Here is a 57671-nt window from a genome sequence, read left to right on the forward strand (position 1 = left end):
GAATTTGATGGTATTCCCATAGAAATATCAAGAAAAAAAATCAAAAACATGCACTTACGCATTTATCCCCCCGATGGTTTAGTTAAGGTAAGCGCCCCTCTTCGATTCAGTGAGCAGCTTATCAGGCAAAGTCTTGAATCTAAAAGCGCATGGATTCATCAACAAAGAGAGCGGATTCGTAATCGGTTTGTTGAGGAAGATTGCAGCTTTAAAATGGGATCTACTGTAGCATTCCTGGGAAAAAAGTATTTATTAATCATTGAAGAACATCAGGGACCTACACAAATTAAAATCAATAATGAGCTGATGTACTGTTATGCTCAACCCAATAGTTCACCTACTCAGATACAAACCATTCTTGAGCGTTGGTACAAACAGCAAATGCAGATATTATTGCCTGCTCTCATTCAAAACTGGGAAGCTGTTATCGGTGTCAAAGTAGCTGAATGGGGAATAAGGAACATGAAAACACGTTGGGGCTCATGTAATACTAAAGCTGCACGTATCTGGTTAAATCTCAACTTAATCAAAAAACCATCTATTTGTCTTGAGTATGTTCTTGTTCATGAGTTAGTCCATTTGTTAGAACCAAGTCATAATAAACGCTTTTATGGGTTTATGAGTAAATTTATGCCACAATGGCGCGAATATGAATATCAACTTGAAGGACGGGTACTTTGATTGATTACGACCAACTTATTCATAAGCTTTGTAACCAGGGATTCTATATTATTGATGGATTTCTTGAACCATCTCAATGCCAATCATTACGTGCAATGGCCAAAGAACTCTATGAACAAGGCTTGTTTCGAGGCGCTAAAATAGGCCTTAAGCTTGAATCGCATAAAAATAATGTCATTCGCACCGATGAAATTTTTTGGCTGGATGAAATGGGAACAAATCCAGCAATACACGTCTTTTTAGAGCGAATGCAGCAGTTAGCTCAAATATTGAATCAGTCACTTTTTTTGGGTTTACATGAATTTGAAACTCACTTCGCCGCATATCAACCCGGTACTTATTACAAAAAACATATCGACCAATTCGCTACGCAAAAAACACGAAAAATTTCATGTGTGTATTATTTAAATAAGCAATGGGAAACAGAATTTGGAGGCGAATTAAAACTTTATAATACCCAAGATCAGTTAATTGAAAACGTTTTGCCATTAGAAAATCGTTTCATATGTTTTAATAGTGAATTACCCCATGAAGTGTGTATCACGCATCAGCCTCGATACAGTATTACAGGATGGATGAAAACTCATTCTCATTTTGTGCTGAATCAAGGGGTGTTTTCGATTTAAGCAGAGCAAATTAAATGCTACTTGCTTAATTCGCATTGCTTTTAATCTGAACCAAAAGCATGCTCGCGAAACAATGTAATTATTGTGTATAATGATATTTTTTATTTTCTCTTAATCTTTTATGCATGCCTTAGATATTAAACAATTATATAAAACCTATGCTAATGGGGTACAAGCATTAAAAGGGATTGATTTAACCATAAAAAAGGGTGATTTTTTTGCTTTATTGGGGGCTAACGGTGCCGGAAAATCGACAACTATTGGTTTAATTTCTACTTTACTGAATAAAACATCAGGCAGTATCAGTATCCATGGTTATGATTTGGAAAAAGAGCCAGAGAAGGCCAAATCCTGTTTAGGCCTTGTACCTCAAGAAATCAACCTTAATATTTTTGAGAGCTGCATACAGACCCTGATAAATCAAGCCGGATATTATGGAATTTCACGAAAAAATGCACAACCGCGAGTTGAAACCCTCCTGCAACAATTAGGTCTTTGGGAGAAAAGGCATTCTATAGCACGACACTTGTCCGGCGGAATGAAACGTCGGCTCATGATCGCCAGAGCATTAGTGCATCAACCTAAGGTACTCATTCTTGATGAGCCTACAGCTGGTGTAGATATAGAAATCAGACACAGTATGTGGGAGTTTCTCACTCGAACTAATGCAGAAGGAACAACCATTATTCTCACGACCCACTATCTGGAAGAAGCAGAGCAGTTATGTAAAAACATTGCCATTATTGATAAAGGGGAAATTATAAAAAATTCCTCGATGAAGGCTTTACTACAAACACTGCGTCATCAGACTTTTATCTTTAACACAGAAAACCGTATCGATATTTTACCCGATTTACACCCCTTTAAAGCCACTCTTATTGATAGCACAACTATAGAGCTCCGTGTCGATAACAATTTGAATTTAAATGATGCATTTGCATTGTTTACCCAGCACGGAATCAAAATTCACAGCATGCGAAATAAAACCAATCGTTTGGAAGAACTCTTTTTGGATCTTATAAAAAATGGCCATTAAACAACAAGTTATTGCATTATATACTTTGGTAAGGCGCGAACTTGTGCGAATGTTCCGCATTGCAAGCCAAGTTTTTTTACCTCCGGTAATTACAACCACACTATACTTCCTCATCTTCGGTAGTTTAATCGGACCTCGTATCGGCTCCATTCAAGGAGTCAGCTATCCAATGTTCATTGCTCCTGGATTGATTATGATGTCGGTCATTGTTAATTCTTACGGGAATGTATCCTCTTCGCTTTATAGTGTCCGCTTCCAAAAAAGTATAGAGGAAATGCTTGTCAGTCCAATGCACAACAGCCTCTTACTCCTTGGTTATGTTTTGGGTGGGGTTTTTAGAGGACTAATCGTTGCTGCTTTGGTTTATCTAATTGCATGTTTTTTCTTGACCATTGAATTTAGTCACTTACCGATGACCCTATTGGTTGTATTGCTCGTATCTGCTGTATTTTCCCTGGCAGGTTTTACCAATGCAATGGTTGCTCGAAATTTTGATGATATTATGATTATTCCAACCTTTATCCTTACTCCACTCACTTATTTAGGTGGAGTATTTTACAGCATTAATATGCTTCCAGAGTTTTGGCAAAAAGTGTCATGGCTAAATCCCATTTTATATATGGTTAATGCACTGAGACAAGCAATGATTGGTCAAAGTGAGGTTAATATCAGTTTAGCCATGGGAATTATTTGTCTTATGTTAGCATTACTTACATTCATTAATATGACTTTATTAAAAAAAGGAGTAGGGTTTCGCGAATAGTCCTATTCATGCTTAAAAAACAGAACAAAATGAAAAAACGCACTATAATCACAAGTTCTACCTATACCAATCCCGGGCTGCAACCAATTGTCTCTTGATCACATCTCTGCCTACGCCCCGCGCTTGTCCGTGGGGTCCAGTGTTTTTAGCAAATCTTCTGGATCCCGCGGACAAGCCGCAGGACGTCAGAGTAGGCGGGGCTGGTTTTTCAGCGATGTATAAGATTCTGGTGCAAGCAACCAGGATTTGGTTATGCGTCGCTTGCTTCTTCACCCAGGGCTACAGTAACTCCTTAAAGGGTAACAGGAGTCTGACAAATTAATGAGATATCAGCTATAGCAGCAACCTGAGCAGCAGCTGTTGCGGTAGTTGTTGATGTACTCGTAACTTCAACGGTTGAAATAAAGGATACGCTATCGGCACCACTACCACTCCCTGTATTAGCTGTACTTCCAGTTTCAGTTTTGATTACTGAAACAGCTGTAGCCGCCGCAGTTTTAACCTCACCCTCTTTAGGGAAAGGGGCATTTATCATGCGATCAGCGGTAACCCGAACACTTGCACCAGGTCGAAGATATTCACCCCTCGCCAAAACGAGACCCTCAATCACTTGAATGTAAGTCTCTTTTCCAACTACGTAAACTCGAACCTTTGTTCCAAGTATGGCAAGCGATAAAATTGGAGTTTTTAGTGATTCTTTTATTTTTTCTGGTGTGTTTATTTCCAGCTTACCCTTACTTAACTCCGCTTTAATTTGTACCGCTTCCTTAGGAGCATAAGCCAAAATTTTGTAGTTCGAATTTGAGCCCATACTAACCAATGCACCATTTGAATATTGAAGATTCGCTGCGGCATCATCACCAGTTACAACTTCATCACCAACTTCTACGCTAGAGCCACGAGTAATCCCGCGCTCAGCACCATGCTGACGGACCACGACTTTTTTCTGGGTGAATAAAACAGTGGCCGCAGATTGAGCAAATAGCTGGCTGGCTAGCATCAATAATCCTGTAAATATTACTTTTTTCATATATATTCCTGTACAATTTTTTCCATTACAAAGTAGTTACAATCCTTGGCCATTAAGAGTCTTTCAATAAATAAGAAAGATCATTTATGCTGATGCATGTAAATTCCGTCCCAGTTTTCTGGAGGAGGTGTTTCCATAAATGCTTTAACGCGGTCAAGATAGATCTGATATAAATAAACCTCTGGACATTTGGTTTTTAGCATAGCAAATTTTTTTTCAGCGGACGACCAATTCTGCGCATAATACTCTTCTAAAGCTTTATGATACTCGTCTAACTGAGTTAAAACCTCTTCAGAAACATCACTAACCTTACCGAGAGGCTGATAGATAGTCAATCCACTTTTTCTTCCCTTAACAGTAATTTTATCTATGGCTCGCCAGGCAAACTGATCTTGTCCTGCACATGTTTTATCACTCACCAAAATAGTCACTTGGTAAAATTTTGTTAAATCTTGTAAACGCGAAGCAAGATTCACTGTATCTCCAATGACTGTATACGCACGGCGAAACTCTGAACCCATATCACCCACATTCATCAACCCTGTTGCCAGGCCAATGCCAAAACTAACAACTGGCAAGTCTTTTTCCTGCATTTTTTCATTGATTTCAGGTAGTTGTTTTACCATGGCGAGAGAGCACATAATAGCATGAGTTGCGTGATCTTCATCAAGCATAGGAGCTCCCCAAAACGCCACGATCATATCCCCCACATATTTATCAATTGTTCCTCTAAAGCTAAAAATTATTTCAGTAATTGGTGTAAAAAAAGCATTTAGCAATCGTTTCACATTAGATGCCTCCAAGCTCTCGCTAAGGCTTGTAAAATTACGAATATCACTAAATAGAACCGTCATATTTCGTTCTTGTCCTTCCATGCTGTACTGCTCAGGAGATTCTATGAGCTCTCTAACATAATCTTCTGGAACGTATTGCCCAAACAGCTGATTTATTTTTCTTTTTTGTCTTCTTTCGATAATAAATAAATAGCCATAATTCGTTATAGTCTGAAGCACGATTAAGGTTAAAATCAGGGCTATAGGAAGATATAAACTTTTATAGACAAACAAATAAATGGATAAGGCCCAGATACCTATAATACTTATTATCGCCAGGATCAAAATTCTGGAAACACTCAAAAAAGAAAATAAAAAAGTAAAAAACAATCCAATTAATATCAAGTACAATCGAGCTTTAGGAGTCTTCCAATCATATTCTGATACCAATTGCTGCCCGACAATGCCTTGAACCATATTTCCTACCATCTCCACCCCAGGATACGATTGTGCAACTGGAGATTGATGCAGATCCGCCAAAAGGATTATCGTTGATCCAATAATAGCAATTGCCCCTTGCAGTTGCTCTGGATTAATTTTGTCCTGGATGATATCTGTAGCAGAGTAATAATTATGTGCGCCAATATGTCCCCAAAATGGAATAAGAATCTGTCCATACGCGTTTGTAGGTATAAATACATTACCCATTTGAATTCCGTACAATTGATGATGATGCGTTTTAAGGGTAAGGTGTTTTACCATCAAATAATTCATAGAAGTTGCAAGAGCCAATGTAGCGTATAATTTGTTGTCATAGCTTGCTAACATAAGCCCATGTCGTATCGTTCCATCCAAATCCGGTACATTTGTAACTGCCCCCGCTTGTGTCGACGCTTTTAGAAATAACGGCAAACAACCGTTATATCCGGAAAATTGATAGAGCGGGAGGTTATCTCGGTATAAATAATTATTTTCTGGATTAGTTAAAGGTGTAGGTAATTCTCCCCTCCTGATTTCTTTGTCATTATGAAATAAAAAACCCAGCACCACATTATGATCCAATAATGAGTCGGCTAAAATACGATCGTTGTCCACTCTAGGGGCAATTTGCTCAAGCAAATCAGGTAACTGTTTTTGACCCAAGGATAATTGAGGCATTAATTTCTGCAACTCATTCTTGAGTCCTATTGCATAATTTACTTCTGCCTCAGCCATAACTATATCTGTTGCTATGGTCACAACACCATTTTGTTTTAACTTATTGATTAAATTAGCTATTTTATTTCTAGGCCAAGGCCATCGTCCTTCTTGCTCCACTGACTTATTATCAATATCAATGATAACAACTCGAGGAATTGTTTGATGTGGACGCCAGTTTAATTGAACGACTTGATCATAAGTTCGATGGTCCAGCTGAGTAACTAATGAACTGAGAAGAGGCATGTGAATTACATCAACTAAAAAGACAAGAATTAACCAGAAAAGACCTAAAAGGACTTGTGTCCCTTTAGATTTTATTGATTTTGGCGAGAAATATCGATCCTTCTTCACAAAGTATTGTCCTTAAATACTTTCCTTAACAAAACCAGAAAGTGGGCAAAGATAGAATTACGAGCTAAGACCCTGTTTACAATTCACTGTCACAAGGCTTTGAGTTTCGAGTACCAAAGACACAGCATGCATAAAAGCATGTGGGCATCGGGGTACAGAAAATCAAGGCCTTGCGGCCAGGATAGTAGAATTGTAAATAGGTCTAACCAAATTGATATTCTAATGCAGCTAGAGTTTGATAACTCTGAAAAATTCCACCAGCATTATAATATTTTTCCTCAACACGAATGGTTGCTTTTTTAAAGGTTATGGCAATACCCCCGCCTACACGAAACCCGCTTCTATCCATGTTCAATTGAGGAAGGGAACCATTTATTATGCTTGCGGGATCTACAAGTGGACGACTATTTGAAAATTGTGCTACCTGAATTAATCCCCCGCTGATAAAAGGCATTACTGAAGGCTTAACAAAATAACCTAATTCAATATTTTCCAAAATTAAAGTCGCTTTATTTGTTAATGGCTCAATCACTTGAAAAGTAACCGTAGAGGGGAAAAAGTAATTATATCTTCCAGTATTAATCTCACTGTACAATACCCCGAGATTAGCTCTCATGAGAAGCTGTTTCCAAGTTTTTCTATAAATTCCATTTAGGCTGACAAACCAGTTGTTATTATTATTTGTTGCTTGAGCGATTAGCGGGGTTGGGGCCATAGCAATTTCAGTTACAGTATTAAATTTATTGTAACCATAACCTCCCGACACATCAGCATAAATCTGGGGAGTGAACACTTTAAATAGATGGCCGAAAATTGTATTGTTATGTATGGTCTGTTCCGAATTAGTTACAAATCCTGGGTTTAGTAAAAACTCCGAACTAATTGCGCTATTAATTCTAAAATAATAAATGCCTGCCATCATCGTCTGACCTAAGGTAATGTGGTCAGCTCCCGCAGAATAAAGATTTGAATGTCCGTTATATCGGTTAAAATTTACACCTGAAGTCGAATCAAAATCAAAATCGGTATATCCATAGAGAAATTCTGGGGTTATTTTCCTCAGATATTCCGAAATCTTTGTAGTATTTGTTGTTTCATCTTTCGACAACGTATTTGCATTGACGCAGAATCCATTGCATATCAAAAAAGCTGATAAAATTAAGGATTGTATTTTCATCACATCTAAATTCCTTTTCAGAGAAGGTGTTCGCTTTTGGGGTATAATCATAAACTTAAAATATAAGATTATACAAGAACAGAGTCATAGAGAAACAATAAACATTATTCCTATTTTCGAGTTTTTCATTTAGGCTTAAATCCCAAAGCCCGTAAACGTTGCTCAATCGAAGGATGTGTTGCAAAAGCGCTGCTTAAAGATTTCACCGGATCAATATCTGAGGGATTAAAGAGATAGGACGCCTGCCTTATCTGCTCATGAGGAGTATTACCGTATTCCGCTGAATAATGCTCAGCATATTGCTGATGATCGTCGCTAATTTTGAGTAATGCCCGAGCCAAAGGTTCATTGTCACGCATTAACTCTACGCAGCCAGCATCCGCCATATATTCACGCGTTCGACTTAAGAATAAGGTCAACAAAATAGTAATTAAGGGCAAGACATAACGAAGAACTATAATGACCATTAATAATCGATTATCTCCACGTTTTCCGTCTCGTTTAAATACTGCTGAATAAAACAGTATATCCACCACAATTAAAAGAATATTACTCAAAACCGCTACCATTAGAGTTAATTTAATATCATAGTGACGAATATGACTTAATTCATGAGCCATTACTGCTTGCAGCTCTGCCCTGTTCAACTTTTCTATTAAACCTCGAGTAATTGCAACCATTGCTGATTTTTCACTATACCCACTTGCAAACGCATTCATGTAGTCTGCTTCGATAATAAAAACTTTGGGCATATACTGCAAACCAGCAGCAACTTTCATTTCCTCAACTACATTATATAGTTGCTGTTCCTGCAAATTTTTAGCTGTTTGGGGTGTAATCTCACGGTACTCGGTACCTAATAACATAATTCGATCATAAAATGCATATGTGATTAACAACGATATTACGGCGAAACCAACCATAAGAAGAGTCGCATAGGGAATGACCTGCAGGCGAATCAAAGCAAGAAAAATTTGCTGTAAAGGAACCTGTGGGTAGGTCGATTGCAAAACAAACAAATCAGCAACGAAACCCACAGCAAAAAAAATTGCAACAAAAAAAGCAATTACCGCACGTGTCTTGCGTTGATTCAACTGGATTTGCGCACGCCAATTCGCTACGTCGCCATGATAGTCTTCAAGACTCATTTTCTAACTCAAAATTTTACGGTATAGTCTTCTTTCGCTTGAATCTGTTCTTCAGGGAGTCCCCAGTAAACAAAGTCTTTATCAAGAGAAGAAGCAAACATAGATACCACCATGGATTCAAAGAACGATTTCTTTTTAGCATAATAACGCTCTACCCCATCGTTATAAGCCTGTTTAGAATATGCCAATTTATTTTCGGTATTGACGATTTCTTCCTGCAACTGCATGACATTTTGGCTTGCTTTCAAATCAGGGTAATTTTCAAATACTAAATTAATTCCAGATGCAATCTGTGAAATTTGGTTTTCTGCAGCAATGCGCCCTTCTTCGTCCCCTGCTGCTTTAGCTGCTTGAGCTTGATTACGCAAAGCCACAACATCTTTCAAGGTGGTTTGCTCGTAATCCATATATTTTTTTACCGCTTCAATTAAAGACTCAAATACCTTAAAGCGGCGATCCAGCTGGATATCTATTTGTTTTTTGTCGTTATTAATCGCCTCAATTAATTGAATTAAGGTATTGTAGATGCTAATAGCCCATAAAAATATAAGTACTACAATAATAATAAGGGCAATAAAAAAAGTACTCATTTTTCTTCCTATGTAAAATTTTCTACAATTAAGTTATAGATCGAAAATGATAAAAAAAACAGGAGAATTTTTGTGGAGTTTGAACTAAACCGTAAGAGCTAAAGCTGATGAGTAAAAGTCAAATTGGATGGTGTATCCATTTTCTGTCCTATTATTTATGTTGGATAGCCTGTTTCTATTTTGCAGCACAAAATGAAGTATATCTTGGGCCAATGATTGGGTTCCTGTTTATTGCCGTACAAATCGCCTGGCAGTCAATTAATCGATTGCCTTACTTAAATGCGCTCTATTTTGCACTTCTGATCGGATTTATTGGTGTAATTACGGATATGATTTGGCTGCATCAAAATTATATTTATTTTAAAGCAAACCCTTTTAGTTCTTATTTTACAGCGCCATGGATGATTTGCATTTGGTTGAGTTTCGGATTGAATCTTATTTTTCTTAATGAAAAATTGATCCATTACTATTTTATTTGGTTCCTACTTATCCTTTTTTTAATGCCATTTGCCTATAAAATTGGCGAAATATGCAATATAGTAGTTATCGAAAACGCGTATCCATTCTATTTTTTTGTGGGAATTACTTGGGCATTACTCTTACCAGCGAGCTTTTATGCATACAATTATTTAAAAAATTCAATATCATAGATACGCGAGTAATTTAACTGGGAAAATTATCACCCGTTCAAAATAGCTTTCAAAAATTGTCCCGTATAAGAACGCTCACATTCAGCAACTTGTTCTGGCGTGCCTGTTGCCACAATACGCCCACCTTTGCTGCCGCCTTCAGGTCCTAGATCAATAATCCAATCTGCCGTCTTAATCACATCCAAATTATGTTCAATAATTACAATCGTATTCCCTTGCGACCGCAAACGGAATAATACTGCCAATAATTGCTTGGTATCATGAAAATGCAAACCTGTTGTAGGTTCATCCAGAATATATAAAGTGCTTCCTGTATCCCGTTTTGAAAGCTCACGGGACAACTTAATTCTCTGAGCCTCCCCTCCTGAAAGAGTAGTCGCACTTTGTCCTAATTTAATATAAGACAAACCAACATCCATCAAAGTCTGACATTTTCTAGCTAATGCTGGAATCGCCGCAAAAAAATGACTTGCATCTTCAACAGTCATTTCTAGAACTTCGTGAATATTTTTACCTTTATACTGAATATCAAGAGTTTCTCGATTGTAACGTTTTCCTTTGCATACATCACATGATACGTAAATGTCAGGCAAAAAGTGCATTTCAACTTTAATGAGCCCATCCCCCTGACATGCTTCACAACGTCCGCCGCGGACATTAAAACTGAAGCGCCCTGGCTGGTAACCTCGTGCTCTAGATTCAGGAGTTGCCGCAAATAATTCGCGGATATGAGTAAAGATACCGGTATATGTAGCTGGATTGGAACGAGGAGTTCTGCCAATCGGACTCTGATCAATATCAATTACTTTATCGCATAAATTTAACCCCGTAATTTCTTTGACAGAACCGTGAGTAAATAAACTTGCCCTATTTAACAGATTCGCGGCACTTGGATATAAGGTATCATTGATCAGACTCGATTTGCCTGACCCCGAAACACCCGTAATGCAAGTAAGTAAACCCAAAGGAATACTGACATTGACATCCAGTAAATTATTACAAACCACTCCTTTTAAATGAATCATTTTTTCAGTATTAACGGGTAACCGAGTGTCAGGAATCGCTATGGATTGTTTTCCGGATAAATATTGTCCCGTCAAGGAAGCAGGCGATTGCATAATTTCTTGAGGTGTCCCGTACGCTACAATTTCCCCACCATGTACACCAGCCCCAGGTCCTATATCCAGAACAAAATCAGCGCTGCGAATCGCGTCCTCATCATGCTCTACTACGATGACCGTATTTCCCAGATTGCGTAAATGCATCAATGTTTTTAATAACCGATCATTATCTCGTTGATGCAATCCAATAGAGGGCTCATCCAAGATATACATGACACCAACCAGGCCTGAGCCAATTTGGCTGGCTAAGCGAATGCGTTGTGCTTCTCCTCCTGATAAAGTTTCAGCACTACGAGTTAATGAAAGGTAATCTAGACCTACATTGACCAAAAATCCTAATCGCTCAACAATTTCTTTATTAATTTTTGCCGCAATTTCACCTTTATATCCCGTCATCCGTAAATTTTTAAAAAATACATAAGCGTTTTCAATCGAATATGCAGTAACTTCAGGTAAATTTTTGTCATCAATAAACACATGTCGTGCTTCTTCGCGTAATCGTGTACCATGACAACTCTGACAAGGACGAGATGATAAATATTTAGCAAGCTCCTCACGTATCATTCCCGAATCAGATTCACGGTAACGCCGCTGCATATTCGGAATAATTCCTTCAAATGAATGCCGTTTAACCATATACCCACCATTGGGTCGATGATAATGAAAGTCTATAATTTCACGTCCACTGCCATAGAGAACAATTTGACGCACTTCTTCAGGCAAATCACAAAATGCAGTACGGGTATCAAAACCATAGTGCTGTGCAAGCGACTCAAGCATCGAGAAATAATAAGTGGTTTTTTTATCCCAACCGCGAATAGCCCCCTCGGCCAAACTGGCTGTTTGATCATGTATGACCCGCTCAGGATCAAAAAACTGATCAACTCCCAATCCATCGCAATCAGGGCAAGCTCCTACAGGATTGTTAAAAGAAAAAAGCCTGGGTTCTAACTCACTGAGACTGTACCCGCATTCAGGACACGCAAATTTGGAAGAAAAAACGAGATCATTAAATTGATCCTCCATAGAAGCCACTATTGCAAGGCCTTCTGCCAAATTTATAGCATTTTCGAATGACTCACTTAAACGCTGAGCAATATCAGGTCTGACTTTAAATCGATCCACAACGACTTCAATGGTATGTTTCGTACGTAAGCCTAGCTTAGGAGGAGAATCCAACTCATAAAGCACGCCATCAATTCGCGCACGTACATAACCTTGGGCTTGTAACTGCTGCAATAGCTGAACCTGCTCTCCTTTGCGTTCACGTACAACAGGAGCCAAAATCATTACTTTACTGTCAACAGGTAAAGTTAAAACATGATCCACCATCTGACTAATCGTTTGTGCATGCAAGCTCACGTGGTGTGTAGGGCAACGAGGCTCTCCTACGCGTGCATACAGTAGACGTAAATAATCATATATTTCGGTAATAGTACCCACTGTGGAGCGGGGATTGTGGGAGGTTGCTTTCTGCTCAATAGAAATTGCCGGAGATAAACCTTCTATCGAATCAACATCAGGTTTTTCCATCATTGCTAAAAATTGACGTGCATAGGCGGATAAAGATTCCACATAACGACGCTGCCCTTCGGCATATAAAGTATCAAAGGCCAAAGAGGACTTACCTGAACCCGATAAACCCGTTATTACAATTAATTTATCACGTGGCAAATCCAAGTCGAGATTTTTAAGATTGTGGGTTCTTGCACCACGTATGGTGATTGTTTGCATAAAGTTCGATAATTTGGTTTAACAACTGAGTTTTGGTTTTTATATTTCGCGGCTATAAAGCCATAGAATTATACGCAAAAAAAAATAAAAAATCACATTAAATCTATTTCACTCAGCATTTTGAGAAACAAAAGCCGTAATTAGCGAAAATGAATTAATGGATTCAATTATTGAAACAGTGTTTAAATTAGTCCCTGTCTCTGTTCACCTCAACAATTTTGCGACGACCCGCAATTACTCCATTCATCGAAATAATGGATTGCTTACAAAAAGAGTTGGATACATATTTTTAATGCAAAAATTATACTAGAATAAAAAACTTAAGTTATTCTTTTTTAAAAATTATCGGATTTCAAATATGATATTTCTTTTACAAAGAATTTTATCGCTCATATTTTTCATATCTCCATTTACTCTTTATGCCCAAAATGATAATCAAGTGTCTCTCAGGGTACAAAAGGAAAATTCATGAATACCTTAACTCGTTTTAAATTTTTTCTCTGGGCCTTTAGTCATTTTAAAGTACCCATGCTCGGCTATTTAAGACCGCGACTGATCCATCTTACTGACACGGACATTATTGTATGTCTACCCTTAAAAAGACGAAGCCGTAATCATTTAAATTCCATGTATTTTGGAGCCTTGTGTGCTGGTGCTGACTTAGCGGGAGGCTTACATGGTTTTTATCATGCATCACAGAAGCAACTTAAAGTTTCCCTTGTTTTTAAATCATTCCAAGCACAGTTTTTAAGTAGGCCTGAATCTGATGTTTATTTTGTTTGTCACGAAGGAGCACAAGTCAAAGCTATGCTAGAAGAATCGCAAAAAACTGGAGAACGAGTGACTCAACCCATTCAGATCAAAGCATATACAGATTATCCTGGTATGACGGAATTGGTTGCAGAGTTTATTTTAGAATTGTCAGTAAAAATAAAGTCTTAAGCCCAAGCTCGACTTTTTAAAGGACGACCGAGATATTTAAAAACCAGTCATTGATTTATCTACAATAACAGGCGAAAATATTGCCAAACTGTGATATTGTTAGTGCACAGGCGAATATATTGACAGTATACAATTTATGAATTCATTAGGCTATCTGTAATGATATTTGAAGAATATATAAAATTATTAGAGTCATTTAAGCAGAACCAGATATCTAAATTACTGGAACGAATTGACACTAAAATTTTTGACATTCTATACAGTAAGCACGTCAATCCTCGAATAATTCCTTATTTTCCTCGCTATGAACTCTGTTTCATGACCAATGAGACAGAATTAGAACCTGGAAAGATCTACGTAAGAGAACAACAGGGAAAAATAGCCTATTCAGTCATCACACCCGACAAAAAGCCAATTAAAGATGCCCTTTTAGAAGAGCTTGATGCCCCATCACCATTTGCCTATAAAATTGCCTTGATGACTGGGGGCGGAAAACTGGAGAAAGGCTTATTTTATGTACGTATGCTCGAAACAGGTCTTGAGTACACTGTTCTTGATCCCACGGGTAAACCAGTAACTGCAGTAATCAAAAAAGAAGAACTCAAAATTAATTTAAACCAAGGCTTTACTCCTAAAGACTTAGAGCCTTTTATGTCTGAGATTCTTGAGATTACATCAAAAAGAACTCATACCCTCCCTTTTACCCTGGATGCTTTTAAAGCACGAATTTTGTCCGCAGTTTCGAGAAAAGGCCATATCTCGTGGGCTCCTTTTTCTAACTACTCTCTTGATCCTGATAATATTTCTCAAATTAAAAAACTAATCAATGCGCTTTACTATGCACGCTTGACCTTTTTAGATTTGGAAAATATAGATGTCAGAAATATAAAACGAAGCTATTCTGATCTCAAATTACTTTACAGTAAAACAATAAACCTAGCTTATGAAGCAAGTTACCTGCTCACTCATTTAGATGTTGATCTCAGAGACATGTTTCAAGAGGAGTTATCCTTTATTTTGCCTTTATTCAGCAAAATACAATCTTTTGCAGAAAAACATGCTAAAGAGAAAAAAGCTATAGTAGAAGCACTTGGGCCCATGCCTTTAGCCTATAAAGTAGGAGAGGTTGCAGGAATCACTGTAGATCAGCTGCGTCCCCTTAATGGGGATGTAGATTATAATTTTCTTACTCAATTCAGTGCGGTCTTACCAAGCTACATTGATAAACTAACCCATTACATAGAACAATTTTCTTCGCAAATTAAAGAGTCAGAACCCAAGCTTAATCAAGAAAAGCTGGATGAGTTACAAAAAGCCGCACTTCATCTATTAAACGATATAGAAAATTTAAAAGGAAACAGTATCTTTGTTTCACTTAAATTTTTAAATTACATTCATATAATTCGCAATATAATCACTTTATCCATGAGCTCTTTGGAACAAATAGGGGAGCTTAGTGAATCATCTCAGGATGTGATCCGTGATAAATTAGCCCAACTTAAATACGAAGTATTTCCTACTTTATTTGGTTTAGTCGATAAAATTGAAGATTACGCCATGCTTAAGCCTGGGACTTTGTCTGTTCCCCTCATGGAGAAGATCAAAGTCTTATATGAGAAAATACTTTATTTACCTAAAAAAGCAATTGATTTTAAAGCAAAAGGCGAAGAGTTACTTGAAATTGAAGACTCTCGATTTATCGAATTAAGATTGGAAATGACCTATAAAAGGATCGATAAGGCCAATAAAACATTATATAAAATTCAAAAAGCATCCGCCGCGTGCACACAATTTTTTGCGCTATTAAATGATCCACGTTATAACAACCTGCGCCTGTACCAACTTCCTCCTGAGGTTAAGAAAGAATTAACAAAACATTATAAGCTTCTTAAGCCTTATATGGCCAAACTGGACATTGACTTAAATGAACTCATCATCTCGAGATTGACAGGGCCTGAAAAAGAAGACTGGTACTCCTTCATGGGAAGACCCGTTCGTTTCGTAAGAAGACAGCTTCCCGCAGACCATGCGAGTGTTGTTTTGGCAAAAGAAAAAACTCTGGCTGATTTAATTACTAAAGATGAGAACAGTCAGATTTTTCATATTAATTTAAATAAAGACTTAATTGATTCAGTTCATAAAAAAGCAAATTTAGCTTTATTCCCATATAGCGAAAAAACGAATGCATATACTCTTGATGAGTCAATACCACTACAAGTCGAGCAAGATAAAGCTAAAAAATCCAAACTCACAAAAGCAGAGTTTCAACACATTCAAAATGCTTATTTACGCTTTGCGCAGCTAGTAAAAGGCCAAATAGCAGCAAAACCCGCTTTTTATGAAAAGAATTTGGATCTAAGCAATTTTGACGATACAGTTAAAAATGAGTGCCATCAATTATTTAAGGTATTCCAACCTTACTTAAGGTCAATAGTCTCATCTGAATTTAAAGATTCAAGGAAAAGCCTTGAACATTATTTAACGGATGTATTTGCCGAAAAACAGGTCACAAACATCCCATCGATAGACCTTTTTCTGGGATTGGATAAAAATATCCAAGAGTTCCTTGACCGTATCAATTTTGAGTGGATTAATAAAGATGACTTTCAAAAAATTCTGCGTGCCTATACACGCTTTGCGCTCATAATAAAAAAACAAATCGAGGAGAAACCCGAGCTTTACGGTAATCACTTGCTGTTAACAAATTTTAATGAGCAAGCAGAGGAGTGTCGTAATTTATTTCCAGTTTTTCAATCCTATTTAAAATTTGTAATACCGCCTGAATTTAAAGAGTGTGCTCAAAATCTTGAACAATACTTCGCTGCGTTACTTGCAAATAAGCCAATAGAACTATTAGAAACACCCCCTGCATCTTTGTTTTTGCAACTGGACAAATATGCTCAGGATTTTTTTGCCAAGTGGGGAGATAAAAGCCAAACCTATTACAATTTTGCAAAAAAAACATTTCTTGACGAAAAAGAGTCACAAACCCTAGCTACCAAACGCGAAGAAGATGCAAAACTGCATTTTAAAACAATAGAAGGCGATAAATTACTGCAAAACCCTGAGCACTTAAGCGCAGATCAAACTCTTGAGGTCTATCAATGGTATCGAAATAAACATAACAAATTTCTGGTTGTGCAAAATGCTTACGTTCAATTTATTACCTTGCTTAGAAAGGAACTACGGGCAAGACCACAGATTCAGGGTAATATGTTGCTTCTGAATCGTCTGGATCCCAAAGTAAAAGATCAATGTCGTAATTTATATAGTATTTTCCAACCTTATTTCATTTGTGCTGTCCCCCCTGAAATGAAAGAGGATGTTCTGAAGTTTGATAAATATTTGGTTACTCTCTTATCAAACAGAAAAATGAACAGAAAGGATGCTCCATCAGTTCGAATGTTCTTGGATCTAGATGGACATTTCCAAGAATTCTTTTCTCGGATCACGGATGAATGGAACCGAAGGGCGCAACGGTTTTATGACTTGGCTCAAGAAAAATTTACCCTCGAAAATAATTCAGCTGTACTAAAGCCAGACCCAAAAACGGGTAGAGAGCACTACGTCATACCCCACAAAAACTATTCCAGGTGCATTCATGGGTTCAGGATATCCTTATTTGAAGTAACCAAACTGTTTAACCAAGCAGTGCAGCATGAATTAATACCGTATTCGGCTAGAAAAACCAACTCCTCTGAAACAATCGATCTTTCACCGACAGGAATTTTCCACGATGTGCGAGAATCAGTCTCACCCTCATCTCCCCCGCCATTCCCTGAAATGGAGGATAATAATCTGAGGTTGACACAAAGTAGGCAAGTTTGTGCTTTAAAGGACATTTTTAACAGTATGTTTCATTTGGAAGGGATTGTCCTTGAACTAGAAAATTTAAACAATCAAAGTGCAAAAAGTCGTTATGTTTACTATTTATTACAAGCTTATGGACATCTAAATGAAATTATTAAGTCAGCCAAACGTTTGGCGGCAGATCCCCATTTAGGATTGATAGCGCGTGATTTACTTGATAAAGCACAAAATCTTTATGCAATCTTCCAGGAACATTCTGATGCATACCAGGTTGGACCTGATCAGGTCCCCTATGGATCAACAAACGTGCAACACAATTCACTTTGGTATGTGCTTAATGCCTTTTATATTAGTCCCAAACACATTAGAGCCTTAAAAAACACGAATTACCTAACAACTGAAGAGCTGAACGAATTACATCAGCGAGCTAAAAAAGCCACCTTAATTATAGAAGCTCTGATTAATAATTCTGATTCTTATTTTAAATTGTTCCTGCAAACACCCAATATGATTTACCTGTATCAGGAACTTACAGCAAAACTCAATGAATTTACGAGCACCTCTCATGATGGAGTAATGGATAACCTAGAGAAGATGCGATCTACAGTGTTTACTCCGATGCTTCTTGAAGCAGATCGCTGGGAAAACAGATTAGGACTTTCCCCAGGAACATTCTCAGGTCCATTAAGACAAATCACTGATGAATTCTTCAAAGGATTATTACATTCTCTGGACTTGAATTCCGCAACCCGTATACAGTTAGTTTGTGATAAGGAGCCTTTAGAGACTAGGACTTCAATCATTAAAAAACAGATAAAAAACGCAAACCGATTTCTAAAAAAAATAGATAAAGACTATCAAGATATTGAAAACTTGTACCATTGGTATCTTGAAGTGACAACGCCTTTTGAAATTTTGGATATTTCCGCTCCTATTCAGCCAAGAGTTCCTATGGAGCAAGCTAAAATTGAGTTATGTGCTGCTTATAAAAAAGCATTACCCAAACTGGCGAAACTCAAACGAGATAAACACGTTGAAATCGCACCCAGCCAATATCCAGAAGACCATCTACTTGATCAACTGTGTAACTCTGGACTTAAAGCCTACGATCCTCATTTTACTGAAATCCAAGCATTAATTGTTGCCAGTCATCATTACTACCTAGGCGTAAAAGCATCCCAACAAATGCGGTTAGACACCGCAAAAGAGAAATTGCGTTACCTTGAGAGCCTGGTTCCAATTCAGAAACAAGAGAAGCTGACTTTTATCGAACAATATACTGCCGAATCATTCGACAAACATATGAAAGTGATGTGCAATCGCCATATAGGCTTGCAATACACCGATAAAGAATATACGGATTTACTTCAATCCTATTTACTAAAACTCAGGAATGAAATAATTGCCCAATCAAAAACAGCTGAGGATATTGATCAAAACATCAAAAAACTGTTGAAAGATGAAATCAGTAAATTTGAGAAAAAGTACTATGAGGAATATTATCAGCTTGATACCATAAAAATCGCTTTGGCTCAGTTCAAAATTTATTTCAGCAATTCCAGTATCGCGATACACAATCAGAGCGCTTTATTTGAAAGTGATGAGACTTTAAGAGAAAAGTCTACGCGTATTAATAAATTAGATATAATTGCTAGCAACACGAAATTGAAAGTTAAAGATCGTATCAAACAAATAAAAGATGAAGTGGATATTATTAAAAATCCTAATTTCTCAAGAATCATTCTAACACATAGGAGAGTAGATACTTTTAGTTTTGCTTACTTAAAAATATGCTTTTTCTCGCTGCTTGAAACGTTGGGTTTGTTTACCCCAACCCGACAAAAACTGCTTGATGAGCTCAACGATGTTATAGAAAACCCACTCCCAATTGGTAAGCTAGCCAAACGTTTTGGTTTATTTGCTACCGCCCCAACAACAAAAGATACAGAGGCTAAAAGGTATGAAGCACCGGCTATGCCCGTTGCAACTCCCTCAGTTTGATCCGCACATCCGTAACTATCCTAATGATTCTTCCTCATCTAAATGTTCTGCTGCAGCTTTTTTTGTATGATCTTCCGCTAACCACAGATACATTGCGGGAACAACAAAAAGAGTAAACAAAGTACCAATTGAAATACCCGTTGCGATCACTAAACCAATATTATAACGGCTTTCAGCGCCAGCACCTGTAGCAAAAATTAAGGGTATAACTCCTAAAACCATAGCTGCTGTGGTCATTAAAATAGGTCGTAAACGAATTGCAGCAGCTGACTTAATGGCATCTAACTTGTTTTGCCCATTCGCTTGTAAGTCATTGGCAAATTGCACGATCAAAATACCATGCTTACTGATAAGACCAATTAATGTAACCAAACCCACTTCACTATAAATATTCAGATTAGCATTACCAATACCCAAACTAACAAAAATCATTGCACCACAAATCGACATAGGCACACTAATCAAAACAATAAGTGGGTCACGGAAACTTTCAAACAAAGCAGCTAATGACAAAAAGATAATAATTAATGCAAAGAAAAACGTGATGATCAGATTTGCGCCTTCTTGAATAAATTGTCGTGATTGCGACGCGTAATCTATGTAATAGCCCTGGGGCAAAATTTCTTTGGCAATATTAGCAAAAGTACCCAAGGCTTGCCCCATAGATACACCTGGAAAAGCAACAGCTGAAATTGTTGCGGAATTGAGCTGTTGGAAATGATTTAAAGATTGAGGGACTATTTGTCGCTGCAAAGTAGCGACTGTAGAAAGAGGAATTGAATCTCCTGACGCAGTCCTCATGTAATAATTTAATATTTGATCTGTGTTTAAACGCGTCTCTCTCTTTACTTGTGGAATAACCTGATAGGAACGGCCCGCAAAATTAAAATAGTTAATATATCCCTCGCTCAAAGCCGACCCAAATAAATTACCAATATCCTGCATGGTTAAACCAAACTGGGATATTTTATCTCGATCTAAATTGACCTTAGTCTGAATTTTATCGATTTTAAGATCAGGATCAATAAAAGCAAAAAAACCTGTAGCATAGGCCTTATCTAAAATACGCTGTAACACTTCATTCAATTTATCAAAAGTTTCTGTCGTATTAATCACAAATTGAATAGGAAGCCCACTCCCGCCTCCTGGTAATGAAGGTAATTGAAATGCAGCTACTTTAGCCCCAGCAATCTTATTGAGTTCTTCTTGAACTAAGGGCTGTAATTGATTTGAAGTTCGTTGACGCTGATCCCAGGGTTTTAAAACCATACCAATTATGGAGGTATTTAATCCTTGATAACCATCAACTTGAAAAATGTGGTCTGTTTCAGGATATTTTTTAAAAATTTTATTCACAGCGTTTGCGTAAAGTTGGGTTTGGGCTAATGATGCGTTTGCCGGTGCAGTAACTTGGGCAATAATAATCCCTTGATCTTCTTGCGGTGCCAACTCCGAATCTGAAGTGATAAAAAGAAAATAATTACTAAAAAGGATAATCGCAGCAAATACTAGGACAACTGGCAAATGATTTAATGTTGCAGACAAAATTCGTTCATAAGATTTCTCGAGTTTTGCAAACGAATTATCGACATAAGTCATAAAACGTCCCTTGTTGTCCCCCTTCCCTGTTTTAAGGAATTTGGAACACATCATAGGCGATAAAGTTAATGCAATAACTGCGGAAACAGTTACTGCACCAGCAAGCGAAAAAGCAAACTCGGTAAATAAAGCTCCAGTCAACCCCCCCATAAAACCAACAGGCAAGTAAACAGCAATTAAAACAATGGTAATTGCAATAATAGGATTCGCCAATTCACGTGCCCCCAATAACGCAGCTTTAAATCGGGTTTTTCCTTCCTCGATGTGGCGTTGCACATTTTCTACAACAATAATCGCATCATCAACTACCAAGCCAATCGCAAGCACCATAGCTAATAAAGTGAGCAGGTTAATTGAATAACCCAAAATGAGCATAATCCAAAAAGCTCCAATAAGAGATAAAGGAATCGCAATAATTGGGATAACAACAGAACGAATCGATCCAAGAAAGAGAAAAATAACGACGGTTACAATAAAAAATGCTTCTAATAAAGAAAGGATGACTTCATGGATCGAAGAATTAACAAATAAGCTGGCATCATAGACAATGTTTCCCCGCAAACCTTGAGGCAATTGCTCCTGAATTGTGGGAAATATTTTTTTAATATCATCAATTACCGTCAAAAGATTAGCCGAAGGTGCTACAACAATACCGATATAAACTGCCGTTCGCCCATCAAAACTCACTGAAGAGTTATAATTTTGTGCTCCTAGATCTACGGTAGCCACATCACCCAAACGAATAATGGCTCCATTTTGAGCTTTAATAATCATATTCCTGAATTGATTGACGTCAGTGAGATCGGTACTTGCAGTAAGATTTTGCACAAACATCTGTCCATCGGTACGACCCACTGCCGAAATAAAATTATTATTTGCAAGAGCAGTTCCGATTTCTGCTGCAGAAATACCGTATCCTGCCAACTTCACTGGATCGAGCCATGCGCGTAACGCAAAAGTTTGATTTCCAAGTATTTCTGCTTTTTGCACTCCATTAACTGCCTGTAATTTCGGCTGTACTACCCGAATCAAATAATCGGTAATTTTATTAATGGGTAATTCATCGCTATAAAATCCTATATACATCGAATCAATCGTTTGTCCAACCGTGACAGTAATTACTGGTTGCTGTGAATTTTCAGGGAGCTGATTCAATACTGCATTCACTTTGGTAGTGATATCCGACAATGCTTTCAAAGGATCGTAATTTAGGAGGAGATTTACGGTGATCGTACTTGTACTAGAAGAACTGATGGACGTCATATAATCAATACCACCAGCCTGAGCTATTGAATTCTCTAAAGGTGTCGTAATAAAACCGGCAATGACATCCGGGTCTGCACCAGTATAAGTTGTAGTAACAGTTACAACGGCATTTTGTGTAAACGGGTACTGCATTATCGGTAAAGAATTAATAGAGCGTAAGCCCATTGCTAAAAGCATCAAACTAATCACTGTAGCCAGTACTGGTCTTCTAATAAAAATATCCGTAAACCGCATTCTTACAATCCTTAGATTCTCAACCCAAACTACATAAGCGTAGCCTGGGTTCTGGTGTACCCTTTTTGAGGGATCTTCACAAAACGCTCCATTTCTTACCCTGTGCTTTCATACTCTTTATCAGCAGCTCCGTCTTTGAAACAGAATTCAAAAGTACATCAAGCATTGTTCTGGATACCGCGCATAAAGCGCGGTACGAGAGTTGTTATTTCTCAACCACCTTTGGTGTTGCTTCATTGCTTGGTTGTATTTTATTATTGATTAGGACGCGACTGCCATTTTTAAGCTTCAATTGACCACTAGTAACCACAATATCTCCCGCGCGCAATCCTTTTAAAACAGCAATTTGATCCCCTCGGGTATCACCAACAGTTACAAAAACCTGTTTAACTACAAGAATGGGTTGATTATTGCTGTCTTTTTGTTTGCTTTCTTGAACCAGATATACAATATCACCATAAGGATTAAAACTAATCGCTGATTGCGGTAAAGTCAGATAGCTTTTTTTCATTCCTGCAGCAACCTCAACGCGAGTAAACATACCTGACTTCAATTGAAAATCAGGATTAGGGATAGTCGCTTCTACCAACACATTACGGGTAGCGCTATCTACAATAGGTTCAATGGTAGTGATTTTCCCTTGAAAAATCTTGTCGGGAAAGGTATTAGTAGTGAGCTTTACTGTTTGTCCAATCTCTAACGCCCCTAAATCTTGCTGGGGTAAATAAAAATCAACATAAATCGGATCTAAGGCCTGTAATGTAGTTACCGTATCCCCTACATTAAGAAACTGCCCTGGATTAATTCTATTGATTCCTAATTGACCTGCAAAAGGAGCACGGATTGTCTTTTTTTCCGCAGTTGCAGCTTGCTCTGCAACTTGGGCTTGTAAATTCTTGAGATTCCATTCATCAGCATCTACTGTTTGTTTGCTTACTGCATGAACAGCATATTGCGCTTTATTTCGTTTATAGGTAATTTTTGCTAATTCCACCTGGGCTTGCAATGAATGCAATAATCCAAGTTCGGTCCCCGCATTTAATTGCACCAAAACAGCACCTTTTTTAACCATTGCACCCGGTGTAAAATAGATCGTCTGAACCATACCCGCAAGTTCAGTAGTCACATTCACCCCAAGGCGTGTACGCATACTACCTACTGCTTTTAAAGTAGGTTGCCATAATGAAGCCTCAACTTTCATTGTGGATACCGTAACCGCAGGTGACTTCGATTTGAGGAAAAATTGATTTCTCATGTAGTTGCCAAAAGCCTTCCAACCAAAAATCAGGCTGAAAAGAATACCCACCAAAACTAACATAATAATCATCTGTTTTTTCAAAAAAATTTCTTTCATCATAGACACTCTTTGACACACCAGGGTTTATGCCACCAGCCCCCGCCTAAGGCCTGGAATAATGCAGCAGTATCGCTGTAACGCACCGCTTGAGCCTGAATACGACTAATTCGCGTCTGTTGATACTGCTGTTGTGCGTTTAATAAATTGATGTAACTCACTCCGCCTAAGCGATATTGCTTTAGCGTAAGATTTAAAGCATCTCGTGCCGCATTTTCGGCCTTTATTTGTGCTTGCAATGTACGTGCATCAACTTCTAATCCTCTTAAGACATCTGCCACATTTTGGAAAGCTTGTAATACAGTTTGTTTGTATTGTGCTGCCGTCTGTTGATAGGCTGCTATTGCAGCGCGCCGTTGTGCAAATAAAGCGCCCCCATGAAACAAAGGCTGAACCACTTGTCCAGTTAAAGCCCAAACCTCGTGTCTTTTGGTAAAAAGGTTTGCAAACGAGGTATTAAGCCATCCCTCATTGGCAGTAATAGTAAATTGCGGGAATAAATTGGCTGTTGCTACCCCAATTTGAGCACATGCTTCATGAAGTAATGCCTCAGAAGCGCGTACATCAGGACGTTGGCGAACAAGGTTTGAAGGCAAACTCACAGGCAGCTCTATGGGTAATTTCAAGTGATCCAATTTAATAATGGGTAAGGGAGCTTCCGGAAAAACACCTACAAGCGTGGATAAAGCGTGCTTGGCCTGAGATAAGTTTTTTTGAAGTGGCGGTAAAGTCGCTTTGGTCTGCTCAAACAAGGTTTGTTGAGTTAATACATTTTCTTGGGAAACGGCTCCTAACCGATATTGTTTGTTTAAAATATCAAGAAGTCCTTGTTCTGCCTTGATTAAATCAAAAGTCGCATCAATTTGTGCTTGATAGGATGCAATTGCTACTGATGTAGTAACAATATTAGAAGTCAACGTCAGGTAAGCAGCAATTACTTGAAATTGTTGGTAATCAACCTGGGCTTTTAATGCTTCAATTTGACGGCGTGCTCCCCCAAAAACATCCAAGGTATAGGATAAATTAAATGAAGTATAAACGAGATTAAACGTTACACTGTCAGCTGGAATACCTATTTGCAAACCTGAATAACGTTGTCTTTGCACCATCTGACTAGCATCGATTGACGGCCACATTGAATTACCTATTTGAACTTTGAGATTTTCCTGAGCTTGACGCAAGGCTGCAGAAGCGGCAGCTAAATTAGGACTATTGGCTAATCCCATTCGAATGAGTTGATTCAATTCCTGTGAATGATAAAGCTCCCACCACAATAAAGGAATATCTTTATTGGTTATAAAAGCTTGGGCTTGGCCACCAGAGCCAGGGGTACTTACTGTTTTTGCCGGTAGCGGTTTTTCAGTATATTTTTTGACTTTAGGTGGATTGGGCGAATGAAAATTAGGCCCAACCATACACGAAGTTTGCAGCACCGTGCCCAGCGATATCAGGATAAAAACTTTTAGATGCTGTCTCAAATCAACCACTAAACACAATCCTTTGCAAATCATTGAATGAATAATTTATCATGGATTAAAATGGGTTGACAGTTTTAGTGAAATTGAGTGCATTTCAGTTCAATATAGCTGAACAACAAATGATCATAAGGTGCAATTAGTACCAACTTACGTGTCTATGCCCATCAATTGCCCCTGGAAAAATATTCGCTGTTGCTAAAGTTTTGGCAAACCCAAACGCTACCTGAAGTTCTCAAATAACAATTCGCAGCAGAAAATTTTAAAATCATGCTTTTTTCGAAGCATGGAACAATTTACCCCTTGGGATGGATCAATCAATCCATTTGGGGCAAATCATCTACAAATCCATTGCGTTTATTCGGCAGTAAAAATGAAACTCAAAAGAATAAAGTTTCTGAGTCTTCTTTTTGTATCCCGATGTAATAAAATAACCTGAAGATTAATGCTTCATTAGTAATACTCCCCACAACCTGTGTTGTAGGGAGTTAGTAGAAACTATCGTGATGCTCTTTGAATATCTTTACCCACGGTAGATACGTCTTTCCCAAAACCGTGAACTGTGCCACAAGAGCTTAGTAAACCCAGTGTTGTAAGACAAATACTTACCATTATTATTTTTTTCAGAATGTTCATGGTTTTTTCCCCTCTTTTTTTGTTTTTAAAATCGTTCTTCCTGTAGATTATTCTAGACCATTTTTTAATAAAGTTAGAAATTAATCAATGAGTTTTAACCAATAGGATGGTTAATTATAGTAAGTATCAGGAGCTCCTATTAGTTATTGTCTTTACTCTAATTTATTAAAAAATAATCCCATACAAAGTACGAAATCACACTAAAATAAAAAACCCACCTTTTAAACTGTGGTGGATAATCTGCTGTTTTAACGAAGGATTCGCACTTCAAAACAGATAGTGTTTTGACTCAGAAAGCATCATTTGCCTAAATTAAACCTAGATTCATCATCTGAAGGGATTACAACAGAGTGATTGTTTTGTATTCAATACTTCCCTATAATCGCACCAGATTTTAATAATAAAAAAGGGGCTCAGTTATGAAAAAATGGATGGTACTGGCGACAACCAGCTTGATGATGATGAATGCACACGCCGATAAATCTTGGTGTGGATATAAAGATTATTTTCGTTTAAGTGATGCATCCCATCCTGGTATCTATGTGGTCAGTGGATTTAGCGATCAGGATGTTATTCTTCAATTAATTGGTCCTCGCAGTTTTGAAATCAGAGACTCATTCGCATGTCGCAGCGGCTATGCTCATGTTACTGTCGCCTATGATGCTGAAAATTGGTGTGTTCTTGATATTAAAGATGGTCCATTGATGAACCATCCAACTGTTAGCGCTTCGTGCAATGGAATTCGCTATATTGATACGGTATACGATGGTATTGGCAGCTACTCTTATACCATTAATCTTGATTAATACAGCAAATCTTTGATGAGGATAAAGGCTTAAGGGACTACCTTTATCCATAGCTTATTTCTACCATACCCTTAGAATAAGATGTTGCTTTAGTTTTTTTACCCATATCTAAAGACCAACCACCCCCCAAAGCTTTAATTAACTGGATACTGGCAATTTGCCTGCGAGTATGGATGTTGACTAATGAAAGCTCTGATTGTAATGCAGTATTTTCAACAACCACAACCTGCAGAAAAGTAACAAGCCCTCCTTTATACCGATACAACTCTTGATCCCAAGCCCGTTTGGCCGCGCGAGCCGCTGCTTTTTGAGTCCGATATTCTTTATCAAGCTGATGAATCGCAATCAGATTATCCTCTACTTCCTGGAATGCAGTTAATACTGTTTGCCGATACGTAGCAACGGTTTCAAAATACTGGGCTTTAGCCTGATTTAATAAACCTCGCAATCGACCGCCATCAAAAAGGGTTACTTGTGCTACAGGTTGACTTAAACTCAATAAGCTCTGAGGACCAAGTGACCAAAAAAGGCTTGGTTTTGAGATGAGATTCGCGAGGCTCCTGCTTTGAAAACCAGCACTTCCCGTTAATTCAATCACAGGAAAAAAAGCAGCTCGTGCTACGCCAATATTTGCATTTGCAGCTTGAACCCTGGATTCCGCAGCAATGAGATCAGGTCTTCTATCCAGAATAGTTGACGGTATATTTGGCGCTATTTCCAGAAAAACTTTGGGCGACTTACCAGGAGATATGGAAAAATTACTGGGTATTTCTCCAACTAATACTGCGATTGCATGCTCCAGTTGAGCTCGTTGTAACCGCACGTCTTCTGCCTGGGTTTTTGCATTCTCAAGCTGAGTTTCTGCTTCATCTACCTCAGCTATAGGCGCTGCCCCTCCTTGATAACGATTTTTCGTTAAATAAAGAGCTTTTTGGTAGGCTACAACAGTCGTATCCAAGATACGTTGCGCCTCATCACTACCTCTTAACGCAAAATAAGTATTCGCAAGCTCTGCTTGCAAACTCAACCGAATTGAAGCCATATCCGCAGCACTTGCATTCGCACTACGTTCACTGGCAATAAACGAATTGCGGATACTTCCCCATGCGTCCAGCTCATAAGAGAGAAAACCACCCAGCAAAAATTGATTAAAAACTGGCGTACTTACAGGATTTGCAACGGTTCGTGAATTTTGCTGTCTATCCGCATTGAATATTCCTTGAATCGTGGGGAAAAAATAGGATCGAGCAACTTGTACTAAAGAAACCGCCTCCTGAAAATGAGCGTAAGCCAATTTCAAATCCTGGTTTGCACTATTCAGTTGGTTTTCCAAATCATTTAATACTGGATCATGAAAAGCGCGCCACCAACCATTTGGAGTAACAATTCGTGGCGTAGATTTAATTTCCAACCATTTACCCGGTTCCTTGAAGTGTGCGGGAATAGGCATGGCAGGACGATGGTATTGGGGAGCGAAAGAACAACCGGTCAATGCAAAAACGAGTATGCCAATAGCTAAAAACTCTGTTTCATGCGGCTTAATGTATACCGTTCTACGCTCCGTTTTTCCTTGTATTTTTCGCACTGCAGGGCGTTTAGAAAAAAATCGAATCATTTTTTTCATGAAACAACTCGCACAGTTTCCCCATTTCTAATTGCATCAGGAGGATTAAGTACCACGCGATCACCCGGTAATACCCCAGTAGCAATTTCAACTGTTGAGCCAAAATCACGCCGAAGAGTAACGGACTTTAAGACAATCTTATTGTCTTTATCTAATGTAGCTACCTGTAATCCTGGTGCCTGGAAGAGCAAAGTGTTGACAGGTAAAATGACCGTTTTAGGAGGAATAGGCAAACTCAACCAAACTTCAGTATAACTGCCCGGTAACAATTCTCCATTTTTGTTCGGCGTAACAAATTGAGCGAGTAAAGTACGCGTCTTAGGATCAATCGCTTGTGCTGTTTCAAATAATTTGGCCGGAAAAACTTGCTTGGGATGCTCCGCAAAATGGAGTTTGACGGTCATATCCGGTTTAATTCGAGAAGAATAATACTGGGGAATTTTGACATAAATTCGCAAAGGCTTTGTTTGGGCAATACGAAATAAGGGTGGTGCTGTTGAACTACTCCCAGCATCAATTAAGTCACCAATATCTGTAGCTCGAGCTGTGATAACTCCATCAAAAGGGGCTATAACACGTTGAAACCCAACTAGCTCTTGCAATCGCTGCAAATTAGCTTTTGCGGCAAACATCGCTGCGTCCAAAGCTGCAGCCGTACTTACTTTTTCGTCAGTTTCCTGCTGGGAAACAGATTTCGTTTTTACTAAATTAAGCCAACGTCTTGCAGTAATTTGTGCCAATTGATTATTTGCTATTGCAGTCTTCAAATCAGCTCTTGCTTGACGCTCTTGTGCATCAAGTTCAGGCGTTTCAATAACAGCAAGCAAATCACCTTTCTTCACATGACTACCAATATCTACATACCATTTTTTTATATAACCATTAGCTCGTGCAAAAATAGGTGATTCATGCCAGGCTTGAACATTGCCTGGTAAAATAATTTTGTCCACTCCTTTCTCTTGTTCTGCCGTCATCACGCGTACTACAGGAACAGCAGCCGCAAGAGTCTCGTTACGTAAGTTGATTGCTGCAGAAATACGAAAAATAATCATCACTAAAATAATAAATAAAAAAACAGAAATAGCGATAATAAGTCGCCTATGCTTGTGACCCTTTAAATGCGATTGAATTGTTTTAAGCATGTTCCTTCCCTTGCGTCTTTTCCAATTTGCGTTGATGAATGACGTAAAAAACAGCCGGGACAAAAAAGAGTGTTGCCATCGTTGCAAAAGATAGCCCTCCAATTACAGCCCTGCCTAATGGAGCATTCTGTTCGCCTCCATCCCCTAAGCCCAATGCCATAGGAAACATACCAATTATCATGGCTAATGCGGTCATCATTACGGGTCGTAAACGGGTCTTTCCTGCTTCAAGCGCCGCTTTCATTGGATCATTTTCAGTTGCAAGATGATCTCGAGCAAAACTGATAATGAGGATGCTATTCGCTGTGGCAACCCCCATACACATAATTGCTCCTGTTAGGGCTGGCACGCTAAGTGCGGTATGGGTAATAAATAACATCCACGCAATTCCCGCAATAGCTGCAGGTAAGGCAGTGATAATAATAAAAGGATCGGTCCAGGATTGAAAGTTAATAACAATCAGCAGATAAACTAACAAAATTGAGAATGCCAATCCCCAATACAACCCATTAAATGCATGTTCTTTAGTATCAATCTGTCCCCGGATAGCTACTGAAGATCCTTTAGGCAAATCTTTTTGGGTATCCTGAATAATTCTTTGGATGTCTTTAGTCACTGCTCCTAAATTTCTATCTTGTATTGAAGCAAAAATATCAATCACTGGCTGAACGTTATAATGTGACTCAACGACTGAAGTCACAGTACGCTTCAGTTTGGCAAAAGAACCTAAAATTTGCAGTTGGCTAGGTAGTGTTACACTTCCAAACGGAATATTAAGCAAATCATTTAATGAAGTCATCACATATTGCGGTGCTTGGGTAACAATCGGATAAGAAACTCCATTTCTAGGATCCAACCAGAATGTGGGTGTAGTTTGAAAACTACCCGATAGTGTAACTAATAAATCAGTAGCAACATTGAGCTGGGTAAATCCAAGTTCTTTTGCCATGCTACGATCAACATTCACAAAAAATTCAGGATAATTATTGGATTGTCTTATACGAACATCAGTAAGACCCGGGATCCGTTTTAACTGATTCATTAGGTTATTGGCATAATGAGCATTATCTTCCTTTTTTAAGCCAATAACCTGAATGTTAATGGGGGATGGCAAACCAAAATTGATAATTTGGTTTACGATATCCGCAGGTAAAAATGCGAAAGTAACTTGTGGAAAATGATCTCTCAGAACCGATCTTAATTGATGCACATAATCCGAACTGGGTCTATGCCCAGCTTTCAAGGAAATTAAAATGTCCGCATCTTCCGGGCCGTTCGTTGCCGAGTTACTGTAAGATAAATTAATTCCACTTACAGGCAAACCGATATTATCAACAATACTTTCCAAATCCATTGGAGGGATTACTTGGCGAATTACTGTATCGATATTATCCACTATGCGTGCTGTTTCCTCTACCCGAGTTCCTGTCGGGGCACTTATATGTAATTTAATTTGTCCTGCATCTACATCAGGAAAAAAATTTGAACCAAGCCACGGCCAGAGCAACACGATTGAAATACCCACAAAACCTAAAAAGCAGGAAATAAACACTTTAGTATTATTCAATACCCAAGATAATGATTCAGAATATCGCGTACGTAATAAGGTAAATTTTTCTTCGAATGCTTCATGTACGCGAGCAAGCCGACTTTTCTTTTCTTCCTCTGCCATCAGTTCATGTTTGTGTAACCAATACTTTGCGAGGGTAGCAACAAGCGTGCGTGATAAAATATAAGACATAAGCATGGCAAAAATTACTGCCTCAGCTAAAGGCACAAATAAATATTGAGCAACGCCCCCCAAATAAAACATAGGTACAAAAACAATACAAATACATAAAGTCGATACGAGAGCGGGTATTGCAATCTGTTTTGCACCATCAAGAATAGCCTGTTCTACTTCCTTGCCTTGCTCCAAATTCCAGTTAATGTTTTCAATAGCAACCGTAGCATCATCAACTAAAATACCCACAGCAAGAGCCAAACCACCCAAGGTCATAATATTGATTGTCTCTCCTAAAGCAGAAAGAATAGTAATCGATGCAATAATAGATAAGGGAATAGACAACGTGATAATCAAAGTGCTACGCATACTGCCTAGAAAGAGTAAAATCATAAGTCCCGTTAATGCTGCAGCAATTACACCTTCAGTAATTACACCCCGGATAGCGGCAGTCACAAAGATTGATTGATCCGCAAAATAGGATAAATTAAGTCCTTGAGGAAGCATGTCTTTTACTTTTGGCATTAAAGCTTTTACCCGATTAACGATCTCTAAAGTAGATGCACTCCCCGTTTTTTGAATTGACATCATTACTGCCCGTTGTCCGTCTACTCGCACTATATTAGTTTGCGGTGCGAACCCATCACGAACATGAGCAACATCACGGACATACAAAATTCGGCCTGGGGTAGATTTAACCGGGGCGTCATTTAAATCAACCGCTGAAAGCGGACTACCATTTAATTTGACGATGTATTCATACTGACCTATTTTTTGTGTCCCTGCAGGGATAATGAGGTTTTGGGCAAGAATGGCATTATTAATCTCTTGTGCAGAAACTCCATAAGTTTGCATTGCAGGAATATCCAAATCAACCTGAATTTGACGTACTTTTCCTCCATAAGGATAGGGTAATGCGGCTCCTTGTACTGTTGCTAGTTGCGTACGAAGAAAGTTATTCCCCAAATCATTTAACTTCTGTTCTGGAATCGTCGCACTCGACAATACAAGTTGTAAAACAGGAACCGTTGAGGCTTTATAGTTTAGTATCAATGGTGGTAAAGTCCCTGGTGGCAAATTACGCAGCATCGTTTGTGCAATTGCCGTGACCTGACTCAAAGCCATATCGACATTCACATTAGGGTGGAAGAACAATTTGACCACGCTGACGCCAATGAGTGATTCGGACTCAATATGTTCAATATCATTCACTGTAGTCGTTACCGCACGTTCAAACACACTCGTAATGCGGTTACCCATTTCATCAGGAGGTAAACCCGTAAAACTCCATACAACACTTACAACGGGAATATTGATGTCAGGAAAGATATCAGTAGGAGTTCGCATTATTGCTAAAGGCCCAATAATAAGAAGCATTAGAGCCATTACAATAAACGTGTAAGGTCGCGAAAGCGCAATCCATACAATCCACATAAATATCCATATCAACGATTCTAAAGTGAGACCCATTATATCAATGAAACACATAAAACTTTAAGCAGAAACTCGAGTTTTTCTTATTTGTAATAAGGATAGGCTGTGTTTAATTTTCAAAAGATAATTTTTTCAAAGTTTTTGTTTTTTGTATTGAATTTTTTAAATGAATAATTACGTTAAGTCAGATCAAATTCCTGGCCACAACGAATAAAACCAGCAAAACCATGCGATTGGGCATCGGGTAACTCTCCATCATTGTAATGATATAACCAAAGCTTTGCTTTAATTTTTGGATCCAACGTATCTAACTGATTGAAATGGGCATGTACGCCGCTGGGGGTTTCCATAGTTTCGCAATCGTGAAAAATAAGCGTTGCATCACGATAATATTTTTCAAAACGCTCTGGAGTAAACCGCGCATCGGTAGTAATGAAGAATGTTTTTCCTTTATAGCCAATGGCTAAACCATAGCTTGGCATCAGCTTCATATTGGAATAAATATGAATGGTTTGAACTAAATTCAGTTTCACCCCTTCCCAATTAAAAATGCGCTCGTCATTGATTAAATGAACCTCAAAATAATCACTCAAAATTGCCTCTCTATCATCAAGTGTTTTCAATCCTCCACTTAAGCTATGCTCCCATAATCGATGAACTAAATCTTTATGAATAATTAACTCAGGCGATCCCTTAGAAGAAGCAAACTTACGTTGAAAGGCAAACCATTCGATCCCACCTATGTGATCGGCATGTAAATGACTAATATAAACCGCATCAATATCTCGAGGAATATAACCCGCTTTAGTTAATGAAAAACGGATATCCGTACCACAATCTATCAATAGTTTCTTACCACTATCCGTTAGAAGTAGCATATTTGATTGAAAATTTCCGAAATCCGTTCCGATACCGCTGCCCGCCCCTAAAAATAACAATTTCATTAATAATCCCTGAACTAAGTTAAGGATCAAGTCCGAGCTTGTCCTAAAAATCCCTAATAAACAGATATCTTCTTCATTAAAGAATAGCATTTAAAATTAGTTATTAGAAATAGCTCAAGTATTATAAATGAGCTATTCTCAATGTAAGTTGATAAGCCAAAACGAGAGAAACGTGCTAGGAAAACTTCATCTTAAAAACACGCGTCTTCTATACCTTTTTTTCTTCTTTCTAGCAATCACTCTTGCAGGCCTTATCTTTTGTTTGTTTTTATTAAAACACATTGCTGTACAAGAAGTTATCGATGGAAATGAACGTTATCAACTATATTCGTTAGCGAACCAACTTCGCCAGACTTCTGATGATTTAACCGAGATGTCGCGTCTTTATGTAATCACAGGTGAAAAAAAGTACTATGATCACTATAATGAAACCTTAGGAATACGCAATGGTACCGCACCTCGCCCTTTAAATTATGACGAGTTGTATTTGGATTTTGTCCTTGGCGATAAGCGCCCCCAACCTTATGGCCCAGGAAAATCATTAGTGGCAATGATGCTGGAACATCGTTTTACTCTAAAAGAATTCTCCTTGCTGACTGAAGCGGAGCATCAAAGCAAAAAACTTGCAGAAACCGAAATTAAAGCGATGAATCTTGTTAATGGAAAATATCAGGATAAGTCAGGAAATTACACGATTATTGGAAAACCAAATCAGCAACTAGCCCAACAAATGGTCTTTGGAGATGACTATTTGCAAGCAAAATTAAAAGTAATGAAGCCCTTACAGGAGTTTTTTACTCTGGTAAATACTCGAACATTCTTAATCAATGAAAAGATTGATCGCGAAATGTCAAAAATTATCGCTTTAGCACTTGGGCTCTCACTTTTATCAACACTGCTTATGCTCTTTTTTATCATTCATGCATTAAAAACATTATCTAAAGTAAATGAAGAAAATGATCTTTTATTATTGAATATTTTGCCAGAGTCGATTGCCTCACGCTTAAAAATGGGAGAGGAAGATATTGCTGATGAATATTCCCAAGCCAGTGTTATGTTTGCAGATATTATTAATTTTACTCAGTTAACTGGACACTTGGGGGCAAAAAAAACAGTAAATATTTTAAATCGATTATTTGCTGAACTCGACAAACTCACCGAAAAATATCATATAGAAAAAGTCAAAACCATTGGTGATAACTATATGGCTGTATCAGGTGTTCCTGAACAAACAACACGGCATGCAATCAATATGGCGAATTATGCTTTAGCTGTTCTTGACAAAATGCAGGCTTTCAATCAAGAAAATCAGATGCAACTCCAATTTCGTATTGGCATCACATATGGTACTGTCATTGCGGGGATAATTGGCCATAAAAAATTTGTTTATGACATATGGGGAAACGTGGTCAACTTAGCCAGTCGACTGGAAGAAACCTCTCTTCCCAATAAAATCCAAATCTCGGAAAAAATGGCTTTTATGCTCCAAGATGAATTCATTGTTGAACCACGGGGAGTTTTGGAAATGAAGGGAATTGGTGAAGTAAAGACCTATTTTCTTGTGAAGAAAAAAGAAAAATAAAACTACAGAGTTTTATTCGCCTTTATGGCACCGAGGACATATCCCATAAATATTCAATGCATGATCTGTCATCTGGAAATGTGCATGCTCAGCTATTGTTTTTTGTCTTTGTTCAATGATTTCATCAACAAACTCTTCAACACAACCACATTTGATGCAAACAAGGTGATCATGATGAGCTCCCTGGCTCAATTCAAATACTGAGTGTCCCCCTTCAAAATTATGCCGAGTCACTAATCCTGCTGCCTCAAATTGAGTTAATACGCGATAAACTGTTGCAAGGCCAACATCCTCTCCTGTTTCTAATAGTGCCTTGTAAACGCCTTCCGCACTTAAATGATGATTGGGAGATTGCTCTAATATTTGCAATACTTTTAAACGCGGTAAAGTAATTTTCAATCCAGCATTCTTAAGCTGCTTACTTTCTTCCATTAATGCTCCAGGTGTCTTTCAGTAAATGACGTGTTATTATGGCGAAATTTTTCACGATAGGCAAAAAAAATGAGAATAATAATTTTTCTACTTGGAATCGTATGTACCCTAACTCTTACCCAATGTTCTTCTTTTGATCTATCTCGGCGCGTAGTTCAGCAGGGGAATTTATTACCACAATCAAAAATTAATCGTCTCAAAATAGGAATGAGTAAAAATGATGTTGCTATATTAATGGGAACCAGTTTATTAAGTCCCACATTTAATAATGATCGCTGGGATTATGCCTACACCTGGCGCAGAGGCCGTGGCTATATGACTATGGCAACAGCGAGCTTGTATTTTCACAACGATCGATTGACACATATAGAGCGCAGCAAACTAAAGCCAGGCGTAGCATCGCTTAATCACCCAGATGTTAATCAAGAATAACCAAAAAATGATGGGTATTGTTTGCATGTGTTGCAGCCTATAACCAGGGTGATGGCTTATGTCCTCTCACTCTGGTTATAGGCTATGCGCGCCGGCGAGTGCTTGTTGCCTTTTGACGTCGTTTTTCTTTTGGATCTAAAACCAAAGGCCTGTATATTTCTACTCGATCACCTTCTTGAAGCATGTGCTCCAAAGAAACTTGTTTTGCATAAATTCCAACGGCCATGTTTCGCGTTTCAGGATGAGTATCGTATATTCCTGATACATTAAGGGCATCGAAAACTGTTGCCCCTTGTTTTAGATCTAAAGTCATATGTACTGTACTTTTATCTACAGCCACATAAACCAACTCAACCTTCACCATAAATTACCTTGGCTCTTTCACAAAAGGAATCGACCATTTTATCCGTTATTTGTTCAAACACGGGGCCAAGCAGCATGGAAAACATGCGCCCTGCAAATTCAAATTCCAAGTCAAACGAAACGTTGCATCCCTCTTCCACTTCATCAAAACGCCAAAAGCCCTCTAAATGACTGAATGGACCATCAACAAGACGAATTTCGATCATTTTATTAATTTGTAATCGATTCCGTGTAGTAAAGGATTTACTCATTCCTGCAGCACCAATAACTAAAGTGGCCTGCACTTCATCTTCATCGCGATGATGCACTAAGCTTTCTGTACAATACGGTAGAAATTCCGCATAACGCTCTACTTCATTCACCAACGAAAACATTTGCTCACAGGTATAATTGACCGTACGAGACTTTTTCACTATGGGCATTATGCTTCTCCCCGAATTTTATGTCTAAACCAAAGACTCAAATCTTTAATTTCCTCAAAACAAATTGAATGTTCCATAGGATATTTATAATAAGAAGTATGTTCATATCCCTTTTTCAGTAACCAATCTTTACTAGATTCAGTCCATTGAGGTAAAACCAGGGGATCGAATTGTCCTGCCCCCATAAAAAAAGGTGTGCTTTTATCCAGATTTGACCTGGTCTGCGCAGCTAAAGGTAAATAAGCAGACAAAGCAACAACGCCTCCCAAGCGAGCCGGTGTATGAAGAGCTGTATGCAAAGCCATAGCTCCTCCTTGTGAAAATCCTGCCAGGAAAATTTGATTGTATCTAAAACCATCATTTAATTGTTCATCTATGACTTTACGAATCAGTGATTCCGATTGTTCAATCCCTTCTTTATCTTCCCTATCAATTAATTTGACACCGATAATATCGTACCACGCAGGCATGACCATCCCACCATTTAATGTAACTGGGCGTTGGGGGGCATTAATAAATACATGGCGTATCGCTACATCTGCAATCGTTAACTGATCGACCAAACCCATCATATCGGATGCATCAGCCCCTAACCCATGCATCCAAATAACACATGCTTGTGTTTGAGCCTGTGACTCATTTATAAATACATTCAAAACAAATCCCCTCACAGACAAAAAAAGAGAAATTATCGCTAATGCATCAACACAGTGCAAGTTATATACTCTCGATATTTTATAGAAGCCTTATTTGATTAAATAAATAACAATTTGTTTCACTTAAGCCCATGAATATTTTATTTTTATTCAATATGCATTATAGTTCGCTAGTGTGAATTAATAAGCGGCATGAGATGTTTAATAAAGTAGAATCATTTACCCTTACGATGCTGGGGACCGATACAGTATATACCCCCACTCTAAAAAGCAAGAAGAAAACCAAGTCCTTAAAAAAGGGGGATACAGTACAGGAATATTACCCTAAGGGAGAAACTCTAAGTATTGTTTCTACATTAATTAAAACAGAAGAGCGCCCTCTAATTAATCACAAACAACTTGCTCCGTATCAATCTTCGGAAGTCGCTGTTGTTAATGGGCCCAAAACAGATGGAAGCGATGTTGGCGAAAAAATTGGAATTGGCCTGGGTATCGCTTTAAATGCTCTTGTCCGTGGACAAACTGAACTTAATGATATCGCACACAGCAGAGGCGGGGTTGAATCTGTTCTCATCGCGCATGAACTCGATGCGATAAAAAAAGCCATTAATTCTTGTGAAAATCTCGAACAACTAATCAAAGAGCTAACACAACAACAAACAGCCAGGAAAAGTGGCAAACCTTTTAATAACACTCCTGATATTATTAAATCTTTATTAACCCAACTACCTAAAGAAAATCAAGACCAAGGGCGATGGTTTAATGCACTAAAAACTAATATTGCCAATGCATCAATGAATCTTTTTATCATTGATCCGGTTCCTGGAGACTGTTGGCCAGTGACATGGTATGACGAACGTTTTTTTACTCTTCCATCTTTTGTGAAACATGCTGAATTCGTCTATTACGAAAATGAACGCTCTGATTGGGGCTTTACCCCAATCTACGTTGAGGCTTCAAATCCTGAACAAACAATAGTTCGACATACCCTGCCTGGACATCATGGTACAGGTTCTGCCGGAAGTAATGCATCACAACAAAATGTTGTCGTTTCCCCTGATAAAACCAAAGCGACACACGTGCAAAAATTAATGATTTTTAAATTACTTAATTTTTTAACATCACATGGAGTTGCATTTAAAGACGCACGAGAAATTTTTCATGAGCCTACCGGCTTAGGGAAAAAATATCTCGCTTTTCTTAAAGAAATGGACATTAGCGAGGGCATTGATGTAGCAGATCTTGATTTCCCAACTATTTTTCGCAAGCTCTATGACAAAATTTATGAAAACAGATCTGCATATGAAGCGTTTAATGCAACTCATTACACATTTATGGGCGTGGCTCCTCAAAGAAAAATGCTGCGCACCAGCCATAAATACGGTCTTTTAACAGAGGTTTTTCCTAAAAATATCGGGTATGTTAATGAAGAGCACAGTACCTTAATGAAAGAGTATTTTTTCAAAATACTTCAAGTTGATTCACATGAAGATCATAGCTTGCCTGCTTTGATAAAATCAGCAAAAAATGTATTATCTAAAAACATTAGAAAAATATCTAATCTTTCAGCCTCCCTTACTGAGCACTCAATTGCAGCAACAGCAATACTTGACAGTGAAAGTGCACGCCAAGATGTTTTAAGTTCTTTTGGTGCATTAATACAAAGAGTAAACCAACAATATCTTACCGATGATTGGAGTGAGGAGAAAAAGCAAAAAGAGAAAGAAGAGCTGTTTGCAGCAGTCATTGACATATTTGCCGAGTTTACTGAATTAGCAAAAATAGAAAATGAAACGATAAAAAAATTTGTATCAGACCTCACTGATTTGAGTTTAAAAGGAATAATTCAGACTGTTGGACAACAGCATGCAAATTTAGAAGAAGAATTTACGCGTTTACAAACACCAACAGATGCAAATTTAAAATACTTTTTTAATGCCTTATTAACTCAGATCAATAAAGATGAAAGGTATTCAGGCGCAGAAGTTAATCCCGAAATTATCAGGATCTTTGACAGCGAGGAGTTTGCTCGATTAGCAGATTATCCAGTCAGTATAAAAATAGCTTACATCTGCCGACAATTAGGGGAACAACTACCTAAAGATAACAGTACGGAAGAAAGTTTAGTTGAACAACTTACTGAACGATTTAAGGAGCATCATGGCAGCTCTTTTGATGAATTTGAAAAATTGTATCATCAAATAGGGGTCTTTATTAATGATACTGCGGCACTAGGCCGGTTATTTGTAACTGAGGAAGCCATTTTCAATAAACATGAACTGTCTCTTCGAAAAAAAGCCGAGGCCTTAATCGACATCGCAGCACAAAAATTTTATCGAGACCGACCCAATGCACTGCCTGCGCCTGCAGAAAAAGGAACATTCCAAGAATTAGTTGAACGCCATGCCATCAATAAATACGGTGTAGTTGATAGACTCAAACAAGAAAAAACTGTTTTAGAACATGAAAACGAAGAACTTGCTAATCGCATTAAAAAGTTGCAAGAGCAAATTACGGAAAAAGTGGAGCAAGAAAGAAGAACGAATGCTTCATTAATTGCCGAAAAAAGCAAAAAAATCAAATATCATGCAGCACTGAATGATAATAAAGAAGCTGAGTATTTACTGCTTATAAATAAAAAGCTCATTCCATTAACGGAAGAATATTTAGCGTTACTCAAGTCTCAATTATCCAATAGACCTAATGAATTGGAACAAGATGATGAAATAAAAAAAGAGGATGATAAGATTAATGTTAAGATTCAAAAGGTAACCGGACTGCTTAGAATTTTGCAAAATAAAGAACATATTCCCCACCCCCAAATGCGCTTGCGCTTATTTTACAAAAAAATGGACCTTGCTGAAGCAGAACTCAAAAAGCATCGTGATGGGGAATGGGACCGCTATTGTCAAAATGCCTTAATCGCCGCAGGAATTCTTTTAAGTTTTATCGTCCCAGGATTAATTGCACTTGCAATTTATACCCATGTGGGCTATTCATCAACCAAATCATTGCTCTTCTGGAAATCCGCTGGAGAGAATGTCATCTCTACAATGAATAAGCATAGACAAGGGCTTGATTTAGCAACTGAAGATGTGGATGAAGAAGAAATACTCATCGATGACTTATCAATATAGTTGAAACTTGGAGACCTGAGGAAATGCAAGCATGACTCGGGTTTCTTCCAGACCTACTTGAATTTTTACTTAAATAAATGGATAGTTACCCTCTAACTGTCAATTAACCTGGTGCAAATGAAACAAATTTACTTTTTATTTATGCTTTGTATCCCCATATTCTTATTAGGTTGTGGGCAAAAAGGACCTCTTTATTTGCCAGAATCAGCAAAAAATGCCACAAGTAATAAATAACTAGTAACGCAATGGGCAAAAATTATGAAAATTAAATTTACCAAAATGCATGGCTTAGGCAATGATTTCATGGTGATTGATGGGATCCATCAGAAAATCAACCTAAATCCCCAACAAATCGCCAGTATGGCTCAACGCAACACCGGTGTTGGTTTTGATCAATGCTTGCTTATTGAATCCAGTCAACAGGATGGTATCGATTTTAACTATCGAATTTTCAATGCAGATGGCCAGGAAGTTGGTCAATGTGGTAATGGAGCACGTTGCCTTGCTTTATTTGCAAAATACTACGGTTTAATTGATAAAAATCATTTAACTGTGGCGACCTCGACTACAAAGATGAATTTATATATCAATTCAGATTCAAGTGTCAGTGTCGATATGGGTATTCCACAATTAACCCCATCAGTCATCCCGCTCAGAACGAAACACCAAGCCCCCGAATATTCTTTGAAGCTTCCGCATAATCAAAAAATAAGCTTACATGCACTCAGTGTGGGTAACCCGCATGCGGTATTATTGGTAGAGGATACAGAAACAGCCCCAGTCCATACTCTGGGGAAACAAATCAGCCTGCATCCAGATTTTCCTAAGCAGGTAAATGTTGGATTCATGCAAATTGTCAATTCAAAGCAGATCAAATTACGAGTCTATGAACGGGGCTGTGGAGAAACACAAGCATGCGGAAGTGGCGCTGTGGCAGCAGCCGCTGTGGGACGTTTATACCACCAATTGGACAAACAAATCAAAGTCACGTTACCTGGGGGTGATTTATTTATTGACTGGCCAACATTGAATGAACCAATAACCTTGACTGGTCCAGCCGTCTTTGTTTATGAAGGCACGCTATTCTAAAAAAACAGATATTATCCCAAGAGCTCTATTGACTTATCTATCATAGGGACATCGCTTTCTATGCAAAATTAACACAAGTATTGAATTTTATTTACAAAGAGTTATTCTGAAAGAACGCCTCACACTTGCACCGTTCCAAAAATTTACATAAAACTTCTCTCGAAACTCGCCACGGTAAACAAATGCGAGAAGAAGCGGAGTGCAGAACCTGAGTGTACATGGAGTACATGAGATTCGAGCGCCGGCTGATACAGCAATGTGTCAGAGTAGAGTTTTGGGGGAAGTCTATTTTGGAAACTGGTGCTTGACTAAAAGGAGAGTGCCATGACAGGAAGCAAAATACAAAGTTTTGATTTATTCAAAGCCGCTATGGGAAACACAGGGTATTTAACGGAAATTAATAAGGATGTGGAAAGCCAAGCCCAATTTTTAACAACTCTTGAAGAAGGAAATTTAACACTCCCAAATATTCTTGAATCCATTCAAATAGTTAAAAATACAAAAGTAAAATCCCTTTTGATTATTTACTTATTAAGTCAAAAAGAGTTCTTGTCTTCTTTAAAAGGGGATTCATTATTAAACAGATTGACTCTTCAAGATGTCCACATTCCTTCACGTCTTAACTCCCTGATTCATCAATTAGATTTGACAACGCTCTCAACTCAATTTATTGGTAAATTGGAACTTGAAGCAGCAGTCAGTGTCCTTTGCTCAGTTCCTCATTTTCATCAGTTAACCAAGACGCAAATAGAGGCTTTAATTGAGCGATATCCACTCTATGAAAGACATAAGGTTCTCACTTATTGGATCAATCACTTTATCTCCATGCCTAATGCCCATTACATCTTGGCTCATTTAATGAACATCGCCGGACACAATATTATTGATGAATTGAGTAAAATGGATCCCAATCAGAAAGAAATCGTCATTCTCAATATTATTGAACATTTAAGACTATTTAATAACATACCTATTAAATTCCTGGATCATGCGAACAAAGAATCACATTTGATTTTGGCGATACGTTTTTATCTTAATGGACATTATAATAAAGCCTATGCGAGCTATATTAATCAATTATCTAAAAGATTATTAGATAAAAACCATTCTTTTTCACTCGAAGCAATTGAGTTACTTTTTTTCCTAAACGATAAGCTTGCATTTAAAGAGTTAGCAAAAAGAACAGCCCATTTAACAAATCGCTACTTAAGAAATAATGCACTAAAAGGAAATGTGGCATTATTTTATCAAAATAATCGAATTAACATTCAAAGAATGCTGCAAAATGTTCATTTGAATCCACTCCTTGCAGGGGGAGGAGCAAAAGAACACAAACTATCGGCTGATCCCGATGAAAATCCCTTCATAGAAGGATTAATTAAACATGACAAGTTGATTAATTGTTTTGAATATTTCTTAATACACTATAAAGGCAATTCTGAGTCAATTGGGAAACTAATTAATGACTACATGGATTTTTATGAGCAAGCTGAAAATCTCGCAACTCGAGCCAAAGCAATACACCATATTGGTTTCATGCTAGGACGATCTGAGTTAGACGGAATGATTAAGGAAGCAATCTTTACCGCCTTTTTAAATCATCCTGATTTTTTTGATGAACAAGTCAGTTACCAATTATTTTTATTTGACGCAAAGAGAATCATTCGTTATTTTGGCCTACGTGGAGGAAAAGAAAATTATCAAAGAGTTATTGAGTTGTGTACTTTGGCACTAAAAAATCTGAACTCTGAAAAAAATCAAGAAATTATTCTCATTGCTCAAAAAGCGCTTTCTGAAGCCCAGCATGAGTTACGTTTTTCTAAAGTACAAGGATTTTTTTCTGGATTGATCAAATGGATCAAACGATGTTGGACTTACGGATGGACTGGTTTTTTTAAACCTAACTCACCCGATTATGTTGTTCCAGAATCATTGGGTCTTAGGCAAAAAAATAAAAGTCCATCCAAAAATTGGGAAAAAAAATCCATATCGCACCAGGAGTCAGAAAAAGATCTTCCGGATTTATTAAACGAAATCCGTCTTCCCTTAGCACAAGAACAATTTGAAGACATCATTAAGGCATTAGATAGTTACTCTTTACAAATAATGCCTAAAGAAGAGTTAAGTACAAGACAAAAACTTCATCGTCTCTATCATTATGTAATGAATCGTAAAGAAGATAATGAAGGACTTTATCGATGGTTAAAAGACAATCAAAATCCATTCATTATGAACCAATTTCGTTTATTGGAATTGATGTTAAAAGAAAGGCCTCGTAATGATGTAGATTCATTACTTGCGCAAGTCAAAGAAGATTCAGACCATCTGCACTATATTTCCAACGAATTAGATTGTCTGTTGCCTGAACTGGTAATCAAACCCAGCACTAAGCCTTTAAAAGGTTCGGAAAGCTCTGACTTTGTAGCAAGCGCAACTAAGGTTCTTTCTGAATATACTTGCGAAGCTGCCATATATGCACAAAGTGCATTTCATTGGGCTGAGGGCTTTTTTGCGAAAATGAAGAGTCCTGCAAAAGAGGAAGAGACCTTTGAAGTAGAACATATTGATTCTTTTGAAAAAACAATCAATAGCAAAGGAGTTACGACAACTTAAGTTTCCAACGCTTATGCATCCAGTTCCATTGCTCGGGATGAGCTAAAATAATACGTTCTAAAGCTTGATTATAAGCTAATGTGTTATAATACAGTGATTCTTGAGCACTTCCATAGTCTTTCCAAGGGATTGGATCATAAAACTCTAAGACATGTTTTCCATTAGGCAATCTATAGCCCGCTGCAGGAATTACTGGGACTCCAGTATAACGAGATAAAGTCGCTAAGCTACGATAAGTTCCTGCCTTTACTCCAAAAAACTCTACAGCAATACCGTCTCGATTAACCAAAGAAGCATGTTGATCAAGAACAAAAATAACTGCATGATTTTGTTCCAAAGCAGCACAAACCTTATCTAGAGAGTTCTTTTTCGGGATAACATTTAGACCTACTTGATAGTACTGTTTAAATAAACTACGTTCAATAAATTTGATTGATAAAGTACGACGGATAAAGTGAAACTGTCCTTGAAATTCTTTAAAATTTAAAACACCACCTATTGGCGCAACTTCCCAATTACCAAAATGCCCCGTAAGAACTAACACCCCTTTTTGTTGCGCTACAACTGCCAACATGTTTTCATGACCACGAACCTCGACGTGATTACGTAAATCATCTTCAGACATAAAACGCAATTGAATTGCTTCTTTAAAGGATTTAAGTAAATGCGAGTAATATGATACAGCAAGTCGCTTTTTTTGTGCGTCATTTAATTGATTACCATAAACGCGATCAATATTTGCCATAATGACTTGCCGCTTATAGGGTAAAAATTTATATACGAATCGACCCAGCAAGCTTACTGGCAATTCATTAATTTTTCGATCTAATTCAGTCACAAGCTTTGATCACCAAACAGGCATTCATACTGGCAAACCCACGATTAATCGTCAATGCATAAGGCCCTCTTTTTAGAGCCTGATGTTCTGCACTTACAGATAAACCGTGACAACTGGATGCAATATTTTGCAAATTAGCAATACCGGGCACACACTTAGATGAAAGCGCATAGGTTGTCATTACTGCATCGATCAGCCCAGAAGCACATATAGTATGTCCCATAGACCATTTGAATGCGGTTACTGGAATTTCCTGCTGGACAAAAACATTTTGTATCGCCTGAGATTCGCTATAATCCGATTTGCTATTACCATTCCCGTGGGCAACAATAAAACCTAAATCATCCGCATTGAGTTTAACATGGTCCAGAGTACGTTGCATCAATTCAGCCAGTTGCTGTCCGCTTGTATCCAGAGAAAATAAACCTTCCGCTTCTGTGGTTGATAATCCTCCAATAATCTCTCCATAACACGCTGCTGAGCGCGCTCGCATGCTTGCTTCACTTTCCAATATCAAAGCAGCAGCACCTTCAGCTAAAATTGTACCATCATGCGCCGCATCAAAAGGTTTTAAATGTTGCCTACTTAATACACCTAATTGCTCATAGTAAAACACAGCCTGGGGTTCAGCTATATCATAGGCAACAACCACGGCCCGCTCTGCCTGGCCGCTGCTAATAGCATGATATGCCTCCAATAAAGCTTGTGTTCCACCTACTGCATGATTCGTTACATTATGATTGGGACCTTTAAATTCATAGGTGATTCCGGTGTATGCAAGAACATTATTAGGTAATATTCGCAATAACCACATCGGATGAACTGTTTCGAACAGGTGCTCTGCAAATTGCTGCATATTACCTTGAGTTTTTGCCAGCAAGGGCAAGAAGTCATACTGTTGAAAATATTTATTTCCAGGAGAACCCACAAAAACAGCAGTTTGTTCATTAAATGAATTAGGATCCTCAAGAGTATCGCGATAAGCAATCATTTGACTGTGTTCGATTGCTTGTACTGCAGCATTAATTCCCATCACATCCTGGCGTGAAATAACTTTCAGCAACTTACGATCAGGTAACATTTTTGCAGGATTAAAATCTTTTAACTCTCCAGCCAATCCATGCGGCCAACTTGATAAATCCCAGTGGGTCATTTTAGCAATTCCGTTTTTACCAGAAAGAATCGCATCCCAAGTAGCATCAGCGGTAGTGCCTGACGCAGTTAGGGCGCTTCGCCCAGTAATGAATACTCTATTGCCCTGACTCATACACCTGCTCCTTCAAACTCAGGATGCTTAAATAACAAGCAACTATTTGAGCCGCCAAATCCAAAAGAATTAGATAAAACCACGCCTACAGATCGTTCACGCGGCCCATCAACTACATAATCTAAATCACATTCTGGATCTGGAGTCGTTAAATTGGCCGTCTTGGGTACCTGTGCATGTTCTATGGATTTAACGGATAATACCGCCTCCAGCGCCCCTGCCGCAGCAATCAAATGTCCGGTCTGACTTTTAGTCGAACTTACAGGCAAGTTCGCGATATGTTCCCCAAAAACTGCTTTAATCGCATTCGTTTCACTTAAGTCATTCATCTTGGTCGAAGTACCATGTGCATTAATATAATCCACATCGGAGGCCTGCACTCCTGCATCCTGGAGAGCGCGTTCGATTGCTTGAATGGCTCCATCACCATTGGGATGTGAATCAGTAATTCGATAAGAACTTAAGGAATTCCCTTCGCCGGCCAACTCTGCATAAATACGAGCACCACGGGCTTTTGCTTTACTCCATTCTTCCAAAATTAAAAAAGCGGCACCTTCTCCCAAGACAAAACCATTCCGCGTTGCATCAAAAGGGCGACTCGCTGTTTCAGGTGTACTGTTATAAGTAGATAAAGCGCCTAATAAGCAGAAACTGGATAATCCCAAAGGATTAATCATCGAATCAAATCCGCCAGCCAACATAAAATCAGCTTCGCCCCGACGAATGACTTGCATCGCCAACCCTAAAGCTTGTCCCCCTGAAGCACATGCTGTATGTACTGAGGAAGCATAACCTCTGATTCCGAATTGTTGTATCAATAAAGACAATCCTGAGTTTGGGGTTGTTTTACCAAAATCAGATAATTTGTAAAATTCGTGTGTATTAGCAAGCAATCGTTCCCAATCCGCTTCACCATCTTGTGCACAAATTTGTTGAAATCGAGACAGATAGTCAAATTCAGCAGTCATCATACCGCTACCCGTAACTACGCCCCAGTGTGCTGCCGTTTGTTCTGTAGGCAAAATCCCTGCATCATCAAATGCTTGTTGCGCTGCCTCAAGCGCATATCGCGTAAACGACACAGAAAAACGACTACGTTTTGTGTTTAATTTGGGATCGAGTGTAAAATTTTTTACCTCAGCTGCAATATAAGCTGGAAAAGCACTGGCATCAAATTGCTTGATTTCAGCAATTCCTGAACGGCCCTCCAATAAATTGGACCATGTGGTCTGCACATCAAGTCCTAAAGGAGAAACTGCTCCTAAACCTGTAATAGCCACTCGTCTTTTTTTCACTTTATTTACCTCTGGGAATTAGTACTACATCCACGACACAAACACGTTTGCCTGTAACCTCACTGCGAAAAGACAGGATCAACTCATCTTCTGTTTGCTTTTTGACTGTTACAGAACACTCAAGAATATCACCTGGATAAACGAAATCATTCATTTTTATTTTGCGCAATTCACTTATCTTATAGTGCACAGGATACCCTGCACGTCGAATAAATTCATTTGCCAAATTTAACTTGCACTCCAATAATACTGTCAGAGGTAATACGGGTTTCCGAGGAAAATGATCCGCAAAATAAGGAGCCGCTCGTGATATTCTTTTTTCAGCGATTAAACTAACCCCTGACTGACTGGAGCGAACTCTATCAAAAGTCATAGGCACTACAGGCAAATCCAAGCCCATAATCAGATCATCGTCCAATACTGGTGCGCTTTCCTTGCTAATAGCGGACCAATCTCCAGGGCGATTAATTTCAGCAAATTGCTGCTTTATTTCATCCAAATCAATAAAATCAGCCATAGGTAATAAAGGGCCCAGAGCGCCGTCAATGCTAAATACAAGTTCATTACCCACCTTGGCTTCGCTACGATATTGCATTACCGAATCATCTAAGCGCTCAATAAATGACTCAAGCAATAAAGTCTCACCTACATAAGCCTGTCGATGCATGGAAGCCCTGGCAACGATACCCGCAACGGGTCTACGGGTAAATCCCTGAAGTTCCATCACATTCCATGCGGCCAATTGTCCTAGTGTTTCTCCGATTAAAGAAGAGATAAAACAGGGCCGTCCCTGCTCATCAACTGTGAGAAAAGCATCATTTGAAGTAACATGTTTGACTCCCCGGATCAACTGTCCGGGAGACGACTCTACTATACGATCAACAAATAAGAATCTCATCAGTATTTATTATGCCCTATTCACTTGATTTTAAAGTAACACCAGAATTAAGCCTCAGCTCCAGTGGTTTGTTGTTCCTTAGCTGCAGCAACAACTAATTTACAAAACGTTTCAATGGTAAATAACATGGGTATTTCATTGACTTTCATATTGGGCTTGAATTGCTCTGCAGGAACTTCACTTAAATAATTTTTCAATGCCTGCAAACCTTGTTCCGTTATGAAGCCCCCTTTCTCGAATTCATCCTCTGCCAAATCACCACGCGCATTTTTTTCCAATTGACCACGAGGAATTTTAATTTTGAATTCTTTTTCCAATTGAAAAACCAAATCAAGAAAATCAATAGATTCAGCGCCCAGATCTGCTATCAATCGACTGTTAAGAGATATTTCTTCTACATCAATCACTAGCACATCAGCAACAATTTCTCTAACTTTAGGATAAACGTCTGCTACATTCATATTTTGTCCTCAGAGATCAGCTAATTTGAAAAGGCCGAAATTATACCATAGATTTTTTTAAAGACACAAAATTAAGCGTGGCGAGGTATTAACCAACCTGACTATACCCTGCATCAACAAATAAAGTATGTCCATTAATCATAGATGCTTCTGGCAAGCACAAGAGATAAACAGCATTGGCTACATCTTGTGTTGTCAGTGGCCTGTCAGCCAAACAGTGAGCTTGATATTCATCAAGTAATTGCTCTCTATTAGGAAAATGCTTTAATGCATCAGTATCAACCACTCCTGCAGAAACTGTATTTACTGTGATCCCATCAACAGCCAACTCTAGACTCAAAGACCGAACTAAAGCTTCAAGAGCTGCCTTAGATGCACCAATAAATGCATAATTTGGAATTGCCCGAGATGCACCAAGACTAGATAAGGCGATAATGCGGCTCCCTTTAGGCATTAATGAACGAGCTTCTGTAGTTAAATGATTTAATGCCAAAGCATTGGTTTCCATACACCAGCGCCAATGTTTGGTTGACATCTTAAGTGCTGGTTTTAAAACTCCACTCGCAGCATTACTAATTAAAAAATCCAGGCGCTTAAAATGTTCATGGAATTGTGTAAACATTTCTTTTACAGACTGATGATCTGCTACATTAGCCTGCAAAGCAATTGCTTTACGGCCCATGGTTTGGAGTTGTTCAACTAAAGCCTGGGCTTCATCAGAGCTGTTGTAATAAACTATGGCAATATCACTTCCTGCCTGAGCTAACTTTAATGCAGTCGCCTTACCGATGCCTCGTGCACCGCCAGTAATTAATCCAACTTTACCTGCAAAAACCAAACTCATGGAATAATCCTCATTAACTTCAACTGATTTAAGAATAAAAAGCAACTGTTGATAAAAATGGGGTCAACTTAAAAATCATAGTCCCTATTGCATGTGCCCGGGTGAATGCAAAGCAGAACCCGTAGAATTTATCCCAATAAATCCAGGTCCGCCTCATATCGCCCAGGCTGCGATTTTTGCGATTTTAAGATACCACGTGCTCGCTCGTATATCGACACCCTTGAACGAACAGTTACAAAAACTACATTTTCATTTTTATTCATCGATAAAGCAATGATTAGATCATTAAATTTTCAAATATCTTGTTTCTAGAGAGCTAACTTTGTACTATCGGCACACGATTAAGATAAATATATATTAATGAATGAAGCATTCTTGGTTTAAAACTGTATTTCCTATAGCTGCTATTTTTTCATTTCGCATGCTTGGTTTGTTTTTACTCATACCTGTATTTAGCATTTATGCAGAAAATTTGCAGGGCGCCTCACCCGCTTTAGTGGGTCTTGCTCTAGGAATTTATGGCCTTGCGCAAGGCCTTCTGCAAATGCCCTTTGGCATGCTTTCCGATAAAATAGGAAGAAAACCCATGATTACTGTGGGCTTAATTCTTTTTGCTTTTGGTAGTTTACTGGGTGCCATAACTGATTCTATTTATGGAATGATCCTTGCCAGAACCTTACAAGGCACAGGTGCAATTGGTAGCGTTTTAATCGCTTTACTTGCTGATTTGACGGCGGATGAACAACGCACTAAAGCAATGGCAGTCATTGGCATGACTATAGGCACAACATTTAGCCTGGCCATGGTAATTAGCCCGGCCATAACCCATCATTTTGGTTTGTCTGGTATTTTTTGCCTAACTACTTTATTAGCGATTATAGGGATAGGATTGCTTCATTTAGTGATTCCTAAACCTGTGAGGGAACCCTTTCATATTGATAGTGAAACAAATCCCGCTCTATTGAAACACGTTATATCTAATCTACAGTTACAACGCCTCAATATGGGTATTTTTTGTCAGCACTTTATTCTCACAGCAACATTTTTTGCTATCCCCTACATCTTAAGAAAGCAAGTGGAGCAAGGTCATTTGTCACAGCAATGGCACTTTTATCTGCCCCTTATGCTCATTTCATTTATACTTATGATCCCGTTTATTGTGATCGCTGAAAAGAAAAAGCGCATGAAAAGTGTTTTTATTTTATCCGTGCTCACAATGGTAATAGCCCAATTATTATTAGCCTATACGTTTCAAAATTGGCTTAGTCTGTGTTTTCTCATGTTAATTTATTTTATTGCTTTTAACATTCTCGAAGCCGCCTTACCCTCTTTGGTATCCAGACAGGCAAACCCTAACAGTAAAGGAACTGCCATGGGAGTTTATTCAACCAGTCAATTTTTAGGACTTTTTATTGGGGGAGCAATATCGGGTGTTTTGTATCAATGGAGTGGCAGTAAGGGAGTTTTTATTACCAATACAATCTTAAGTGTTTTATGGCTTCTTGTTTCTTTTTCAATGAAAACAAATGTTTCTATCGCAACGCTTGTTTTGCCCTGTTCCTGGACTGGAAAAAAAATAAATCTCATCAATGAATTGTTACATGTTAGAGGAGTGATTGAAGTGGCATTCGCAGAAGATGAGAAGATAATTTATTTACGTGTAAACAGAGATCACTATCTTGCAGGGAGTGCTGAAAAAATAATTCATAACGCAAATCACTAAACGATGGAATGTTTAAATGAAAATTTCTTTGAAGCATCAAACCACAGAACACAGTAATGCTGCATCCTGTAAAGTGAGGGAGTATCCTCTTAATGATCCAATGATTGATTGCGCCATAGCAAACATATCAGGCCGATATCCGGAGACACGACGATTAGTAAATTTAGAATGCAATGAATTAGATTATGTATTCCTAGGTGAAGGTAAGTAGTTGTCAATCATACATAATATAAATTATCTGCTGGTGATGCAGTATTAATTGAAGCAGGAGAAAAATATTACTGGGAAGGGAATATGCAATTGTTTATTTCGTGCCGTCCAGCATGGAACAAAGAACAATATCAATTGGTTGATTAACTTCGACATACTCCTCATAGCCTGGGGAAGCGAAGTGGAACCCGGGTTTCGGTCCTTCACCCAGGCTACTCAAGATAATCTATCTGCAATACACAATGAAACTACTGACGGACCAAGCGCAAATTTTTACCTGCAAATGAAGTCTTTTCGGTAGAGCGATATGGATTGATATCTAAGCCGCCTCGTCTTGTATAACGGCCGTATACAGTCAGTTTTTCAGGCGTGCAATAGTTCATGATATCAACAAAAATGCGCTCAATACATTGCTCATGAAACTCATTATGATTTCGATATGAAACAAGATACTTCAATAAACCTTCCCGATTTATTTTTTTCCCTCTGTAGGTGATTTGTACGCTTCCCCAATCAGGCTGGTTTGTAACCAGGCAATTTGATTTCAACAGATTGGAAAATAACGCTTCCTCCACAATCTCATCGCTTACAGAGAGAAATGAGGGCTCAACAAGATAAATAGAGCACTCTATATCAAGATCATCAAGTGACTCCCCTATTAAAGGCTGTTGTTCAGCAAACGGACCAGTTGCTTCCAAAAGGTGAACATGGACCCAGACCTCTGCACCAACGCGTTCTTGTAAGTCCTTTTTAATTGTATTTTCTAATTCACTAACGCTTTGAATTCGAGTATTGTTGAATGAATTAAAATAAAGTTTTAATGATTTCGACTCAATTAAGTTAGGCGAACTGCAGTCATAAAACAATTCAGCAATCGCAACCATAGGCTTGCCTTTGGCATTAAGCCAGGACACTTCATAGTGATTCCAGCAATCAAAGCCATAAAAAGGTAATTGAACTGGATCAACCCCAATTTCCTGTCGCTTTCCTGCTCTCGGAATAGGGTATAATCGATCAGGATTATACGTTTCATCATAGGCAGATTTTTTACCTAATTCGGATTGTTCCGCTTCGGATTGATATTTTTTCAATACATGATCGTTCATTGTATTTAACTCCAATATTTCTATAATTTTTGCAGTACTTTTCCAATTCACAGGTTGATTCATTCCCACTTGGCTGGAAATATAAGTGAGTAATGATGCCGCTTCATTAATTCGCGCCGCTTTCTCGGTTAACTCACGTGCTTGTATACCCATGGATGCCATCACATCAAAATGTGGATTTTCCATAATTTTTTTAATCGTTGATAAAGAAAAACCCAAAAACTTTAACGTGGTAATTTGTTGTAAACGTATTAAATCCGTTTCAGAATAAAGACGATAGCCGCTCATTGAGCGCTTGGTTGGTTTTAATAAGCCAATTTCATCGTAATATTGTAATGACCTAATTGTTAATGAAGTCATTTGGCTAATATCTTTAATTTGATAATATTTCATTCAACTCTCTCTTGAATGTTGATTTTAAACTATCACGTAACGTGAGAGTCAATAGGGAATGCAAAAAAAATGCACTATAGGACGACGAAACCATGTCTAAAAATGATCTCAGTTGGTTAAAATATATTACTGAAATTCAAGCAATCGCTCAAAATGGACTGAACTACTCAAATAATGAGTTTGATAAAGAACGTTATTTAAGACTTCGCGAGATTGCTTCCGAATTTATGGCGATCTACTCAGAGACTTCACTTGCTGAGATAAAACAAATCTTTTCATTGGAAAAGGGATATGCTACTCCTAAAGTAGATGTCCGTGCTTTTATCCTAAAAGATAATAAAATTTTATTGGTTAAAGAACGCTCCGATGAATTGTGGACCTTGCCTGGAGGTTGGGCAGAAACAAATGAATCAGCATCAGAATCAGTGATTAGAGAAGCAAAGGAGGAAACTGGATTTGATGTTTCAGTACTCAGATTACTTGCATTATGGGATAAACACAAACATGAGCATCCTCTGCAGTGGCCCCACACCTATAAATGCTTTTTTCATTGTGAAATTATGTCGGGAACCGCAAAAGAAAATTTAGAAATTTCTGACATTCAATTTTTTGAATTAGCTCATTTACCGCCATTATCAACCCCCAGAGTAACACAAAAACAAATTATGCGTCTGTATGAACTTGTTTCAAGTTCCGATAGAACACTTTTTGATTGACATGTGCTTGACTCTAACCTTACGTCATACATTAGCCTTGTCACCAAGGAGGAAAAACGATGAAACAATGGTATGCAAAAGAGTTTAGTCGACTGACGCAAGTTTCTGTAAGAACACTGCATCACTACGACAAAATTGGTTTACTTAAACCCAGTTTACGTCTAAGCAATCGTTATCGTCTGTACTCTGAACAAGACTTATCAAAGCTGCAACAGATTATTGCCTTAAAGTTTTTTGGTTTTGAATTAGCCCAAATCAAACAATTACTTGCTCATAATGCAAACATGTTGGAAAACCTAGGCATGCAAGCAAAATTTCTGCAAGAAAAAGCAGAAGCACTCCTGCAAGCGAGTAAGATTTTAAAGCAAGTCACTACGAATTGCGGCAAAGAAAAGTCTATTCCATGGGAACAAATAATACAGTTAATCGAGGTATATCGTATGACACAACAACTTGAGAACTCTTGGATTAAAGAAGTATTTAATCCCGAAGAATTAGAACAATATGCACAATTTGAAGCTAATTTAAAATTCCGCTTTAATGAAAAGGAAAAGCAACAATTCGAATCGAGCTGGTCTAATCTTGTCAATGAGGTTAACGATAATTTACATCATGATCCCAAATCTGCAATCGGTATTTCCCTGGCGAAACAGTGCATGGATTTAATCAATAACCTGTATGGAAAAGAAAATGCGCATCTTCGCACTACAAAATGGGAGAAAGGCTTTAAAGAAGGAAAAGGGCTGGAAGATTATGGATTGACTTTCGAAATTGTTCACTGGATCGATCAAGCGATTGATGCATATTGGTATCAACGTCTCTATGAAGTGCTTGCAAAAGTAAATGAGCTCCCATCTACTGAATTATCAGCCTCGTGGAATCAGATATTGGAGGAAATGTATGGAAATGTAAGCGAAGATAAAATTACTATTTATGAGGTGCTACTTCAAGATGAGCAGGTGAGTAAAGAAGCCAAAGAATGGCTTAAAAAAATCTCGCGTTAATCATTCTAATCAACAACAAGTATGTCAAGCCAGATATGCTTGTTGTTTTTTTCTCTTCAGCAAAATTCACTCATCAGTGCAAGGGATATATAAATTAGGATATACTCTTTCCCTAACTTTCGCATACAGGAGATCGAAAATGGCACGTGGTATAAATAAAGTCATCCTAATTGGCAATGTGGGTGTTGACCCTGATGTCCGTTATTTACCTAATGGAAATGCGGTCACTACATTGTCTATTGCTACGAGTGAAACGTGGAAAGATAAAGTAACAAGTGAAAAGCAAGAACGGACTGAATGGCATCGCGTTGTATGTTTTAACCGTTTAGGTGAAATAGCTGGTGAATATGTACGCAAAGGATCCAAGCTCTATATCGAAGGTAGTTTAAGAACCAGAAAGTGGCAGGATCAACAAGGTCAGGATAGATACACTACTGAGATTGTAGCTAATGACATTCAAATGCTAGATAGTAAAGGGGCTGCATCATCCAGCTTCGATGAGATCCCACAAGCCCAATTTACACCAAGTAACCAAAATGCTGGAAAACAACAACCCACACAAGTACCGCAAGATGCTTTTGACCAATTGGATGATGATGTTCCATTTTAATTCCATCTGGATCTAAGCTGTCATATTGTCCATTGCTGCCCTTATCGATAAGGGCATTATATCTCTCGAGTTTATCTCCTTTTAAATAACTGGAGCATGTGTGCATGCGAAGCTGAAGTCAGGAATGCTATTATTGGCTAACAACCTCAATCTTTTTTTATAAAGGATATATGACCTGTTCTTTCCAGATATGCAAAAAGCACTTTATCTAAAGAAGAAGTATGTATTTGTTGACGCATTTGTTCCTCTATATCTTTTTGAGTAATATTTAAGCTTTGCAATACTTTCTTCTGCAGAATACCATTTTTTACAAGGAGATAACGTTTTCCCTTAAATATGCGCTCAAAAGTTAGAGATTTTCTAGTACATATAGCTAATATTTTATGCGTCGCGACTAAAGCAATTAGACCAATAATTGTAGAAATCAAAGTAGCCGGTCCATTTATTCCTCTGCTAATTAATCCACCAGAAATAACAATAATTAGCAGATCAAATGAGTTGTTTAATCTAAATCGTCGATTGCCAAATCGAATTAAAAGTGTTCCAATCACTAGTAACAATACAGCCCTTATAAATACATAAACTAAATTTTGGTCCTCATTTATTAAATAAATATAGGAAAGCATCCGTTATCTCCATGTTCAGTTATTAACTATTTTACATAACAAGATTACGATTCCAATATTGGCTGTATCAAGTTACCTTATTAAATCTCATAAACCGCGACCTTCTAAATCCTTACCTCTTACGTCGTTTGAAACACTACTGTAGAAGAAAGTTCCTTCGTAAATACCGTGTCTGAATCCTCATATGTCTTCGTGACACTCCGGTTTTGGTTCCTGCTTCCCCGCATTTCTCTCGTTGCAGAAGTTGCTAAGAGTTCTATTGTGATTGCAAAACCAAAATACAATTGACATATTACCTGTTAAGAAGTAGAAATTCTCTAACCTGTCATACTAAACATCTAAGTGAAACATAGTGAAATCCACTTTTCAAACTAATAAAGATGTATCAAAGTATGTTTTTTTGATTAATGATTTAGAATTGAGGTAACTATGGAAAAAGTTAATTTAGTTGAAAAATTTAAACTCTTTAATGAGTATTGGGCCCCACGTATTGTTGGAGAACTAAATGGTCAATATGTCAAGCTTGCAAAATTCAAAGGAGAGTTTATGTGGCATAGTCATGCAAACGAAGATGAACTTTTTATGGTGGTGAAAGGAACACTCAAAATTGAATTTAGAGATAAAACAGTTACCTTAAAAGAAGGTGAGTTGTATATAGTCCCTAAAGGCATAGAGCATAAACCTGTAGCAGATGAGGAAGTACATGTCCTCTTGTTAGAACCAAAATCAACAGAGCAAACAGGCGGTATTGAAAGTGATTTACTTGTGGATAAACAACCCTGGATTTAATTTGGTAACAATAAATAAATTTATCTATATTGCCTGGATGAAGCACCCAGTGAAATCCAGACATTCCGTCAAAGTAAAGCCCTGAGTTTAGTTATACTCGATCGCCATACTAATTTTTATCAAAAAAAAACCCGCAAATGCGGGCTTTTAAATTAATAACAGTTAACATTATTCTTCAGAATCATCACTGGCAACAGGTCGATCAAGTAATTCAACAATGGCCATAGGAGCGTTATCACCGTCTCTAAAACCACACTTGATAATACGTATATAGCCACCGGGACGCTCTACAAAA

General features: G+C 38.1%; 46 protein-coding genes and 2 pseudogenes (2 of these 48 running past the window's edge). 20 read left to right on the forward strand and 28 right to left on the reverse strand.

Going from position 1 to position 57671, the window contains the following annotated elements:
- From LXO92_RS16605 to LXO92_RS16620, 4 genes are all read left to right on the forward strand, one after another.
- A protein-coding gene (locus LXO92_RS16605; RefSeq protein ID WP_232891327.1) for a M48 family metallopeptidase crosses the window boundary here: on the forward strand, positions 1-681 show its 3' portion. Its footprint begins 9 nt before the window's first position; the window shows 681 of its 690 coding nt (coding positions 10-690); its start codon lies off the left edge, out of view; the stop codon is at positions 679-681.
- Positions 678-1307, forward strand: coding sequence for a 2OG-Fe(II) oxygenase (locus LXO92_RS16610; RefSeq protein ID WP_232891328.1), 630 nt, complete (start codon positions 678-680; stop codon positions 1305-1307). Before LXO92_RS16605 ends, LXO92_RS16610 begins: the two co-directional genes overlap by 4 nt.
- A gap of 121 nt (positions 1308-1428) precedes the next feature.
- A complete protein-coding gene (locus LXO92_RS16615; RefSeq protein ID WP_182350640.1) occupies positions 1429-2343 on the forward strand; it encodes an ABC transporter ATP-binding protein in 915 nt (304 codons plus the stop codon).
- Positions 2333-3106: an ABC transporter permease gene (locus LXO92_RS16620; RefSeq protein ID WP_182350641.1), complete on the forward strand. Its 774-nt coding sequence runs from the start codon at positions 2333-2335 to the stop codon at positions 3104-3106. The genes LXO92_RS16615 and LXO92_RS16620 overlap by 11 nt, the downstream gene beginning before the upstream one ends.
- A gap of 292 nt (positions 3107-3398) precedes the next feature.
- Here LXO92_RS16620 and LXO92_RS16625 read toward each other — a convergent pair whose 3' ends face one another.
- The 5 genes from LXO92_RS16625 to LXO92_RS16645 all read right to left on the reverse strand — a co-directional run bounded on the left by LXO92_RS16625 (position 3399) and on the right by LXO92_RS16645 (position 9375).
- Positions 3399-4136 (reverse strand): FecR domain-containing protein, encoded by a 738-nt coding sequence (locus LXO92_RS16625; RefSeq protein WP_182350642.1) that lies wholly within the window; start codon positions 4134-4136, stop codon positions 3399-3401.
- Between the two features lie 80 nt (positions 4137-4216).
- Positions 4217-6460: a CHASE2 domain-containing protein gene (locus LXO92_RS16630; RefSeq protein WP_232891329.1), complete on the reverse strand. Its 2244-nt coding sequence runs from the start codon at positions 6458-6460 to the stop codon at positions 4217-4219.
- A gap of 202 nt (positions 6461-6662) precedes the next feature.
- Positions 6663-7637 carry an autotransporter outer membrane beta-barrel domain-containing protein gene (locus LXO92_RS16635; RefSeq protein WP_232891338.1) on the reverse strand — a complete coding sequence of 325 codons (975 nt, stop codon included), beginning with the start codon at positions 7635-7637 and terminating at the stop codon, positions 6663-6665.
- A gap of 125 nt (positions 7638-7762) precedes the next feature.
- The gene (gene htpX / locus LXO92_RS16640; protein ID WP_182350643.1) at positions 7763-8785 is read right to left on the reverse strand and encodes a zinc metalloprotease HtpX; all 1023 of its coding nucleotides are present in this window, start codon (positions 8783-8785) and stop codon (positions 7763-7765) included.
- Positions 8786-8793: 8 nt separating this feature from the next.
- Positions 8794-9375 (reverse strand): LemA family protein, encoded by a 582-nt coding sequence (locus LXO92_RS16645; protein ID WP_182350644.1) that lies wholly within the window; start codon positions 9373-9375, stop codon positions 8794-8796.
- A 107-nt stretch (positions 9376-9482) separates the two neighbouring features.
- Between LXO92_RS16645 and LXO92_RS16650 the strand changes: the two genes are divergently transcribed.
- Positions 9483-10025, forward strand: a complete 543-nt coding sequence (locus LXO92_RS16650; protein WP_182350645.1) for a DUF2878 family protein — start codon at positions 9483-9485, stop codon at positions 10023-10025.
- A gap of 29 nt (positions 10026-10054) precedes the next feature.
- Here the strand turns inward: LXO92_RS16650 and uvrA are convergent, their stop codons facing one another.
- A complete protein-coding gene (gene uvrA / locus LXO92_RS16655) occupies positions 10055-12880 on the reverse strand; it encodes an excinuclease ABC subunit UvrA (protein ID WP_182350646.1) in 2826 nt (941 codons plus the stop codon).
- Between the two features lie 468 nt (positions 12881-13348).
- On the opposite strand from uvrA, the gene LXO92_RS16660 reads away from it, so the two are divergent.
- Positions 13349-13822 (forward strand): DUF4442 domain-containing protein, encoded by a 474-nt coding sequence (locus tag LXO92_RS16660; protein ID WP_182350647.1) that lies wholly within the window; start codon positions 13349-13351, stop codon positions 13820-13822.
- A gap of 159 nt (positions 13823-13981) precedes the next feature.
- Positions 13982-19633 carry an SdhA gene (locus tag LXO92_RS16665; protein ID WP_425600751.1) on the forward strand — a complete coding sequence of 1884 codons (5652 nt, stop codon included), beginning with the start codon at positions 13982-13984 and terminating at the stop codon, positions 19631-19633.
- Between the two features lie 15 nt (positions 19634-19648).
- On the opposite strand, the gene LXO92_RS16670 is transcribed toward LXO92_RS16665, so the two are convergent.
- The 4 genes from LXO92_RS16670 to LXO92_RS16685 form a co-directional block, all read right to left on the reverse strand.
- Entirely contained in the window at positions 19649-22732 is a 3084-nt protein-coding gene (locus LXO92_RS16670; protein WP_182350649.1) for an efflux RND transporter permease subunit, read from the reverse strand.
- A 205-nt stretch (positions 22733-22937) separates the two neighbouring features.
- Complete coding sequence (locus LXO92_RS16675) at positions 22938-24086, reverse strand: efflux RND transporter periplasmic adaptor subunit (protein WP_220471068.1); 1149 nt, start codon at positions 24084-24086, stop codon at positions 22938-22940.
- Positions 24086-25573: an efflux transporter outer membrane subunit gene (locus LXO92_RS16680; RefSeq protein ID WP_182350651.1), complete on the reverse strand. Its 1488-nt coding sequence runs from the start codon at positions 25571-25573 to the stop codon at positions 24086-24088. The genes LXO92_RS16675 and LXO92_RS16680 overlap by 1 nt, the downstream gene beginning before the upstream one ends.
- Positions 25574-26059: 486 nt before the next feature.
- Positions 26060-26197, reverse strand: a complete 138-nt coding sequence (locus LXO92_RS16685; RefSeq protein WP_182350652.1) for an entericidin A/B family lipoprotein — start codon at positions 26195-26197, stop codon at positions 26060-26062.
- Between the two features lie 419 nt (positions 26198-26616).
- Here LXO92_RS16685 and LXO92_RS16690 point away from each other — a divergent pair, with 419 nt between their 5' ends.
- Positions 26617-27003 carry a hypothetical protein gene (locus LXO92_RS16690; RefSeq protein WP_182350653.1) on the forward strand — a complete coding sequence of 129 codons (387 nt, stop codon included), beginning with the start codon at positions 26617-26619 and terminating at the stop codon, positions 27001-27003.
- A 43-nt stretch (positions 27004-27046) separates the two neighbouring features.
- Here the strand turns inward: LXO92_RS16690 and LXO92_RS16695 are convergent, their stop codons facing one another.
- The 4 genes from LXO92_RS16695 to LXO92_RS16710 all read right to left on the reverse strand — a co-directional run bounded on the left by LXO92_RS16695 (position 27047) and on the right by LXO92_RS16710 (position 33870).
- Positions 27047-28627 (reverse strand): efflux transporter outer membrane subunit, encoded by a 1581-nt coding sequence (locus LXO92_RS16695; protein ID WP_232891331.1) that lies wholly within the window; start codon positions 28625-28627, stop codon positions 27047-27049.
- Positions 28624-29769, reverse strand: coding sequence for an efflux RND transporter periplasmic adaptor subunit (locus LXO92_RS16700; protein ID WP_182350654.1), 1146 nt, complete (start codon positions 29767-29769; stop codon positions 28624-28626). The genes LXO92_RS16695 and LXO92_RS16700 overlap by 4 nt, the downstream gene beginning before the upstream one ends.
- Positions 29762-32926 carry an efflux RND transporter permease subunit gene (locus tag LXO92_RS16705; protein WP_182350655.1) on the reverse strand — a complete coding sequence of 1055 codons (3165 nt, stop codon included), beginning with the start codon at positions 32924-32926 and terminating at the stop codon, positions 29762-29764. The genes LXO92_RS16700 and LXO92_RS16705 overlap by 8 nt, the downstream gene beginning before the upstream one ends.
- Before the next feature lie 179 nt (positions 32927-33105).
- On the reverse strand, positions 33106-33870 hold the full coding sequence (locus LXO92_RS16710; RefSeq protein ID WP_182350656.1) for an MBL fold metallo-hydrolase: 765 nt from the start codon (positions 33868-33870) through the stop codon (positions 33106-33108).
- A gap of 172 nt (positions 33871-34042) precedes the next feature.
- On the opposite strand from LXO92_RS16710, the gene LXO92_RS16715 reads away from it, so the two are divergent.
- The gene (locus tag LXO92_RS16715) at positions 34043-35452 is read left to right on the forward strand and encodes an adenylate/guanylate cyclase domain-containing protein (RefSeq protein ID WP_182350657.1); all 1410 of its coding nucleotides are present in this window, start codon (positions 34043-34045) and stop codon (positions 35450-35452) included.
- A 12-nt stretch (positions 35453-35464) separates the two neighbouring features.
- On the opposite strand, the gene fur is transcribed toward LXO92_RS16715, so the two are convergent.
- Positions 35465-35884 carry a ferric iron uptake transcriptional regulator gene (gene fur, locus LXO92_RS16720; RefSeq protein ID WP_182350658.1) on the reverse strand — a complete coding sequence of 140 codons (420 nt, stop codon included), beginning with the start codon at positions 35882-35884 and terminating at the stop codon, positions 35465-35467.
- A 38-nt stretch (positions 35885-35922) separates the two neighbouring features.
- Between fur and LXO92_RS16725 the strand changes: the two are divergent.
- Positions 35923-36316: pseudogene (locus tag LXO92_RS16725) on the forward strand (outer membrane protein assembly factor BamE).
- Positions 36317-36398: 82 nt separating this feature from the next.
- On the opposite strand, the gene LXO92_RS16730 reads toward LXO92_RS16725, so the two are convergent.
- The 3 genes from LXO92_RS16730 to LXO92_RS16740 are packed head-to-tail and all read right to left on the reverse strand — an operon-like array spanning position 36399 to position 37757.
- A complete protein-coding gene (locus LXO92_RS16730) occupies positions 36399-36680 on the reverse strand; it encodes an RnfH family protein (RefSeq protein ID WP_182350660.1) in 282 nt (93 codons plus the stop codon).
- The gene (locus LXO92_RS16735) at positions 36667-37101 is read right to left on the reverse strand and encodes a type II toxin-antitoxin system RatA family toxin (RefSeq protein WP_182350661.1); all 435 of its coding nucleotides are present in this window, start codon (positions 37099-37101) and stop codon (positions 36667-36669) included. The genes LXO92_RS16730 and LXO92_RS16735 overlap by 14 nt, the downstream gene beginning before the upstream one ends.
- Positions 37101-37757, reverse strand: a complete 657-nt coding sequence (locus LXO92_RS16740) for an alpha/beta hydrolase (RefSeq protein ID WP_182350662.1) — start codon at positions 37755-37757, stop codon at positions 37101-37103. Before LXO92_RS16740 ends, LXO92_RS16735 begins: the two co-directional genes overlap by 1 nt.
- A gap of 197 nt (positions 37758-37954) precedes the next feature.
- On the opposite strand from LXO92_RS16740, the gene LXO92_RS16745 reads away from it, so the two are divergent.
- The 4 genes from LXO92_RS16745 (at position 37955) to LXO92_RS16760 (ending at position 44596) form a co-directional block, all read left to right on the forward strand.
- Positions 37955-40894 (forward strand): hypothetical protein, encoded by a 2940-nt coding sequence (locus LXO92_RS16745; RefSeq protein WP_182350663.1) that lies wholly within the window; start codon positions 37955-37957, stop codon positions 40892-40894.
- Positions 40895-41011: 117 nt separating this feature from the next.
- A complete protein-coding gene (gene lptM, locus LXO92_RS16750) occupies positions 41012-41128 on the forward strand; it encodes an LPS translocon maturation chaperone LptM (RefSeq protein WP_182350664.1) in 117 nt (38 codons plus the stop codon).
- Positions 41129-41152: 24 nt separating this feature from the next.
- The gene (gene dapF, locus LXO92_RS16755) at positions 41153-41983 is read left to right on the forward strand and encodes a diaminopimelate epimerase (RefSeq protein ID WP_182350665.1); all 831 of its coding nucleotides are present in this window, start codon (positions 41153-41155) and stop codon (positions 41981-41983) included.
- 324 nt (positions 41984-42307) lie between these two features.
- Positions 42308-44596, forward strand: coding sequence for a hypothetical protein (locus tag LXO92_RS16760; RefSeq protein WP_232891332.1), 2289 nt, complete (start codon positions 42308-42310; stop codon positions 44594-44596).
- On the opposite strand, the gene LXO92_RS16765 is transcribed toward LXO92_RS16760, so the two are convergent.
- From LXO92_RS16765 to fabL, 6 genes are all read right to left on the reverse strand, one after another.
- Positions 44583-45434 (reverse strand): lysophospholipid acyltransferase family protein, encoded by an 852-nt coding sequence (locus LXO92_RS16765; protein WP_182350667.1) that lies wholly within the window; start codon positions 45432-45434, stop codon positions 44583-44585. The two genes, LXO92_RS16760 and LXO92_RS16765, sit on opposite strands and share 14 nt — an antisense overlap.
- Positions 45427-46701 carry a beta-ketoacyl-[acyl-carrier-protein] synthase family protein gene (locus LXO92_RS16770; protein ID WP_182350668.1) on the reverse strand — a complete coding sequence of 425 codons (1275 nt, stop codon included), beginning with the start codon at positions 46699-46701 and terminating at the stop codon, positions 45427-45429. The genes LXO92_RS16765 and LXO92_RS16770 overlap by 8 nt, the downstream gene beginning before the upstream one ends.
- Positions 46698-47996, reverse strand: coding sequence for a beta-ketoacyl-[acyl-carrier-protein] synthase family protein (locus tag LXO92_RS16775; protein ID WP_232891333.1), 1299 nt, complete (start codon positions 47994-47996; stop codon positions 46698-46700). Before LXO92_RS16775 ends, LXO92_RS16770 begins: the two co-directional genes overlap by 4 nt.
- 1 nt (position 47997) lies before the next feature.
- The gene (locus LXO92_RS16780; protein WP_182350670.1) at positions 47998-48894 is read right to left on the reverse strand and encodes an ApeI family dehydratase; all 897 of its coding nucleotides are present in this window, start codon (positions 48892-48894) and stop codon (positions 47998-48000) included.
- A 47-nt stretch (positions 48895-48941) separates the two neighbouring features.
- Positions 48942-49355 (reverse strand): acyl carrier protein, encoded by a 414-nt coding sequence (locus tag LXO92_RS16785; protein WP_182350671.1) that lies wholly within the window; start codon positions 49353-49355, stop codon positions 48942-48944.
- Between the two features lie 88 nt (positions 49356-49443).
- The gene (gene fabL / locus LXO92_RS16790) at positions 49444-50199 is read right to left on the reverse strand and encodes an enoyl-[acyl-carrier-protein] reductase FabL (protein WP_182350672.1); all 756 of its coding nucleotides are present in this window, start codon (positions 50197-50199) and stop codon (positions 49444-49446) included.
- 364 nt (positions 50200-50563) lie between these two features.
- Between fabL and LXO92_RS16795 the strand changes: the two genes are divergently transcribed.
- Positions 50564-51922: an MFS transporter gene (locus LXO92_RS16795; RefSeq protein WP_182350673.1), complete on the forward strand. Its 1359-nt coding sequence runs from the start codon at positions 50564-50566 to the stop codon at positions 51920-51922.
- Between the two features lie 16 nt (positions 51923-51938).
- On the forward strand, positions 51939-52133 hold the full coding sequence (locus LXO92_RS16800; RefSeq protein WP_232891334.1) for a hypothetical protein: 195 nt from the start codon (positions 51939-51941) through the stop codon (positions 52131-52133).
- 247 nt (positions 52134-52380) lie between these two features.
- On the opposite strand, the gene queF is transcribed toward LXO92_RS16800, so the two are convergent.
- The gene (queF, locus tag LXO92_RS16805; protein WP_340163020.1) at positions 52381-53238 is read right to left on the reverse strand and encodes an NADPH-dependent 7-cyano-7-deazaguanine reductase QueF; all 858 of its coding nucleotides are present in this window, start codon (positions 53236-53238) and stop codon (positions 52381-52383) included.
- 240 nt (positions 53239-53478) lie between these two features.
- Positions 53479-53631: pseudogene (locus LXO92_RS17235) on the reverse strand (MerR family DNA-binding transcriptional regulator); the annotation flags it as partial.
- A 92-nt stretch (positions 53632-53723) separates the two neighbouring features.
- Here LXO92_RS17235 and LXO92_RS16810 point away from each other — a divergent pair.
- The 3 genes from LXO92_RS16810 (at position 53724) to ssb (ending at position 55961) form a co-directional block, all read left to right on the forward strand.
- A complete protein-coding gene (locus LXO92_RS16810; protein ID WP_182350675.1) occupies positions 53724-54347 on the forward strand; it encodes an NUDIX hydrolase in 624 nt (207 codons plus the stop codon).
- Positions 54348-54406: 59 nt separating this feature from the next.
- A complete protein-coding gene (locus LXO92_RS16815) occupies positions 54407-55351 on the forward strand; it encodes a MerR family transcriptional regulator (RefSeq protein ID WP_182350676.1) in 945 nt (314 codons plus the stop codon).
- 139 nt (positions 55352-55490) lie between these two features.
- The gene (ssb, locus tag LXO92_RS16820) at positions 55491-55961 is read left to right on the forward strand and encodes a single-stranded DNA-binding protein (protein ID WP_182350677.1); all 471 of its coding nucleotides are present in this window, start codon (positions 55491-55493) and stop codon (positions 55959-55961) included.
- 146 nt (positions 55962-56107) lie between these two features.
- Here the strand turns inward: ssb and LXO92_RS16825 are convergent, their stop codons facing one another.
- The gene (locus LXO92_RS16825; protein WP_182350678.1) at positions 56108-56587 is read right to left on the reverse strand and encodes a DUF421 domain-containing protein; all 480 of its coding nucleotides are present in this window, start codon (positions 56585-56587) and stop codon (positions 56108-56110) included.
- A gap of 429 nt (positions 56588-57016) precedes the next feature.
- Here LXO92_RS16825 and LXO92_RS16830 point away from each other — a divergent pair, with 429 nt between their 5' ends.
- Positions 57017-57376 carry a cupin domain-containing protein gene (locus LXO92_RS16830; protein WP_182350679.1) on the forward strand — a complete coding sequence of 120 codons (360 nt, stop codon included), beginning with the start codon at positions 57017-57019 and terminating at the stop codon, positions 57374-57376.
- A gap of 168 nt (positions 57377-57544) precedes the next feature.
- Here the strand turns inward: LXO92_RS16830 and rplQ are convergent, their stop codons facing one another.
- A protein-coding gene (rplQ, locus tag LXO92_RS16835) for a 50S ribosomal protein L17 (RefSeq protein ID WP_182350680.1) crosses the window boundary here: on the reverse strand, positions 57545-57671 show its 3' end. The gene runs 257 nt beyond the window's last position; 127 of the gene's 384 nt are visible here — the last part of the coding sequence; its start codon lies off the right edge, out of view; its stop codon occupies positions 57545-57547.

This window comes from Legionella resiliens, assembly GCF_021344005.1.
Lineage (GTDB): Bacteria > Pseudomonadota > Gammaproteobacteria > Legionellales > Legionellaceae > Legionella > Legionella resiliens.

Excerpts from the sequence above, each read along its gene's own strand:
- LXO92_RS16615 (WP_182350640.1), top strand. The coding sequence starts at position 1,429 with ATGCATGCCTTAGATATTAAACAATTATATAAAACCTATGCTAATGGG.
- LXO92_RS16620 (WP_182350641.1), top strand. The coding sequence starts at position 2,333 with ATGGCCATTAAACAACAAGTTATTGCATTATATACTTTGGTAAGGCGC.
- LXO92_RS16625 (WP_182350642.1), bottom strand. The coding sequence starts at position 4,136 with ATGAAAAAAGTAATATTTACAGGATTATTGATGCTAGCCAGCCAGCTA.
- LXO92_RS16635 (WP_232891338.1), bottom strand. The coding sequence starts at position 7,637 with ATGAAAATACAATCCTTAATTTTATCAGCTTTTTTGATATGCAATGGA.
- htpX (WP_182350643.1), bottom strand. The coding sequence starts at position 8,785 with ATGAGTCTTGAAGACTATCATGGCGACGTAGCGAATTGGCGTGCGCAA.
- LXO92_RS16645 (WP_182350644.1), bottom strand. The coding sequence starts at position 9,375 with ATGAGTACTTTTTTTATTGCCCTTATTATTATTGTAGTACTTATATTT.
- LXO92_RS16650 (WP_182350645.1), top strand. The coding sequence starts at position 9,483 with ATGAGTAAAAGTCAAATTGGATGGTGTATCCATTTTCTGTCCTATTAT.
- uvrA (WP_182350646.1), bottom strand. The coding sequence starts at position 12,880 with ATGCAAACAATCACCATACGTGGTGCAAGAACCCACAATCTTAAAAAT.
- LXO92_RS16660 (WP_182350647.1), top strand. The coding sequence starts at position 13,349 with ATGAATACCTTAACTCGTTTTAAATTTTTTCTCTGGGCCTTTAGTCAT.
- LXO92_RS16665 (WP_425600751.1), top strand. The coding sequence starts at position 13,982 with ATGATATTTGAAGAATATATAAAATTATTAGAGTCATTTAAGCAGAAC.
- LXO92_RS16670 (WP_182350649.1), bottom strand. The coding sequence starts at position 22,732 with ATGCGGTTTACGGATATTTTTATTAGAAGACCAGTACTGGCTACAGTG.
- LXO92_RS16675 (WP_220471068.1), bottom strand. The coding sequence starts at position 24,086 with ATGAAAGAAATTTTTTTGAAAAAACAGATGATTATTATGTTAGTTTTG.
- LXO92_RS16685 (WP_182350652.1), bottom strand. The coding sequence starts at position 26,197 with ATGAACATTCTGAAAAAAATAATAATGGTAAGTATTTGTCTTACAACA.
- LXO92_RS16690 (WP_182350653.1), top strand. The coding sequence starts at position 26,617 with ATGAAAAAATGGATGGTACTGGCGACAACCAGCTTGATGATGATGAAT.
- LXO92_RS16695 (WP_232891331.1), bottom strand. The coding sequence starts at position 28,627 with ATGAAAAAAATGATTCGATTTTTTTCTAAACGCCCTGCAGTGCGAAAA.
- LXO92_RS16700 (WP_182350654.1), bottom strand. The coding sequence starts at position 29,769 with ATGCTTAAAACAATTCAATCGCATTTAAAGGGTCACAAGCATAGGCGA.
- LXO92_RS16705 (WP_182350655.1), bottom strand. The coding sequence starts at position 32,926 with ATGTGGATTGTATGGATTGCGCTTTCGCGACCTTACACGTTTATTGTA.
- LXO92_RS16710 (WP_182350656.1), bottom strand. The coding sequence starts at position 33,870 with ATGAAATTGTTATTTTTAGGGGCGGGCAGCGGTATCGGAACGGATTTC.
- fur (WP_182350658.1), bottom strand. The coding sequence starts at position 35,884 with ATGGAAGAAAGTAAGCAGCTTAAGAATGCTGGATTGAAAATTACTTTA.
- LXO92_RS16730 (WP_182350660.1), bottom strand. The coding sequence starts at position 36,680 with ATGGTGAAGGTTGAGTTGGTTTATGTGGCTGTAGATAAAAGTACAGTA.
- LXO92_RS16735 (WP_182350661.1), bottom strand. The coding sequence starts at position 37,101 with ATGCCCATAGTGAAAAAGTCTCGTACGGTCAATTATACCTGTGAGCAA.
- LXO92_RS16745 (WP_182350663.1), top strand. The coding sequence starts at position 37,955 with ATGTTTAATAAAGTAGAATCATTTACCCTTACGATGCTGGGGACCGAT.
- lptM (WP_182350664.1), top strand. The coding sequence starts at position 41,012 with ATGAAACAAATTTACTTTTTATTTATGCTTTGTATCCCCATATTCTTA.
- dapF (WP_182350665.1), top strand. The coding sequence starts at position 41,153 with ATGAAAATTAAATTTACCAAAATGCATGGCTTAGGCAATGATTTCATG.
- LXO92_RS16760 (WP_232891332.1), top strand. The coding sequence starts at position 42,308 with ATGACAGGAAGCAAAATACAAAGTTTTGATTTATTCAAAGCCGCTATG.
- LXO92_RS16770 (WP_182350668.1), bottom strand. The coding sequence starts at position 46,701 with ATGAGTCAGGGCAATAGAGTATTCATTACTGGGCGAAGCGCCCTAACT.
- LXO92_RS16780 (WP_182350670.1), bottom strand. The coding sequence starts at position 48,894 with ATGAGATTCTTATTTGTTGATCGTATAGTAGAGTCGTCTCCCGGACAG.
- LXO92_RS16785 (WP_182350671.1), bottom strand. The coding sequence starts at position 49,355 with ATGAATGTAGCAGACGTTTATCCTAAAGTTAGAGAAATTGTTGCTGAT.
- fabL (WP_182350672.1), bottom strand. The coding sequence starts at position 50,199 with ATGAGTTTGGTTTTTGCAGGTAAAGTTGGATTAATTACTGGCGGTGCA.
- LXO92_RS16795 (WP_182350673.1), top strand. The coding sequence starts at position 50,564 with ATGAAGCATTCTTGGTTTAAAACTGTATTTCCTATAGCTGCTATTTTT.
- LXO92_RS16800 (WP_232891334.1), top strand. The coding sequence starts at position 51,939 with ATGAAAATTTCTTTGAAGCATCAAACCACAGAACACAGTAATGCTGCA.
- queF (WP_340163020.1), bottom strand. The coding sequence starts at position 53,238 with ATGAACGATCATGTATTGAAAAAATATCAATCCGAAGCGGAACAATCC.
- LXO92_RS16810 (WP_182350675.1), top strand. The coding sequence starts at position 53,724 with ATGTCTAAAAATGATCTCAGTTGGTTAAAATATATTACTGAAATTCAA.
- LXO92_RS16815 (WP_182350676.1), top strand. The coding sequence starts at position 54,407 with ATGAAACAATGGTATGCAAAAGAGTTTAGTCGACTGACGCAAGTTTCT.
- ssb (WP_182350677.1), top strand. The coding sequence starts at position 55,491 with ATGGCACGTGGTATAAATAAAGTCATCCTAATTGGCAATGTGGGTGTT.
- LXO92_RS16825 (WP_182350678.1), bottom strand. The coding sequence starts at position 56,587 with ATGCTTTCCTATATTTATTTAATAAATGAGGACCAAAATTTAGTTTAT.
- LXO92_RS16830 (WP_182350679.1), top strand. The coding sequence starts at position 57,017 with ATGGAAAAAGTTAATTTAGTTGAAAAATTTAAACTCTTTAATGAGTAT.